Source organism: Jeongeupia chitinilytica, from assembly GCF_014652315.1.
Taxonomy (GTDB): Bacteria; Pseudomonadota; Gammaproteobacteria; order Burkholderiales; family Chitinibacteraceae; genus Jeongeupia; species Jeongeupia chitinilytica.
Map to the genome: position 1 here is coordinate 57672 of NZ_BMYO01000006.1, position 57253 is coordinate 114924.

The window sequence follows — 57253 nt, forward strand, 5'->3', positions numbered from 1 at the left end:
GCACGATTCGGCACAAACCCTGAAAAATCAATGCACTGACTCCAGAGCGGCTTCTGGCACGGCGCTTGCCCTGTAACGAGGCAAGCCGTAGCCCGCGCAGCACCACTACGCGGCGCCACGAATCGGAACCGGCGATCCGTCGCCCCAGGAGTCGTGATCATGAAACAACCTTTCTACAAGGTGCTTTACGTACAGGTGCTGGTCGCCATCGTCGCCGGCGTGCTGCTCGGCTACTTCGACCCCGCCCTCGGTGCCGCGCTCAAGCCGCTCGGCGACGGCTTCATCAAGCTGGTGAAGATGATCATCGCCCCGGTGATCTTCGTCACCGTGGTCCATGGCATCGCCGGCATGCAGGACATGAAGAAGGTCGGCCGCGTCGGCGGCAAGGCGCTGCTGTACTTCGAAGTGGTGTCGACCTTCGCGCTGGTCATCGGCCTGATCGTTTCGCACCTGTTGCAGCCGGGCGCCGGCTTCAACGCCGACGTCGCCCACCTCGACGCCAGCGCCGTCGCCGGCTACGCCGCCAAGGCGCACGGCAACAGCACCGTCGACTTCATCATGCACATCATCCCGGGCACCGTCGCCGGCGCCTTTGCCGACGGCGAGATCCTGCAGGTGCTGCTGCTGGCGATCCTGTTCGGCTTCGGCCTGTCGCGGCTCGGCGAGCGCGGCCAGCAACTGCTGGAACTGAACGACAAGATCTCGCAGGTGCTGTTCTCGGTCGTCAACATGATCATGAAGCTCGCCCCGGTCGGTGCCTTCGGTGCGATGGCGTTCACGATCGGCAAGTACGGCGTCGCGTCGCTGATCCCGATGGCCAAGCTGATGGGCGCGTTCTACCTGACCTGCGGCCTCTTCATCGTACTGGTGCTCGGCAGCATCGCCCGCGCCTGCGGCTTCTCGGTATTCAGGCTGATTGCCTACATCAAGGAAGAACTGCTGATCGTGCTCGGCACCAGCTCGTCGGAAAGCGCGCTGCCGCGACTGATGGACAAGCTGCAGAAGCTCGGCTGCTCGAAGTCGGTCGTCGGCCTTGTCGTGCCGACCGGCTACTCGTTCAACCTCGACGGCACCAACATCTACATGACCATGGCCGCGCTGTTCATCGCCCAGGCGACCAATACCGACCTGACGCTGGGCCAGCAACTGATGATCCTTGCCGTGGCGATGCTGACCTCGAAGGGCGCCAGCGGCGTCACCGGCGCCGGCTTCATCACGCTGGCGTCGACGCTGGCGGTGGTGCCGAGCATCCCGATCGCCGGCATGGCGCTGATCCTCGGCATCGACCGCTTCATGAGCGAAGCGCGCGCACTGACCAACTTCATCGGCAACGCCGTCGCCACCGTCGTCGTGTCGCGCTGGGAAAACGAGCTCGACACCGCCCGGCTGAACCGGGTACTCGGCGGCGGCAAGACCGAAACCGAAATCAGCGTTGCACCGGTCGCCCCACAGCTCGGCCTCGACCGCGCCTGATCAGTTTTCCTCTCTTTGCCCGGCCCCGGCCGGGTTTTTTTTCGCCCGCGATACCTGTGCCTCGAAGGTGCCGGCGGCAATCGCGTCGATGTCGCTGGCGGCGATGCCGAGATCCCCCAGCTGATAGCCCGACATGCCGCGCAACTCGGCCAGCTCACTGGCCAGCCGGCGCCGCTGCCGCCAGCGTTGCCACCATCCCGTGCGCTTCATGGCTGCTGCTCCGTGTCCGCCGATCAGCCCATCATCGGCCTCGCGCACCGGGCGCGACGGCCAGATCAAACCCAGTTCCTGCCAGCCCATCTTGTCCACCCTCGGGTCTTCGTTCACGATGGAAACAGGATATGGCGCAGCGGCGGCGGCCTGAATGCAGGTCCATTCGAAATGACCCCGCCGTACTTTGCATCCATCGGTTTTCGGCAAGGCACACCATGAATTCATCGTTTCAGCTCGACAGCATGGACTGGAAGATCGTCGACGCACTGCAGCACGACGCCCGCCAGAGCCTGTCGGCGCTCGGCAAGCGCATCGGCCTGTCGCAACCGGCGATCAGCGAACGCATCCGCAAGCTCGAGGACGCCGGCGTCATCGAGGGCTACGGCGCCCGGCTCAACCTGCAGAAGCTCGGCTACGGCCTGCAGGCGATGATCCGCCTGCGCAGCGACCACGCGCGGCTGCCGCAGGCGCTGAAGCAGTGCGAGGCCATGCCCGAGGTGCTCGAGGTGCTCCGGATCACCGGCGAGGACTGCCTGCTGATCCGCTGCGTGATTCCGCGCCCGGAAGCGCTGCAGACCGTCGTCGATGCGCTGGCGGCGCACGGCAACCTGACCACCTCGCTGGTGCTGTCGACGCCGATCGCCCGCCCGGTGGCACGGCTCGACACCGCCGAGCCGCCGGCGCGGCAATGATAGAATCGTCGCATCGAACCTCTGTGAGCACCGCCGTGTCCGCCCCCACCCGTCTCGTCATCGCCACCCGAGAAAGCCCGCTTGCCCTGTGGCAGGCCCGGCACATCCAGGCCCGGCTCGCCGCGCTGTTGCCCGGGACCGAGATCGACCTGCTGGGGATGACGACCAAGGGCGACCAGATCCTCGACAAGACGCTGAACAAGGTCGGCGGCAAGGGCCTGTTCGTCAAGGAGCTCGAGGAGGCGCTGCTCGACGGCCGCGCCGATCTGGCCGTGCATTCGATGAAGGACGTCCCGATGGTGCTGCCCGAAGGCTTCGCCATCGCCGCGATCACCGAGCGTGAAGACCCGCGCGACGCCTTCGTCTCGACCCGCTACGACAGCCTCGACGCGATGCCCGAAGGCGCCGTCGTCGGTACGGCCAGCCTGCGCCGCGAAGCGCAGCTGCGCGCCCGCTACCCGCAACTGGTGTTCAAACCGGTGCGCGGCAACGTCGGCACCCGGCTGGCCAAGCTCGATGCCGGCGAGTTCGACGCGCTGATCCTTGCCGCCGCCGGACTCAAGCGCCTCGGCTTCGCCGACCGCATCCGCACCGAACTGAGCACCGACATCAGCCTGCCCGCGCCGGGCCAGGGCGCGCTCGGCATCGAGATCCGCGCCGATCGCGACGACCTGAAAGCGCTGCTCGCACCGCTGAACCACGCGGCGACCGCCGCCTGCGTCACCGCCGAACGCACGCTGTCGCGCCGGCTGAACGGTTCGTGCCAGCTGCCGCTGGCGGCATTCGCCGAGGACGAGGACGGTTTCCTGCGGCTGCGCGGCCTCGTGGCGATGCCCGACGGCAGCCACAGCGTCCATGCCGAATCCAACGGCACCCGTACCGCCGCCGACGGCCTCGGCCGCCAGGTCGCCGACCTGCTGATGTGCGAAGGTGCCGGCGACATCCTCAAGGCACTCGATCAGGGCGCGGACCACGGGACGCCCGGTCATTAAGCAGCCGCGCACCGCGCAGCCGGCGCCGCTGGCCGGCCGCCGCATCTGGGTGACCCGGCCGCAGGCGCAGGCCGGCGCGCTGGCGGCACTGATCGAAGCGCAGGGCGGCACCGCCGTGCGCCAGCCGCTGCTCGACATCGTTCCGCCGACCGATCCGTACCCGTTTGCCGCGGCACTGGGTGCACTCTCGAGCTTCGACCTCGTCGTCTTCGTCAGCCCGACCGCGCTCGACCTGACGTTCGCACAGCTTGGCCGCGACTGGCCGTCGACCGTGCCGGTCGCCGTCGTCGGCCCCGGCAGCGCCGCGCGCGCGCGCGAACTCGGTGCCGCCACGGTGATTTCGCCGCCGCTGCAGCACGACAGCGAAGGCCTGTTGCGCGAAGCCGCCATGCACGATCTCGCCGGCCGGCGCGTACTGCTGGTGCGTGGCGAAGGCGGCCGCGACATCCTGCCGGAGGCGCTGACCGCGCGCGGTGCAACGCTGACCATCGTCCCGGCCTACCGGCGCCGGCCGCCGGACTTCGATGACACCGGCCTGACCCGCCTGCTCGACGCCGGCATCGACGCTGCGGTGATCAGCAGCTCCGAAGCCGCGGGCGTACTGTTCACGCTGGCTGGAGGCGCTGCGCGCGAGCGGCTACAATCGCTGCTGTATTTCGCGCCGCACCCGCGCATCGTCGCCGCCCTGCATGCGCAAGGCGCGACCCGCGTCGAACCCTGCGCCACCGGCGACGCCGGAACCGTTGACTCGCTCTGCCACCATTTCGCGGACCCGCAGCCATGACCCAAGAACAAGATTCGCTACCTTCCGCGCTCACCACGCCCCGCCGCCGCCTGCCGCACGTGTCACCGGCCATGGTCGTGGCCCTCGTCGCCCTCGCCGCCGCCGGCGGCGTCTGGCTGTACCAGCAACAGGCCATGGAAACGCTGCGGCTGCAGGTCAGCCGCGAACTGGCACAAGGCCAGCAGCAGCTGCGCGGTGCACAGGAACGCGAAGCGCAGGCCCAGCTGCGCGGCCAGGCGCTCGAACGCGAGCTGGCGCTGGTGTCGGCCCGGCAGAACGAAACCCAGAGCCAGCAGGCGGCACTGTCGTCGATGTACGAAGCGCTGACGCGCAACGAAACGCAGCGCGTGCTCGCCGAAACCGAACAGACGCTGGCCTTTGCCAGCCAGCAGCTGCAGCTCGCCGGCAATGTCGACGCCGCGCTGGTCGGGCTGAATGCGATCGACCAGAAGCTCGCCGCGCTGAACCGCCCCGAGCTGATCACGCTGCGCAAGAGCATCGGTCACGACATCGACCAGCTGAAGACCCAGCCCTACCTCGATGTCGTCGGCATCGCCACCCGCCTCGACACCCTCGTTGCCGGCGTCGACAAGCTGCCGCTGGCGATCGACGGCTATCGCGATCCGAAGGCCAAGGCCGGCGCCCCGGCGCCGACCAACGCGCTGCAGCGTTTCGGCGGCGAGCTGTGGCACGAATTCCGTCAGCTGATCCAGATCCGCCGGATCGACAAGCCGGATGCGATGCTGCTGACGCCGAACGAGGCCTTCTTCCTGCGCGAGAACATCAAGCTGCGCCTGCTCGATGCGCGCACCGCCCTGCTGATGCGCAACGAAGCCGCGTTCCGCAGCGACCTGAAGGCCGCCGGCGACTACCTCAAGCAGTATTTCGACAGCAGTGCACCGGCGGTACGCAATGCGCTGGCATCACTCGACACGCTGTCGCGCGAATCGCTGGCGCTGAAGCTGCCCGACCTGTCCGCCAGCCTGAGCGCCGTGCGTCAGGGCCGGCTCGCCACCGAGAGGGCCAAGCCGTGAGAGCACTGCTGTGGTTGATCGCGCTGTTCGCGCTCGCCGTCGGGCTGACGCTGTTCGCCCAGCTCAATACCGGCTATGCGCTGCTGTTCGTCCCGCCGTGGCGGATCGAGATTTCGCTCAACGTCTTCATCGTCGGCATTCTCGTCCTCGTTGCGGCGCTTTACCTGCTGGCACGGGTCATCGCCGAACTCGGCGGCCTACCCGACCGGGTCAAGGCCTACCGGCTGCGCAAGGCACGCGACGCGTCGGTCCAGCTTGAACGCGATGCCCGCATCGCCTTCTTCGAAGGCCGCTACCAGCGCGCCGAACGGCTGGCCGGCGAGGCCCTGGCCGCCAGCCGCGAAACCGATGCATTTGCCGTCAACGGCATCCTCGCCGCACGAGCCGCACACCTGATGCGCGATTTCGCCAAGCGCGACCAGTACTTCGCGCGACTGCGCGAACGCCTCGGCCCGCGCCATCTGGCGCTGGCGATGACGATGGCCGAGCTCTACCTTGACGAGCGCCGCAACCAGGACGCCGAAACCGCACTGGCCGAAGCACGCAGCCTGTCGCCCAAGCTGACCGCCATGCTCAAGCTCGAGCTGCGTTTGCGCCAGCGCGAGGACAATGCCGAAGCCATCGTCCGGCTGGTCGAACAGCTGACCAAGAGCGACGCGCTCGACGCCGGCCAGGCCCAGGCGATCCGCCTGCAGGCCTACCAGAACGTGCTGCAGCGGCAACCGAAGACGCCGCGCGAGCTGCGCGACTGGTGGAACAAGCTGCCGGTCGCCGATCGTGCCGCCCCGGCGCTGGTTGCGACGCTCGCCGATGCCTATGCGGCACAGGGCGAACCCGCCGCTGCCCGCGACGCGATCGAAGCGGCCCTCGCACAGAACTGGTCGAGCGAACTGGCGGAGCGTTACGGCACGCTGGGTCTGGACGGCGATGCGCTGGTGTCGCAGTTGCAACAGGCCGAAAGCTGGCTCAAGACCCATCCGAACGATCCGCAGCTGCTGCTGACGCTCGGCCGGCTGTGCACCGCACGGGCGCTGTGGGGCAAGGCGCAGACCTACTTCGAGGCGAGCATCGCCGTCGCGCCGACCGCGCTGGCGCATACCGAGCTGGCCGCGCTGCTCGAACGGCTCGAGCGCCCCGAAGAGGCCAACCGCCACTATCGCGCCAGTCTGGCGCTGGCAGTGCCGGTGCGCTGAGCGCACGCGGACACGACAAAGCCCTCCTTGCGGAGGGCTTTTTTCTTGCCGGGCGACACTCAGCCGGGCAGACCGCGTTTGACCGGCTTCCCGTTGCCCGGCGCCGCTTGCGGTTGCGCCGGTGCGCAACAGATCCACGAAAACGCCGCATCGTTGCGATGCCGGGTCAGGAAGTCATTCGGACGTGCACTGCGGGCAGGTTCTGCCTGCCCCGGGATTTGTGGTGGTTTCATCGCCGGGCACTCACCTTGGGGGATCCAGTCTGGATTAGAAGTCGAATCCCCGCGTTCGGTTCGCACGTTCGTCGCCCCGGCCCGGGCCCGCGGCGGGACTCAGCCAAGCAGCTCCGGACAGATGGCCGCACGCAGCACGTAATCGCCCCCGACGGCACTGCCGCGGCGGCGCAGTTCGATCCACACCAGCCCGCCCTTCTTCAGCACCATGTCCTGCTCGCGCCCGGTCAGCAGCAGCGCCGCCACCGCGCCCAGCGTCGGCTGGTGGCCGACCAGCACCACCACAGTGTCGTCGCCCTGCGGCCAGCCGGCGGCTTCGAGGTAGTGCGCGGTCTGGCCGTTGGCCGGGTCGAGCAGTTCGCTGGTCTCGACGGCCATGCCCAGCGTCTTCGCGGTTTCCTGCGCGCGCCTGGCCGGGCTGGCGATCACCCGGACGCGCTGGCCGGCCAGATAGCGGTTCAGCCAGGCGGCGACCTTCTGTGCCTGCTTGCGACCCTTGGGCGTCAGCGCACGCGCCAGATCGTCGCCCCCTTCTTCGGCGTCGGCATGACGCCACAGGATCAGCTGTTCCATCGTCGGCCTCCCCGGATCAGGTCCGCTGCTTGGCGCCGAGTTCGGCCAGCAGGCTCAGCTGGGCGTTGCGGCGCTTGCCGCCACGCGCACTCTTGCGGCGGTAGCGGCCGTCGGCGAGCATTTCCCACGCCTGCGTGTTGTCGACCAGATACGGCCGCAGGCTTTCGCGGATGACCCGGCGCTTGATCTTCGTCGAGAGCACCGGGAAGGCGATCTCGATCCGGCGGAACAGGTTGCGGCCCATCCAGTCGGCACTCGACAGGTACACATCCTCGGCACCGTCGTTATAGAAGTAGAACACCCGGTGGTGTTCGAGGAAGCGACCGATGATCGAGCGCACCTTGATGTTCTCGGACAGTCCCGGCATGCCCGGACGCAGCGCGCAGACGCCGCGCACGATCAGGTGGATGGTCACGCCGGCCTGGCTGGCCTCGTACAGCTTCTCGATCACCGTCGGTTCGAGCAGCGCGTTCATCTTGGCGATCACCACCGCCTTGCGGCCGGCACGGGCGTTGAGGATCTCGCGGTCGAGCGCCTTGATGATGTTCGGCTGCAGCGTGAACGGGGCCTGCCACAGCCGCAGATGGTCGCCGGCAAGGCCGAGGCCGGTCAGCTGCATGAACACGTCGTTGACGTCGCTGGTGATCTCGTCGTTGGCGGTCATCAGCCCGAAGTCGGTATAGAGCTTGGACGTGCGCGGATGGTAGTTGCCGGTGCCGACGTGGGCGTAGCGGCGCAGTTTGCCGTCCTCGCGCCGCACCGCCAGCAGCATCTTGGCATGGGTCTTGTAGCCGTAGACGCCGTAGACCACGTGCGCGCCAGCGCGTTCGAGCTTGGCCGCCCAGTTGATGTTGGCCTCCTCGTCGAAGCGCGCCATCAGCTCGACCACGACGGTGACTTCCTTGCCGCGCGCCGCCGCTTCGACCAGCGCGTCCATCAGCGCCGACTCGCTGCCGGTGCGGTAGATGGTCATCTTGATCGCCACGACGTTCGGGTCGGTCGCCGCCTGCTGCAGGAAGTCGATCACCGGGGTGAAGCTCTGGTACGGATGGTGCAGCAGGATGTCGCCGTGGCGGATCGCCGAGAACACATCGGGCTGCTTGCGCAGTTCGACCGGGATGCCCGGCATGAACGGCTCGAACTTCAGGTCCGGCCGGTCGACCTGGTCGGGCACCTGCATCAGCCGCACCAGGTTCACCGGGCCGCCGACGCGGTAGACGTCGATCTCGGCCAGGCCGAACTGCTGGCGCAGGAAATCCTGCAGGTGTTTCGGGCAATTGTCGGCGACCTCGAGCCGCACCGCATCGCCGAACGGCCGCTGGCTCAGTTCGCCCTCGAGCGCGGCGCGCAGGTCCTTGATGTCGTCGTCGTCGACGCTGAGGTCCGAGTCGCGCGTGACGCGGAACTGGTAGCAGCCGAGCGCGTTCATGCCGACGAACAGCTCGTCGACATGGGCGTGCAGGATCGACGACAGGAAGACGAAGCCGTGCTCGACGCCGCTAACCTCCTTGGGCATCTTGACGAAGCGCGGCAGGATGCGCGGCGCCTGGACGATGGCCATCGAGGCGCTGCGGCCGAAGGCGTCGCGGCCTTCGAGCTCGACGATGAAGTTGAGCGACTTGTTCAGCACGCGCGGGAACGGATGCGACGGGTCGAGCCCGATCGGCGTCAGCACCGGCATCAGTTCGCGGAAAAAGAAGTCCTTCACCCAGGCGCGTTGCGCTTCGTTCCACAGGCTGCGGCGCAGGAAGTGGATGCCCTCTTCCGCCAGCGCCGGCAGCATCACCTCGCGGAACAGCCGGTACTGCCGTTCGACGACATCGTGCGCCTCGCGTGCCAGCAGCTCGAACGCCTGCTGCGGCGTCAGTCCTTCGGGCAGTAGCCGGGTCGGGTACTGGCGGATGTTTTCCTTCAGCCAGGCGACCCGCACCTCGAAGAATTCGTCGAGGTTGCTCGAGACGATGCAGAGGAACTTCAGACGCTCGAGCAGCGGATTGCCCGTGTCCTCGGCCTGTGCGAACACGCGGCGGTTGAACTCCAGGAGACCGAGCTCACGGTTGAGCATCAACTGGTTGTCGGCGGGCTTGTAGATCATGGGCTCACTTCACACATCGCGCCGCTTGCGCGGACGGAAAATGGAAACAGGCCGCACGAGGCGGCCTGCAGCATTCGATTACGCGCTCGGCGGTACGAAACCGGCGATCTCGTCGGCACCCGCGCCGAAGAAGTAGTTCTGCAACTGCTGCTGCAGGTACTGGCGTGCCTTCGGGTCGGCGAGGTTGAGGCGGTTCTCGTTGATCAGCATCGTCTGGTGCTTCACCCAGGCAGCCCAGGCTTCTTTCGAGACGCTGTCATACAGCTTTTTGCCGATTTCACCGGGCAGTGGCGGGAAATCGAGACCCTCGGCCTCACGGCCAAGTTTCACACAGTGGACCATGCGGCTCATGGTGGTGCTCTCCAATGGGGCGAAACATTCAATCATACCTGTGTTGCAGCGCGATGACAGCCGGTGCCGGCGTGGCATGCAGGCATGAAAAAAGCGCGGCATGCCGCGCTTTTGCATCCGGCCGGACCGGTCAGTCGGCGCGGACCGGGACGATCCACAGCTCGACGCGACGGTTCAGCGCGCGGCCGGCCGGCGTGGCGTTGTCGGCGCGCGGTTCGGTGATGCCCTTGCCGACGGCCTGCAGGCGGACCGGGTTGACGTTGCGGCCGATGAAGTAGTCGGTCACGGCCTGCGCACGCTGCTGCGACAGCACCATGTTCTTGTCGGCCTTGCCGCTGCTGTCGGTATGGCCGACGACGGTGATCGAGGTCTTGCCGTACTGGTTGACCACCTTGGCGATCTTGTCGAGCGTCGGCGTGTAGCCCGGCTTGATCACCGCCGAACTGCTGTCGAAACCGGTGTTCGACGTCATGCTGACCAGCAGCGTGTTGTCGGACTGCTTCTGCACGGTGATCTCGCCCTTCTGGATTTCCGGCGCCAGCTGCTTCTGCAGGTCCTTGGCCTGGGTATCCATGTAGTAACCGATGCCGCCGCCGGCCAGACCGCCACCCACCGCACCGATCAGCGCACCCTTGCCACGGTTGTTGTGGTTGACCGCCGCACCGATGGCCGCGCCGCCGAGCGTGCCGATGATCGCGCCCATCTCGGTGTTGTTCAGGTCGCGCTTTTCACCGAGGTCATTGGTGGCGCAGGCAGACAGCAACAGGGCACCCAGCAGCGGGGCAACGATCAGGGACTTGCGCATCAGGCTTTCTCCAGAATTCGATTCAGTGCGTGATTATGGCAAATCACTTGCCATTGCGATGCGGCAAAGGTCACATTGCCGGGGCTTGACCTCGGTGCTGGGCAGGCGTTCGCCGTACTACCCACACCCGCATCGCTCTGGCAGCATGACCGTTTCCACGTTCCGGAGTTCACCCATGGCTGCCTTGCCCCGCTTCGTCGTTTTCGGTGAAGCCCTCACCGATTTCATCCGCCAGGATGACGACCGCTGGCTGGCGCAGCCCGGGGGTGCGTGCTGGAACGTCGCCCGCGTCGCCAGCCGGCTCGGCATTGCCACCGGCTACGGCGGCGCACTGGGCCTCGACGTGTTCGGCGACGAACTCGCCCGGCTGTCGCAAACGGCCGGGCTCGATGCGCGCTTCATCCAGCGCACCGACGCCGCGCCGCTGCTCGCGATGGTGCCGTCGACGCGGCCACCGCAGTACTTCTTCGTCGGCGAATCCGATCTCGCCTTCGACCCGGCGCAACTGCCCGAAGGCTGGCTGGCCGCTGCCGACATCGTCCAGTTCGGCTGCATCAGTCTGGCGCGCCAGCCGCTGGCCGGCCGGCTGGTCGACGTGGCGAAAGCCGCCGCGGCCGCCGGCAAGCGCATCGCCTTCGATCCGAACTGGCGCGAGCCGATGAAGGCGCCGCACTATGCCGAGACCTTCCGGACGCTGGCTGCGCTGGCGAACTACATCAAGGTTTCCGACGAAGACCTCGGCCAGCTCTTTGCCGGCCGGACGCCGGAACAGGGACTGGCCGGCCTGCGCGCGCTGGCACCGCAGGCCGAAATCCTGCTGACCCGAGGCGCGGACGGCATGCGCTGGCTGCACGGCGATGCGGTGATCGACCAGCCGGTGTTTGCCGTCGAGGTGGTCGACACCGTCGGCTGCGGCGACGCCAGCATGGGCGGCTGGATGGCCAGCGTGCTGCACGCCCCCGATGCGCCGACCGGCCGCCATCTGCGCCATGCCGCCGCTGCGGCGGCACTGGCCGCCAGCCATGCGGGTGCGTATGCGGCGACCTGGGACGAAGTCGAGGCGCTGACCGGCCGCTGAGCACGGCGTCACGACGCTCAGCGTGCCGACAGCAGTCGCCTCAGCCCGCGCAGCGGCGCGCCGATGACCGGCAGCTTGTGCAGCAGTTCCTCGGCCGAATCCCAGTAGTCGCGGTGCAGACAGACCCGCCCGTGCGCGTCGAAGCACAGCCGGCTGGCGCCATGCAGCGTCAGCGGCCGGCCGCGCACCGTGCAGTGGAAGTCCCAGGTGACGAAGGCCTGACGACCGTCGGCCACGCGTTCGAGCACGGTGAACCGCGGCGTGCCGGTGCTGGCGAACATGTGTGCGAACACCCGGCGCACGCCCGCCAGCCCGTGCACGTCATTGAACGGGTCCTTGAAGTGGACGTTGTCGGCGTAGTGGCGGCCGAGGTCGTCCAGCGTGGCCGGACTCAGTGTCTCGTACCAGGCGAGCAGCGCATTCAGCGCCGTGTTCACGGCCGGGCCAGCCGGCGCAACAGCGGCAGGCGAATCCGGTAGGGCAGCAGGCGAAGCAGTTTGATCCATAGCGTGAACCGGTAGGGAAAGTGGATTTCGAACCGGCCACGTTCGACCCCGCGCAGGATGTGGTGCGCAGCCTGCTCCGGGGTCTGCAGGGCCGGCATCGGGAAGTCGTTCTTCGCCGTCAGCCGCGTCGCCACGAAGCCGGGGTTGATCAGGTAGACCGGCAGCGCGTGCTGCCGGAGCTCGGCGTACAGCAGTTCGGCCAGATTGATCAGCGCCGCCTTGCTCGGCCCGTACACCGCGGCACCGGGCAGACCGACGTAACCGGCCACGCTGGCGACCAGTGCAATGCCGCCGGTTTTCTCGCGCAACATGGTCGGCAGCACCGCTTCCAGTCCGTAATAGACGCTGCCGAGATTGGTTTCCAGCGTCCGCGCCACCCGGTCGGCCCGCACGTCGCAGGCCCGCTCGGGCCGGTAATCGGCGGCGCAGAACACCAGCAGGTCGACACCGCCCCATTGCGCCTGCAGCGTGGCAAACGCCTCGGCCCAGGCCACCGGTTCGGTCGCGTCGAACGGCAGCACCAGTGCCGCCGGATTGGCCAGCGCCTGCAGGCGCGCGGCATTGCGGGCGGTCAGCGCCACGCGTGCGCCCGCGCGCATCAAGCCTTCGGCCAGCGCGGCGCCTATGCCGCTGGACGCCCCGATCAGCCAGACGCGGCGACCGGACCAGTCACGACAGGGCGGATTCATCGCGGCGAGCATGGTCGCCTCCGGCGCGCTTGCGGAAGAACAGCGTCACTTCGCCCAGGTCGATGCCGAACTTGCTCATCCGCGCGCGGTTGAGCAGGGTTTCGTCGTCCATCTGGAACATCCAGTCGTCGAACGCCACCTCGTAGCTGCGGCCACCGACCGGCAAACGCAGCGTATAGCGCCAGTTGAAGGCGTTGCCGGCCGATTCGCCGACGGCCTCGCCGACCACATCGTCGGCAGTGCCGTGCCAGCGACCGTCGGCCGCCTGCACCAGCGTCCAGACGCGCTGCTGCGTCGTCCCGTCGCTGTAGGCGAACCGCTCGTCGAGCACCAGCGTGTCGCGTTCACGCCGGCCTTCGATCACCACGGTAAAGCGCTTGACCACCTCGCCGTCGCGTTGCTGGAACATGCCCCAGGCATCGACGGTGCCGGTGAAATACGCCGCCAGATCGAAACGCGGCCGCCCGGCGGCGTAGTGCTGGACCGGCGGTGCGCTGCAGGCCGCACACAGCGGCAGGGCCAGCAGGCAGAGGAGACGTCGCGACATCATGCTTCCTCCCTGATCATGCGCCCGAGCGAATGCCAGGCAAGCAGTTTGAACACGCAGGGCAACAGCGCATACGTCAGTGCCAGCGCGTCGCCGGCCGGCTGGCCAGGCCGGTAGTCGAGCCAGGCCAGCAGCGGCAGCGCCAGCGCCGACAGGGCCAGCGCCAGCTTGCCCAGCAGCGTGTAGATGCCGTAATAGCCGGCCGGCTGTTCGCCCGGCGGAATCCGTTCGGCCAGCAGGACCGGCGGCAGCGCCAGATCGGCCCCCAGTGCCAGCCCGGCCAGCACGCAGACCAGCAGATAGGCGAGCACGTCACCCGGGCCGAGCGTACCGGCCCGGACAAAGGCAACCACCGCCAGCAGCATCCCCGAACGCCAGGCCCGTACCGTGCCGATGCATCCGGCCAGGCGGGTCCACAGCGGCAGGCCGAGCGCGCCGGCAAGGAAATAGGCGCCCAGCAGCCATCCTGCCGCACCGGCTGCGGCCAGCCGGTCGCGGATGAAGAACAGCGCCAGCGTCGCCGGGATCGCCACCGAAATCGCATTCGCCAGCAAGGGCCACAGCAGACGGCGGAACCGCGGTTGTGCCAGCGCCTGGCGCCAGCCGGCCTGGATCGCGTCGCGGGCGGCCAGCCATGGCGGCGCGGCCAGCAGCAGCACCGCCAGACCGGCCGCGAGCAACAGCGCGAACAGCACCGAGAACGCCGCCATTCCCGGCGCGGCGGCGCCCTGCAGCAGCCAGACCGGCAGCACGCTGGCGAGCAGCACGCCCAGCAGGCCAGCCGCTTCGCGCCATGCAGCCGCACGGGTCAGCACGCGGCGATCGGGATCGAGGCGCGCGCCCCAGCCGAGATAGGCGATGTTCAGCGCGCTGTGCGCGGTGCAGACCAGCACCAGCATCAGCGCCAGCCAGCCGGCCAGCGCCGCGCTCTGCCGTACCGGCGGCAGCCACAGCGCGGCAAAGGCGGCGGCCAGGACCACCGCACTGCCGGTCAGCCACGGCGCCAGCCGGTCGCGACGGACCAGCCGGTCGATGACACGGCCCAGCCACGGGTCCTGCACGGTATCGACCAGCCGCGCACCGAACAGCACGGCGCCGGTCAGCCCGAGCGGCAGGCCGAGCCGGTCGGCGTAATACGCCGGTGCCTGCACATACACCGGTAGCGCCGCCATCGCCAGCGGCAGGCCGAGCAGGCCGTAGGCGGCGGTTTTCATCGCGGCAGCCCCAGCAGGCTGGCCCGCAGCGCCGGATCGCGCGTCGCCGGGTCGAGCCAGATCGCGAAGAAGGCGTGCGCGAACACCGGGTCGGCGATGTCGGCCGTCAGCCGCTCTCCGGCATAGAAGCGCGCGCCACGGCCGGGCAGGAAGACCCCGGTGATGCGGTCGCCGTCCCTGACGTCGACAAAGGCACGCAGCATGGCGCCGCGCCATTGCTGCAGGTGCGCGTCGTCATAGCGCTCGCCGAAGATCCGCCGGATCTCGTCGATGCTGGTGTCGGCCAAGCGTTCGCGGCTGATGCTGCGCCGGTAATGCAATTCCAGTGCAAACGGCACCGCGTCGCCCGACGGCGGTACGGCGCTCCACAAGCGGGCCTGATACACCGGGAAACCGATGTAGCGCAGCATGCCTTCGCCCTGCAGCCGGGCGTCCGCCACGTCGTCGCGCCAGCCGGCGCCGGCCGGTCCGCTGGCCAGCAGCAAGGCCAATTGCAGGCCAGCAAGCAGCGCGCGCATCTCAGTCCTGCCTGTGCAGCAGGCACTGCACGACATCGGTACGACCTTCGTCGAAGCCGGCCTCGCAGTAAGCCAGATACAGCCGCCAGACGCGGATGAAGCGCTCGTCGAAGCCCTGGGCCAGAATCGCCTCGCACTGCGACTCGAAGCTGCGGGCCCAGCGCCGCAACGTTTCGGCATAGTCGGCGCCGAAGCGGAACACCTCGCGCGTGGCCAGTCCGGATGCCGCGGCGGCGGCTTCGAAGCGCGGCACGCTCGGCAGCATGCCGCCGGGAAAAATGTACTCGCGGATGAAGTCGCTGCTGGCGCGATAGCGCGCGAAGAAAGCCTCGTCGATGGTGATCGACTGCACCATCGCCCGTCCGCCGGGCCTGAGCCGGGCCCGCAGGATCCCGAAGTACTGCGGCCAGAACCGCTCGCCGACCGCTTCGAACATCTCGATCGACACCACGGCATCGTAGCTGCCGGCGAGATCGCGGTAGTCGCGCAGTTCGAGCCGCGCCAGCGGCTGCAGGCCGGCGTCGGCGATGCGCGCCTGCGCGACGCGCAGTTGCGATGGCGACAGGGTGATGCCGTGCACCGCGATGCCCTGCCGGGCCGCATGCTCGGCAAACCCGCCCCAGCCGCAGCCGATTTCCAGCACCTGCATGCCGGCACGCAACTGCAGCCGGTCGATGATGCGCTGGTACTTGGCGCACTGGGCGTCGAACAGCGGACGCTGCAGGTCGCCGTCGAACAGCGCGCTCGAATAGCTCCAGCCCGGGTCGAGCCAGCGCGCGTAGAAGTCGTTGCCCAGATCGTAGTGGGCGTGGATGTTGCGCCGGCTGCCGCCGCGGGTGTTGGCGCGCAGCCGGTGCCGCAGGGCGTACCAGAGCCGGGCCAGCCGGCCGCCGAACAGCGCGCGCGTCAGTACCGCGTCGTTGCGGATCGCCAGCCGCACCAGCGCGGCAAGATCCGGGCTGTCGAGCCAGCCGTTGCGGTAGGCGTCGGCAAAGCCGATGTCGCCGCCGGCGAGAATCGCACCGCAGGCGCGCCAGTCGTTGAGCACCAGCTCGGCATGCGGCGCGGCGCGGTTGCCGAAATCATGCCGCCGGCCGGCCGGGGTGATCACGCCAAGGCTGCCCTCGGTCAGCCGCGCCAGCAGCGACATGAACACGCGGGCCGGCGCCGGCATCGGGGCATCACTCAGGGTCAGGGTATCGCTGTGGCTCATGGCTGGGCCTCCTCGGAGCGGGACAACGCGGCCTGCGGCGGCGCCGGCTTGCGGTGGAACGGCACACGCCGCCACCACAGCCGCAGCGCCTGCCAGTGAATGCGCGCCAGCACCGCCAGCGCGTTGAACGGCGAACACAGCACCAGCCGGCGCGCGCGCGCGGCGGTCAGCGGCGCAAGGCGACCGCCGATCGAGGTCCGCAGCACCACACCGGCGCGGTCGTGGTGATCGATGCCGACAAAGCTTGTCGTCGCGGTTTCACGGAAGCGGAAGGCATAGCAACCCTCGACACCGAGGAAGGGCGAAACGTGAAACACCTTGCGGCTGCTCAGCATGGTGTCGGCACCGATGGCGCCGGCACCGGGCGCAGCCAGCAGATAGCGGTGCGATTCGCCGAAGGTGTTGTTGACCTCGGCCAGCACCGCGCGCAGCGCACCGGCGCGGTCGTGGCAGAACCAGAAGCTGACCGGGTTGAAGGCATGGCCGAACAGGCGCGGGATCGTCTGCAGCCAGATCGCGCCGTCGGCCGGCAGTCCGGCATCGGCCAGCAGCGCCCGCAGCCACGGTGCCAGCGGGCTGCCGTCCCGCGGGCCGTAGTCGCAAAGCCGCAGCGACAGCGGACGGCGGCAGTCGATGCCGAACCAGCGGTTGCCGGCGTCGTCGAGCCGGTCCAGATCGACCCGGACGCAGAACAGCGGGTAGACGAAGCGGCTGGCGACCGGACGCAGCCGTTCGTGCATGACCCGCGCGTCGAGCAGGTAGGCGGCGTGCATCACCGTACCGCCCATGCCGGCAACACGCCGAAGGCGTCGGCAACGCGCAGGGCCGATTTCAGGCCGTCCTCGTGAAAGCCGTAGCCGGTCCACGCACCGGCATACCAGCTGCGCCGCCGGCCCTGCAGCTGCGCCAGCTTCGCCTGCGCATCGATCGCCGGCTGGTCGAGCAGCGGATGGTCGTATTCGAAGCGCGCCAGCACCCGCGCCGGATCGGGCTCGGTGTGCGGGTTCAGCGTCACGATCACCGGCCGGGTGAACGGCAGCGGCTGCAGCCGGTTCAGCAGATAACTCACGCACACCGGCCGGTTGCCGTCGTCGCCGGTCCGCGCCAGGCAGTTCCATGCCGACCATACCGACTGCCGTCGCGGCAGCTGGCCGGTGTCGGTATGCAGCACGGCGGTATTCGGCTGGTAACGTACAGCGCCGAGTACCCGGCGCTCGTCGTCACCGGCGTCGTCGAGCAGTTTCAGCGTATCGGGCGCGTGGGTGGCAAACACCACGGCATCGAAGGCCTCGACGCCGTCGTCGGTACGGACCAGCACCCGCCCGTCGTGGCGCTGCACGCCGTACACGGGAGTCCGCAGCCGCACGTCGTTCAGCGTCGCGGCGATGCGTCGCACGTAGTCGCGGCCGCCGCCGATCACGCTGCGCCATTGCGGCCGGTCGTTGACCTGCAGCAGCGCATGATTGAGACAGAAACGCAGGAAGGTCGTCGCCGGAAAGCGCAGGATGTCGCCGGGGGCGCTCGACCAGATCGCCGCCGCCATCGGCAACAGGTAGGCATCGCGAAACGCCCGGCCGTAGCGGCCCTGCTCCAGCAGCTGCGCCAGCGTGATCCGGCTCTCGATCGCCGCATCCAGACCGGCTTGCGCCGCGGCGTTGAAGCGCAGGATGTCGCGCAGCATGCCGACGAACTGCGGCGACAGCAGATTGCGGCGCTGGGCGAACACGGTATTCAGGTTGCTGCCGGCCCATTCGAGCCGGCCGTCGTCGACCGACACCGCAAACGTCATCCCGGTCGCGTGCGACGCCACGCCCAGCTCGTCGAACAGGGCGATCAGGTTCGGGTAGGTGCGGTCGTTGAACACCAGAAAACCGGTATCCACCGGGTGGCTGAGACCGTCGAGGCTGACGTCGACCGTGTTGGTGTGCCCGCCCAGATAGTCACCGGACTCGTACAGCGTGACCGTGTGCCGGCGCGACAAGAGATAGGCACTGGCCAGCCCGGCGATGCCGGCGCCGATGATGGCGATACGCTGCTGCGTCGAAGTATCGGTAGTCACGGGCGCTCCCGGGAGACTGGACCACGAAAATCGAATTCGGCTTGTGATTTGCCGCTGCCTGTTGCCAGAATAGAACCGGGTAGACAAAAAAGATACCGATCAGTAAAGGTTCGTACCGATGAGTATCATCGCCAAGCTCAGCTTCAAGGATCAGGCATTCAAACTGCGCGAGCAGGCCGTGCTCGACGCAACGACCCGGCTGCTCGCCAGCAAGGGATTCGACCTGATGACCATGGACGACGTCGCCGGTGAAGCCGGCCTGTCCAAGCCCAGCCTGTACAAGCACTTCAGGTCCAAGGAGGACCTGGCAACCGAAGTGATGATCCGGCTGCTCGACGGCGCACTGGATTTCCTTGCCGCCCAGGACGCCTCACTCGGGCCGCGCGCCCGGCTGGCCGGCCTGCTCGAATGGGCCCTGCGCGTGCGGCTGCAGGGCGGGCTGCCCTTCCTGCCGTCGACCAGCCCGTACGTGCGCAACATGCTGACCCGCAACCTGCGCTACGTGACCCGCGCGCTCAAGCTGCACAAGCAGCTGGAGCGCATCGTCGTCAAGGGCAAAGACCGCGGCGAACTGCGCCGCGACCTGCCCAACGACGCCCTGCTGTACACCTACTACTCCCGCACCTGCGACCCGGCCGTCGACTATCTGCAGCTTTACGGCAAGTACAGCGACGACGACATCGTCCGGCAGATGCTCGCCGTCAGCTTCGCCGGACTGAGCGGAGCGGACCCGATCTGACGAAGCGGCCGGCAAGAAAAAACCCGGCTGGCGGAGCGCCATGCCGGGTTCGTCTTTGTTGCGGTGCATGCACCGCACTCGCGGCCTAGACGTTGAACAGGAAGTTCAGCACGTCACCGTCCTTGACGACGTAGTCCTTGCCTTCGGCACGCATCTTGCCGACTTCCTTGGCGCCCTGTTCACCCTTGTACTGGATGAAGTCGGCGAACGAAATCGTCTGCGCGCGGATGAAGCCGCGCTCGAAGTCGGTGTGGATCACGCCGGCAGCCTGCGGCGCGGTATCGCCGATATGGATGGTCCAGGCACGGACTTCCTTCACGCCGGCGGTGAAGTAGGTCTGCAGGCCCAGCAGCTGGTAGGCCGCGCGGATCAGCCGGTCCAGACCCGGTTCGTCCTGACCGATCTCGGCGAGGAACTCGGCCTTGTCGGCGTCGTCGAGCTCGGCGATTTCGGATTCGATCGCGGCGCAGACGGCGACCACCGGCGCGCCTTCGGCCTCGGCGTGGGCACGGACCTTGTCGAGCAGTGGGTTGTTGTCGAAACCGTCTTCGGCCACGTTGGCGACATACATCGCCGGCTTGATCGTCAGCAGGCACAGCGTCTTGATCGCGAGCTTCTCGTCGTCCGACAGGCCGGCCGAACGCGCCGGCTTGCCTTCGTTCAGGTGCGGCTGCAGCTTTTCCAGCACCTTGATCAGTGCCTGCGCGTCCTTGTCGCCGCTCTTGGCCTTCTTGCCTTCGCGCTGCATGGCTTTCTCGACCGCGGTCAGGTCGGCCAGTGCCAGTTCGGTGCCGATGACGATGATGTCGTCGATCGGATCGATGCGGCCGGCGACGTGAACGATGTTGTCGTTCTCGAAGCAGCGCACGACGTTGACGATGGCGTCGGTCTCGCGGATGTTCGCGAGGAACTGGTTGCCCAGACCTTCGCCCTTGGACGCACCGGCGACCAGACCGGCGATGTCGACGAATTCGACGATGGCCGGCACGATCTTCTGCGGGTTGATGATGGCAGCCAGCTCACCAAGGCGCGGGTCCGGCACTTCGACGATGCCGACGTTCGGTTCGATGGTGCAGAACGGGTAATTGGCGGCTTCGATGCCGGCCTTGGTCAGTGCATTGAATAGCGTCGACTTGCCGACGTTGGGCAGGCCGACGATGCCGCATTTGAGGCTCATCGGGAAAAATCCTTGATCGATCAATCCCCTGCGCGCGAAACGCACAGCGGGAAAAACGCCGATTGTAGCATTTCCGGGCGCCAAACCAGGCGGATTCCGGCCGGTATCCGGCCGCAACGGCCTGGCAGGGGTGATGGCTGGATGCGGGAACCGAGACCGAAGCGGCTCGCGTCGCGATCGTGACGGTGCGAGCCGGCACCCGCTCCCGGACCGGATACCGGAGCCACAACCCGGAGCGCCGGCAGCCGGTCTGCTCTGGCCCGCAACGCTGCCAACCTCGGTCGTTGTCAGCGCCAACGGCAGCTGCATGCACAGCGACAACGGAACGGCGCAGGGCTTCGTCCGATGTCGCCCGGCTCGATTTCGACGGGGTCGACGCTTAAGCTGAGAGCAGATCCCGACTGGAGTACTGTCAATGCAGGGGCGGATTCATGCCTTGTACCTGCTCGTCAGACGCGTGGTCGAAAAGACCATCGACGGCTTCTTCGATGACGAACTCATGACGCGTGCCGCGGCACTGGCGTTTTACTCGGCGCTGTCGTTCGCGCCGCTGCTGGTGCTGCTGCTGTGGGTGGTCGCGTCACTCAGCGCCGACTACCAGGGCCGGCTGATCGACGGGCTCAACGAACTGGTCGGCCCCAAGGCCGCCGATGCCGTGTCGCTGGTGATCCACAACGCCAGCAGCCGGCCCAGCGTCGGCAACCTCGCCGGGATCATCGGCCTCGGCGTCACGCTGATCGCCGCCTCGGCGGTGTTCGCCCAGTTGCAGGGCGCACTGAACCGCGTCTGGGGGCTGCGCGCCAAGCCCGGCGCGGCGGTACTGGGCTGGCTTCGCTCGCGGCTGAACGCACTCGGGCTGTTGCTGGCGGTCGCCTTCCTGCTGGTGATTTCCTTTGCGGCGAGCACGCTGATTCGCGTGTTCGTCCCGGGCAACACACTGGCCTGGCAGGGCGTCGAAGCCGGGATCTCGACCGCGGTGTTCATTTTCGTGTTCGCGGCGATCTTCAAGATCCTGCCCGACGCGCAGATTGCCTGGCGCGATGCCCTGGTCGGCGCGACGCTGACCGATGCGCTGTTCCTGCTCGGCAAGATCGCCATCGGCGTGTACATCGCCAACAGCGACGTCGGCGGCGCCTACGGTCCGGCCGGCAGCGTCGTCGTGCTCCTGGTGTGGGTGTACTACTCGGCGCTGATCCTGCTGCTCGGTGCCGAGCTGACCGAGGCGGTGGCCGAGGCGCGTGGCGTACCGATCCGGCCCAACCTTTACGCCGAACCGATTCCCCCCCGGCACCACAAGGTGGCGGAGGACACCCTTCCGCATCATTTACCGGAAAACCACTGATCAAGTCTTGCGCCAGGTCAGTCCTTCATAAGATATAAACCAAAAAACATAAGCAATGTGTAAGGCCGCAGCCAACCGGAGGTTGCGGCTTTTTGTTTGCCCATACCCGACGCAAACGCGCCACAACCATGCTGCAACGCAGCAATTCATGAGAAATGGCATTGTGCGGTCTTGTCATTGACGATGCCAATGTCGTAAGAGCGCGGACACATTTCTGACTTTACCCTTGCAAAAATACAACTATGTACGCGCAAGTTGTCTTTTCGTGTAACTTTTGATGCTAGCATCTGCTTGCCAAAACTTCTTGGCAACTTTCTCAACCTTTCAACAGGAAAAACAAAATGCGTTTTCTGTCTGATGCAGAACTGAATCAAGTTAGCGGTGGTGCAGGTGAAGGCGGCAGCGGCGGCGAAAGCGGCTACTGGGCCTACAACGGTTATGGCGAACTGGTTTGGGTTTCGAACTCGACCAGCCAGCCGTAATACCTTGCGACCAGTAATTCCTTACTGATCGCTGAGGCCAGGCAGGTTTGCCTGCTTGGCCAATCCGGGCCCCCAACATCACGAATGCCATGATCACCGCCGCGCAACGCCTTGCCCTCACGCAGCTCATCCAGACACACGAGAACCCGGTCGCGGGCAACACCGTTTACCTGGACAACGAGCTTCCCGTTGAATCGTTCGTTCCCTTTACCGCCCGTCGCTTCAAAAATGCGCGACTGGTCTGGGTCAATCGCGCCCTGCTCCGGGACTACGGTGTCGACGTCGGAAGCGCATCACTCGAGGAACTGGAACCGATTCTGCTTGACGCGTTTGCCTACGGCGTTCCGTCGGACGACGATGATCTGGAACACTATGGCCCTGAAGAAAAACAGTTTCTCGGCGAACGCTACGGGGCAACTACCGAAGCCGCCAATGGCGGCGGCGTCCGCTGCGGCTTGAACGGCCGGTTCCAGATCAAGGGTATCGGCAAGAACCCGCTGGCAGCCACCAATGTGGACCACTGGCATACCTATGGCGGCGCGACGCTCGATGAAGGCGTGCTTGAAGCCCTTTGGGGCGAGCTCGCCAATCAGGAACTGCCACACGGTGCAGTCCGGCTGCTGGCTTTGATCGCGACCGGCAAACAGGTCGAGTCAAACTATGGTCATGCCGACGGTATTGCCGTCCCGGCAGCCAGTGCATTGATGATCCGCGAAGCGAACCTGCGTCCGGCCCATTACGAACGCGCGACCTTCTACAGACCGGAAGAAGCGTCCAGACCGCTGCTCGCTCCCGACTATGTCCGCGTCGAAAAAGCCGCCCAACGAATTCACCTTGCACTGCCGAATCAGGGCACCGATTCGGTCCACTCGCAACTTGCGCAACTGTTCGAGCGCATCGCGCGACAAATGGCGTCTGCACGCTCGCTCCGGTTGGTCCACGGCGCGATTACCAGCTCGAACATCGCCATCGACGGCCGATATATCGATTTCGGCACCATGACCGCCCTGCCCGACTACACCAACCATGCGGTCGCACGGGGCTTTCCGCCGTTCTGGGATGACCAGCTGCAAATTACGGACTTGATAGCCCAGCTGCACTTCTTTCTCCAGAAGTATCGACCGGATCTCGCGCCAGCAAGCCGTGCCGATTCGCAGAAGATTTTCCGCGAAACGCTGCAGGAGGAACAGGCCCTGGCGTTCCTGCGGGTGGCTGGCGTTCCGCGTACGGTGCTGGCGCTGCTGGCACGCCATGCCGGCGAAGCACTATTCGATGCCATCCGGAATATTCTGCGGAAACCACTCAACATCATCCCGCCAACCGTCGGGCCCGATTCCGTCAACGTATTCACCGCGTTGATGGGCACCGCATTCGAACGCGCAGATTCCCTCACGGTCGACGACATACTGGACTTGGTCCCGGCGCCGGAACTGGCGGCCGCCTTCGTGCAGGCCTTCGTCGAATTCGTACCGGCACTGCAAACCTCGGTCGTCAGCGCGGGGCTGGAGTGGTCCCGCTTCCTGAAGCTGGCCCGCCTGCAGGCCACCAAATTCGATCAGGACCTGACTGCGCTGTACCACTGGACAGTGGTGCTGGACACGCAACGCATGCGGGAAACGTTCTTTACTGCACCCGACGAAACCATCGCGGAGATCAACGACTATCTCCGGACGCTGATCGACGGCCACGCGCGGGCCGAGCACGCATTGCCGCCGCACCTTTTGCTGCTTGGCCAAAGCAGTCTGCGCGCCGGCGAGATTACCGCCCGCCTGGTTTTCGACATCCATCTTGACCGGCTCTTTGTCAGGATTCAAAACTTCGGACCGCCTGCCGCTTTCAGCATTGACGGCGGCGACGCCGTGATCTTGGATGCGCAAAACGATTCGGCCTCCTTCATTGCGTCGTTGGCCGATCTTGGCCAGCTCTCGTTGAGTTCGGCTGGCAGCACAAGCTGGATGCAGACGCTGTCGTTTCCGCTGTCACCGCGCATGAGCGATTCGCTGCGCGCGGTCATGCCCGGCGCAGAAGGCAGTCCGGCAAAAGCTTCGCCGATTTCGCTCGAGGTCACCCAATGACGCTGCATGAAGCACCGTTCTCCGGCCGCATTGATGTTTCCACACAGATTGGCGCCATCGCCGAAGTGCTGGCACGCAATCCGCGCTATCGGAAGTTCCAGTTTGCTGCCATCGAAGCCTGGCTGATGTCTCCCATCCTGCTCGGGCAAACCAAAAGCTTCTTCAGCCCGACCGGCAAACCTGTCGCTTTCGTGAGCTGGGCGCTGGTCAATGCTGCCACCGAACAACGGCTCATTGACGATGGCCGCTACATCCTGCATCCGTCCGAATGGCACGAGGGCGACCGGCTGGTCATCATGGATTTCTGTGCCAATGAAGGCAGTTTCCGTAGTGCACTGCGCCTGCTTCGACAGCAGCATGCAAGCGGCACGTTGTGGCCGGAAGCACGATCCATCCGCTCGATCAGACGGAATGACGACGGCACGTTGCACCACGTCCTGACCTGGTATGCCGCCAGCCCGGCGGCTCGAACCGCGCCCACCGCAACATCTGCACTTACGCTTGATGAGGCCGTCGCATCATGAAGATCTGCATCAAACCCTATATCGATTATGCCGTGCTGCCCAACCGGGACGTCAGCGTCTGCTGCTCGGCTTGGCATGAATTCGGTCCAATTGGCAACATCGCCACGACATCATTGCAATCGGTCTGGCAATCCGAACGCGCAGCCACTTTCCGCGAAAGTGTCAGCGACGGTTCGTTTCGCTATTGCCACCAGAACGCCTGTCCGCACCTGATGAACCAGGATGGCCCGGTCATGGCCATTGAAGAGGCACCGGCAGAAATCCGGACCCTGATCCAGGCGCAAATGTATGGTCAAGCGCCGTTACCCAAGAACCTGCATCTGGCGTTTGATGAAACGTGCAATTTGCGTTGCCCGTCGTGCCGGCACGAAATCATTGCGTCCGACAAACACGAAGTGAAGGACATTTTTGCCGAAGTACGCGCCGGCCTGAGCCGCGACGTCGAATACATCAATCTGGGTGGCGCGGGGGATGTCTTTGCATCGCCGGTACTTCGCGACTGGCTTTACAATTTTGATGCAAGCGAATTCCCGCATCTGCGCCACGTTCATTTCCATACAAACCTTCAGCTGTTTTCGGAGAAAGTCTGGGAACGCTTGCCGCAATCGCTGCGCAGCCTGAAGGTGACCTTTGATGTATCCATGGATGCGGCAAGCGATGCGACCTATCAGCTCAACCGTCCGCCCGGCAACTGGCAACGCCTGATGAAGAATCTCGATTTTCTGTCGAAACTGCGCCAGGCAGATCACGTCAAGGATGTGTGCTGCAACTTCGTTGTACAAAAGAACAACTACCACGAAGTTCCGCTTTTCATTCAGCTCGTCGAAGGTTTCGGCTTTGATTCGGCGAAATTTACCAAATTGGACAACTGGGGCACTTTCGAAGACGAGGATTATCGGCGACGTGCCATTCACCTGCCGACCCATCCGGAACATCAACACTATCAGGCCATTTTGAAAGATCCGGCGCTCAAGCGTCCGGCCGCCTATCTCGCCAACCTTGCCTGACCTTTCCGGCTACGAGATCAACGCATGTTTCCCATCATCTTCGGCATCCTGTTTCTTCCGCTGTTCATTTCCTCGGTGACGTTGTTTTTCCTCACCGCGACCTTGAACATCAAGCTCCGCTTCGGAAATACCCAGCGCCCCAAGCCCGCCCAGTATCCCAAAAGCGTCATTCTGGTCCCGTATTACAATGAAAATCCCGACATCTTGATGCATGTGCTGCAAGCAATCGATGATCAGGACTATCCGATTCCACTGCATGTCATGCTGGTCAATGATGGTTCAACCAACTCGGCTCCGGAGCAGATCGCGGATTGGGTCGGAAATACGACCCGACGCCAGCACTACGAACTCATTGCACTGGATGAAAACTCCGGCTGCAAGGGCAAGGCAATGGACCAGGTTCTTGGCCTGGTGCCGGAAGATGCGGAAGTGCTCGCAATTGTCGATAGCGACACCTGGCTCGAACCGGATGCAATGCGTTTGAGTGTCGAAAGGTTATGGAGCAACCCCCGCTATGCCGCAGTGTCGGGTTGCGTCATCGCATCCGGCAAGAACAATTCGTTCATGTCATATCTTCAGTATTACGAACATATCGGCAGTTTTGCAGCCATCCGCTTTGCCCAGTCCTGGCTCGGTTTGGTCGATGTCCTTTCCGGTGCATTCTCCATCCACCGGATGAGCGCCATTCGCGAGCTCGGTGGCTGGAGCCACTGGCTGGTCGAGGACATTTCCTGGACCTGGAAAGCGATTGCCAGCAACTATCACATTGGCTATGCCCCCGAGGCCATTGCCCACACCGAAGTACCGCAGTCGGTTCGCGGGCTGTTCAAGCAGCGTCGCCGTTGGGCTCGTGGCCGTCTTGAAGCCTTCAAAGCGGCATGGTCGGTATCCAAAACGCGCACGCTGATGCTTACGCCCTGGCTCATGCTCTGGATTCAGGGCGCCGTGATGCCGTCACTCCTCGCCGCCGCATTAGCCACCTATTTCGAGCAATGGTGGGCCTTCGCGATGATTGGTGCCATCGGCGTGATGCAGCTCTGGATCAACCTGTTGCTTCATTACAAATATTTGCAATCAAAGGCAGTCGGAATCAAGGATGTGCTGTTGCAGGCACTGTATTTTCCCCTTTTCGAAATTGCCATCATGCCGGCCAGCGTCATCGGTTTCATCGATGAGCTGCGTAACACGAAAAAGCACTGGCTTACCCGTTAGGAGTCGAGTATGAAAATGGAACAGGTGTTGCCTGCCAATTATTCGGAAGACTGGACCAGCATGCATGCGGCCAACTTCCATGTCGCGTTTGAAAACCTGCACGTGCCTTTGCAGCATGGCCTCGAAATCGGCGCGTTTGAGGGGCGGACCTCGCGGTACTTCGTCGAGCAGTTCTTCCGGCAAGACGGGCAGGTCTTGCACGCGGTCGACCCCCATCCCAAAACCGTGTTCTGGGACAATACCCTGCAGGCCCGTGATGAGGGACGCATCGTTTTCCACCAAATGAAATCCTACGACTTCCTGATCTCTCAGCCGGATCAGTCGCTGGACTTCATCTACCTCGACGGTAGCCACATCGGCAAGCATGTCCTGCAGGATCTGGTCATCGCATGGCGGAAGCTCCGGATTGGCGGCATTCTGCTGATTGACGATTACCACTGGAAAAACCACTGGTATATCGAAAGGCTTTTCCCTGCATCGCTGTTGCGCATGACCGAAAAGAAGTATGCGGCGACCTTCTACCCCAAGAAAGCCGTGGACAGTTTCCGCAAGGTTTACGGACCGGAAGTCGAGACCGTTTTCGAAAATTACCAAGTGTGCCTGCGGCGGTTTTGTGATTTGGATGCCTTGGTCGTTGCCGAAGAGCAAACAAAACTGTTCTGCCCCTGATTCATTGTCAACTCCAGAAGTCGCGGTGTCCTTATGCCTTCCCGTTCCGATTTGTTTTGCAGCAAACCGTTTCAGTTTCTGGATTTGCAACGCAGCAAAGCCGGCGTCTGCTGCTGGGTTCGCCTGCCGACTTGGCGCGGACACAGTTCGGACCTGAGCATTGAGGCCGTCTGGAATTCGGAAAATGCACAGAAGGTGCGAGCGTCCATTCACGATGGTTCGTTCCGCTACTGCTCGAACGATTGCCCGTTTCTTCACGGCGCAGCCAAACCCGCGGCATTATCCGAAGCGTCCGCGCACGAAATGCATGGCTTTCTGGAGACGATTTCCAACCCGGTGACCCGCAAGAGCGACGTCACCGATCCGCAGCTCAGAACGATCATCGACGAACAAAGCGTGATTCTGGACACGCCTCCTGCGCATCTGGAGTGCGGTTTCGACAATTCGTGCAATCTCTCCTGCCCGACTTGCCGCACCGAGAAACTTGTCGAAACCGAATTCAAGGACGAAATCCAGCGCATTCAGCGGACCGTCGAAGAAGTGTTCCTTCCGCATCTCCAAACCTTGTACATCACCGGCTCCGGTGATCCATTCGGAAGCCCTTATTTCAATCGCTGGCTTCGCCAGATGGATGCTTCAAAACTGGGGGCTGACACACGCATCCATCTGCACAGCAACGCCCAGCTCTGGACGCCGGAAATGTGGGCCAAGATACCCGAGGCTGTTCGCACCCGGATCAAGAGTTGCGAAATCTCGATCGACGCAGCCAGCGAAGCGACCTATGCCATCAATCGCCGTGGCGGCGATTTTGCACGGCTTTTGAAGAATCTGGATTTCATCGCCACACTCCGGCGCAGCCAGGCCTTGCGTTACTTCAAAATTCACATGGTGGTCCAGGCCAACAATTTCCGGGAAATGCCCGATTTTGTGGCATTGGGGGCACGCGTAGGGGCAGACGAAGTCTACTTCAGCCACCTTTCGGACTGGGGCACCTTTTCCGAGGTGGAGCTGGCAAAGCGTCAAGTCCACATTGCGACCCATCCGCTGCACGAGCAACTGCAAGAGATCCTGTCATCCCGATTGTTGCATCATCCCAGTGTCAATCTGGGTAACCTGAACGATCTGCAAGCACCTCGTTCGGCACCTCGCAGCATCATCAAGCTGCACGAGCTCTCTCCCACCTAATGTCACAAGCACCAGCATGAGCAATTCGCTGTTCCGCAAAGAAGTAACACATGCACAGAACGTCGGCCTGGAAGGAAGGATCATCCTTCCCAGCCAACCGAACCTCACGCGACTGGCCTGGGCTGGTGTTTTCCTGATCATCGCCCTGATTTGCTACGCCTACTTCGGGCAATACACGCGCAAGGCCAAACTCAGTGGCGTCGTCATGCCGGCCTCCGGCCTCATCAAGGTGGTTGCCCCTGTAGAGGGGCGAATCCAGTCGATACTGGTCACCGAAGGTCAGGAAGTCGCCAGGAACGCACCATTGTTCATCCTGAGCGGGGAGCGCTACAGCCGTGACGGTGTTGGCACGCTGGCCAAACTGCGAGAATCGATTCAAGGTGAACGCTTGCTGGTCGAGCGCGAACGCGAGCGGCGCCTTCAGTTGAACCAGCTGGAAACGACTGCGCTGGTCAACAAACAGCAGGGCCTGAACAGCGAAGTTCACACGGCACAAACAGCACTGGCGATCGCCGAAAAACGGGTACACCTTCAGGAAAACCTGCTGCGCCGGAATCAACAGCTGCAGCAACAAGGCTTTCTGTCCGAGTCGGCCTCGCAACGACAGGAAATCGAGTTGACCACCGCCCAGGGCGAGGCCGAACAGGCCCGGCAGAACCTGCTGCGCTTGCGGCAGGAGATCCAGTCCTCCCAGTCCGATCTGGAGCAGGCGCGCATCGGCGGCGAGAACTCCCTCGTCGAACTTGACCGGCGCCTCCAACAACTGGAACAGCAGCTTATCGAACTGGGACGCCAGGATTCGGCGATGGTCAGGGCGCCGACCGCCGGGGTAGCAACAGCCATCGCGGCCAAATCGGGGCAATCAGCGCTGCAGAACGAAACCCTCCTGCTCGTGGTCCCCAAAAATTCCGAATTGATCGTCGAGCTGTATGCAACCAGCCAGTCGGTCGGATTCATCAAGCCGGGCCAGCACGTGGGCTTGCGCTTTCAGGCTTTTCCCTACGAAAAGTACGGCATCCAGTCCGGCGTGGTCCGTGAAGTAACGCGTGCTGCGCAACCACCTTCGGAGCTGGCGCAGCGTACCGGACTCAATCTTGGCAACGAGGGCTATTACCGCGTACAGGTCAAGCTGAACAAGGCCAGCGTGAATGTCGGAAATCGCGAAGAGCCGCTCAAAGTGGGCATGAGTACGCAAGGTGACGTGTTTCTCGATACGCGCAGCATCTATGAATGGTTGTTTGAACCACTGTCGACGCTGAAAGGATAGCAGGACGATGAACTTGATCGATCAGCTCGAGTGGGGATGGCAAAAAAAGCTGCCCATGATCCACCAGACCGAAGCCGCCGAATGCGGTGTTGCCTGCATCGCGATGATCGCCGCGTGGCACGGTTACAAGACGGATTTGAGGATCCTGCGCGGCAAGTTCAACGTCACCCAGCACGGCATGACACTGGACCGCATGATCGAGTGCGTCCGCATGATCGATCTGGCGGCGCGTCCAATCCGATTGGAGCTTGAAGAACTCAGGGAACTGGCCACTCCCTGCATTCTTCATTGGGATCTCAACCACTTTGTGGTCCTGACCCGGGTCAAGAACGGCACGATCCAGATCCATGATCCCGCACGCGGCATCCTCAATCTGTCGCTGGAAGAAACGAGCAAGCATTTCACCGGCATTGCGCTCGAGCTCACTCCAACCGATCATTTCGAACCCGTCGATCTCCGGGACAAAATCCGCCTCGGTCATCTGGTCGGGCGAACCCGCGGCCTGATCAGCACTTTGGGACGCATTCTGGTTTTCGCTGGCGTGCTCGAAGCGCTGGCCCTGACCACACCACTTTTCAACCAGCTCGTCATCGATGAGGTGCTGGTTACCCGCGATACCAATCTGCTGATTATTGTGGCGATCGGCATGGCACTGCTCGCGCTGACACAAGGCCTGATCGCCATGGCGCGGGAATGGGCCCTGACTTCGCTGTCAATGTCGTTTGGCCTTCAATGGGCAGCCAACGTGTTTCATCACCTGGTTCGACTCCCCATTGAATGGTTTGAGCGGCGCCATCTAGGCGATGTGTCGGCCAAGTTCCGTTCGATCGAAAACATTCAGCGGACACTAACCACCAGTACGCTGGAAGCAATTCTGGATACCATTCTGCTGATTGGTACCCTGAGCATGATGTTCATCTACGACGTCAGATTGTCGTTGGTGGCCATTGGCGCAGCCGTACTCTACGGCATCCTTCGGCTGAGTTGGTTCCTGCCTTTGCGTGATGCAGGCATTGAAGCCTGGACAGCGATGACAAAGGAAGAAAGCCACTTTCTGGAGTCGATGCGCGGAATTCTCAGCCTTCGCATCAACGGCGCCACGCCACGTCGAGAAGTGGCGTGGCGCAATCTGATGGTCGACACGCGCAACGCTCAATTGCGCCAACAGCGCCTGGCAATCGGCTATCACCTTTGTTTCAGTCTGCTGAGCCGTGCAGCAGCAATCCTGATTTTATGGTTTGGCGCCAATGCGGTGCTTAATGGCACGTTCACCGTCGGCATGCTGATTGCATTCCTGGCATTGCAGGACCGGTTTACAACCAGCGCAAACCAGCTGATTGACAAGTTTTTCGAATTCAAAATGCTGACGGTTTATACCGAACGCTTGGCCGATATCGTCCTTACACCGATCGATCCGGGCGAGAAAAGCCAAACTGCAACGAACGAGCGGCCCCAGAAACCGGACGAAAGCGAAATCATCGCAGTCAAGAACCTGCATTTCTCTTATGGCGAAAACGAAATCGATGTGCTCACCGGCGTATCGTTTACGCTGCAGCGCGGTGAAATCGTCGCCGTTGCAGGCCCCTCCGGCTGCGGCAAAAGCACCATGCTCAAGATTCTGCTGGGTATTTATCAGCCAACTCGCGGCGAAATAAGCATCTTCGGCAAATCATCCGTGCAGGGCGATTTACCCAAATCCCGTCCGAGAATCGGCACCGTGTTGCAGGAAGACCATCTTTTCAGCGGATCGATTTTTGACAACATTGCCCTGTTCGCACCGCGGGCAGATGTCGAAAGGGTCGAACGCTGTGCGCAGCTGGCGGAGATTCATAACGACATCATCCAGTTACCGATGGGCTACCACACGCTCACCGGGGAAATGGGATCGACGCTGTCGGGAGGCCAGAAGCAACGTGTTCTATTGGCCCGGGCGCTTTACAAACAGCCCGATCTGCTCTTTCTGGACGAGGCGACCAGTCATCTGGATACCGACAACGAGTTTCGCGTCAACCAGATGCTACGCGCAATGGGAATCACGACATTGCTGATCGCCCACCGGCCGGAAACCATTGCGAGTGCCGACCGGGTACTGGTACTGAGCCATGGTCAGATCATCGAGGAAAGGTTCAACACCGGTCATTCAGAACCGGCTTTTCCGCATTCGGCTTAAATTACCGTCAATTCCAAGGTTCTCATCTTGCACAACCTCTCCGGCGACTTGCCGCTTTTGCCCAATCCTGTTCATTCGATGGCGCTGGATGCCGATGATCGTGACCTGCGCGAGTTGGGACGAGCGATTGGTGACGCCCGTTTTGTCGTCCTGTGCGGCCAGAGTCATGGTGAAGGCAATGTCTTTGCGCTACAGGCTCGCATCAGCCGCTATTTGCATGAGCACAAAGGCTTCAATGTTCTTGCGCTAGGCAGCGGCATGTACGACCTTTGGCACTGCTGGCAGGACGCGCTTGCGGGCAAACCAGCGGGGCACGCAGTTCTCGGCAACCTGTTTTTCATGTACGCCCGTGCCACCCAGCTCCGGCCGTTTTTTGACTACATTGAAAAACAGCTAAGAAACGGCACGCCTCTGGAACTGGCGGGTATCGACGGGCCGCAAGGCGGCGCCTACTCGCTGAAGCAGCTGCTAGCGGAACTCGCCGCATTCATCGAGCAGGCCGGTCAAACCGACGTACTGCAATCGTCACGCTGGCCCGGGTTCATCCGTGCAGCACAAAGAATCATCGCGCGCGAACAACCTATCATCGACAACGTCGACGACATTCGTGATTTCCAGCACGTGCTGGCGACGCTCACAACCTGGCTGGATTCGCATCCGGATGACGTTGAGGCCCAGCTTTTGTCCCGCAGTCTCGTGGGTCTGCAAGCCCAGCTGGTCGAGCTGCAGGTACAGGATCCGCGGGATTGGCAGATTTTCGAGAATTTGCAGTGGCTTGCCGATACCTTGCGTCCGGATCAAAAGTTCGTGGTCTGGATTCACAGCATGCGTGGCGTACCAACCGGCGAAGACCGCCTCGGCGATCGCCTGAAACGGGTTTATGGCAACAAGTCGGTGTTCATTGCGCAGTTCACCGGGTGTCAGGGCCGGTTTCACGACTACAACCACCTCGGTGTGATGCACACCATTCCATCCGCGCCCCCTGAGAGCTGGGAGCACATGTGGGAAAAAGCGGATCTGGGTGATGGCTATCTGATTGCGCCGCCAGAGCAGGACGACGAGCGGACGCCTGCGCTGGCGTACCGCTACCTGCGATATGGCACCGACGAGGCAGCCCCGCTCAAACGCTTCCCGACGCCCGAATCAGAAACGACAGCCGGCCTGGACGCCTTGTTCGTTCTGCGAACAATCGAGCCGGTCGAAGTAATGCCGTACTGATCAGACCAGCAGTCGATCCTGCGGGCAGAATACCGTACCAGATGATCACCAGAAGCAGGCAAGGCGCGCCACCGCATCCCGGCGCGCCTTGTTGTTGCTGACAAACGCTACTTCTTTTCCTTCTCCGGGCGTTGCCAGCCCGAAATCGTCACCTGCTTGGCGCGGGCAACGGTCAGCTCGCCCGCCGGCGCATTCTTGCCGATCACCGAACCGGCACCGGTCGTCGCCCGCGCGCCGATGGTCACGGGTGCCACCAGTACATTGTTCGAGCCGATGCGCGCCTCGTCCTCGATCACCGTCCGGAACTTGTTGACACCGTCGTAGTTGGCCGTGATCGTGCCGGCGCCGACGTTGACGTCGCGGCCGATCGTCGTGTCGCCGATGTAGCTCAGGTGATTGACCTTGGAACCGACACCGACCACCGACTTCTTCACTTCGACGAAGTTGCCGACGTGGACGTTCTCGGCCAGCTCGGTCCCCGGACGCAGCCGCGCGTACGGGCCGATCAGGCTGCCGGCACCGATCACCGCGTCCTCGAGGAGGCAGAACGGGTGGATCACCGCACCATCGGCAATGGTGACGTTCTTCAGCACGCAATTCGCACCGATGCTGACGTCGTGTCCGAGCACGACCTTGCCTTCGAACACGCAGTTGGCATCGACGATCACGTCCATGCCGTGTTCCAGCGTACCGCGCAGATCGAAGCGCGCCGGATCGCGCAGCGTGATGCCGGCGGTCAGCAAGGCGTGCGCCTGCTGCTGCTGGAAGATGCGCTCGAGCGCGGCCAGCTGGACCTTGTTGTTGATGCCCTCGGCCTCCCAGTGGTCCTGCGGATGCACCGTCGCCACCGGCACGCCATCTCGCACGGCCAGTGCGATCAGGTCGGTCGCGTAATACTCGCCCTGGGCGTTGTCGTTCTTCAGTTCGGCCAGCCAGCCGGCCAGGCGCGCGGTCGGCAGCGCGAGGATGCCGGTATTCATTTCACGGATTGCGGCCTGCGTCGGCGTCGCATCCTTCTGCTCGACGATGGCCTGCACCTCGCCTGCCGCGTTGCGGACGATGCGGCCGTAGCCGGTCGCATCGTCGAGTACGTCGGTGAGAATGCCGAGCTTGCCGCCGTCGACCGCAGCCAGCAGAGCCCGCAAGGTCGCGACCCGGGTCAGCGGAACATCGCCGTACAGCATCAGCGTCACGCCACCTTCGAGCTGCGGCAGCGCCTGTGCCAGCGCATGACCGGTGCCGAGCTGCTGCGCCTGGTGCGCCCAGGCCAGATCGGCCTGTCCGGCAAACGCCGCTTGGACCAGCTCGCCGCCATGGCCGTGCACCACCACCAGCCTGGCCGGCTGCAGTTGTCGCGCGGTATCGAGCACATGCCCGACCAGCGGCTTGCCGGCAATCCGGTGCAATACCTTGGGCAGTTTCGAATACATGCGTTTGCCCTGTCCGGCGGCAAGCACAACGACATTGAGCGGATGAGTCATGGCAATCCTGAATCAGCGAGAAAGAATGGCTGCATTGTAGCGCCGTCGCACGACCGCGCGGAATCGGGTCTGCCCCCGGACGCGGAAAAGAAAAACCCCGATCCGTGGATCGGGGTTCTGGAGGCGTTTGGGACGCTCAGTGGCCGCGCTTCTTGAGCTTCTCGAGCACCGCGAGTTTCGCGACTGCTTCGAGCAGTTCGGCTTGCGCCATCGCGAAGTCGACCGCACCGGTTTTGCCCTTGAGGGCTTCTTCGGCGCGACGCTTGGCATCGAGTGCCTTGGCTTCGTCGATGTCGGCACCGCGAATCGCGGTATCGGCCAGCACCGTCACCACGTGCGGTTGCACTTCAAGCAGGCCGCCCGAAACGTACAGGATGACATCCGGATCGTTCGAGTTGGCCGGCTTGATGCGCAGCGCGCCCGGGCGGACCCGGGTGAGCAGCGGTGCGTGCCGCGGCAGGATACCGATCTCGCCCTTGTCGGCAGGCGCAGAGATGAACTCGGCGGTACCGGAGTAGATCAGTTCCTCGGCGCTCACCACGTCCACGTGCATGGTCATGGCCATCGGCTATCCCCTTATTGCAAGGTCTTGGCTTTTTCGATCGCTTCTTCGATGCCGCCGACCATGTAGAAGGCCTGCTCCGGAAGGTGATCGTAATCGCCGTTGAGAATGCCCTTGAAGCCCTTGAGGGTTTCCTTCAGCGGCACGTACTTGCCCGGCGAGCCGGTGAACACTTCGGCCACGTGGAACGGCTGCGACAGGAAGCGCTGGATCTTGCGCGCACGGGCCACGGCCAGCTTGTCTTCAGGCGACAGCTCGTCCATACCCAGAATCGCGATGATGTCCTGCAGTTCCTTGTACTTCTGCAGCGTCTGCTGCACGCCACGCGCGACCTGGTAGTGCTCGTCGCCGACGACTTGCGGGTCGAGCTGACGCGAGGTCGAGTCGAGCGGGTCGACCGCCGGGTAGATACCCAGCGCGGCGATGTCACGCGACAGAACGACGGTTGCATCCAGGTGGGCGAAGGTCGTGGCCGGCGACGGGTCGGTCAAGTCATCCGCAGGGACGTAAACGGCCTGGATCGACGTGATCGAACCGCTCTTGGTCGAGGTGATGCGCTCTTGCAGGGCGCCCATTTCCTCGGCCAGCGTCGGCTGGTAACCCACCGCGGACGGCATACGGCCCAGCAGCGCCGAGACTTCGGTACCGGCCAGGGTGTAACGGTAGATGTTGTCGACGAAGAACAGGATGTCGCGACCTTCGTCACGGAAGTGTTCCGCAATCGACAGACCGGTCAGTGCGACGCGCAGACGGTTGCCCGGCGGCTCGTTCATCTGGCCGTACACCATCGCCACCTTGTCGAGGACGTTGGAGTCCTTCATTTCGTGGTAGAAGTCGTTGCCCTCACGGGTACGCTCGCCCACGCCGGCAAACACGGACAGACCGGAGTGTGCCTTGGCGATGTTGTTGATCAGTTCCATCATGTTGACGGTCTTGCCGACGCCGGCGCCGCCGAACAGGCCGACCTTGCCGCCCTTGGCGAACGGGCACACCAGGTCGATCACCTTGATGCCGGTTTCCAGCAGGTCGATCGACTGGTTCAGTTCGTCGAACTTCGGTGCCGGCTGGTGAATGGCGCGGCGGGCGTCGGTCTGCACCGGACCTGCTTCGTCAATCGGATTGCCCAGCACGTCCATGATGCGACCCAGCGTGGCGTTGCCCACCGGCACCGAGATCGGTGCGTGGGTGTTGTCCACCAGCAGGCCACGCTTCAGGCCATCGGTCGTACCCATGGCGATCGCGCGTACTACACCGTCACCAAGCTGCTGCTGGACTTCCAGCGTCAGGTCCTGGTCGGCGAGCTTGAGCGCGTCATACACCTTGGGCAGGTTGTCGCGCGGAAATTCCACGTCGACCACCGGGCCAATGATTTGTACGATTTTCCCTTGGCTCATCTTAGGGTTCCTAATCAGTAAATTCGGGTTGGCGATCTGTTAAACCGCTGCAGCGCCGGCGCAGATTTCCGAAAGTTCTTTCGTAATCGCGGCTTGACGCGTCTTGTTGTACAGCAGTTGCAGATTGCCGATCACCTTGTCGGCGTTGTCGGTCGCGGCCTTCATCGCCACCATCCGGGCTGCATTCTCGGACGCCATGTTTTCCGCTACGGCCTGGTAAACCAGCGCTTCGAGGTAGCGGATCATCAGATCGTCGATGACGGTCTTGGCATCCGGCTCGTACAGGTATTCCCAGTTGTAGCCATGGTCCGGCTGGCCGATGGCTTCACCCGCCAGCGGCAGCAGCTGTTCGACAGTCGGCTCTTGCCTCATGGTGTTGACGAACTTGGTGTAGACGAGGCGAACCTCGTCCACTTCGCCGGCGACGTAAGCGTCGACCATGACCTTGATCGGTCCGATCAGCTGCTCGACGTGCGGCGTGTCGCCCAGACCCACAACGTGCGAAATCACTTTCGCGCCGTTGCGGTTCATGAAGCCGAAGCCCTTGTTGCCAATGGCGGTGACGGCGATTTCCACACCGCTCTGGTGCAATTCCTTCATCGCATTCAGCGTCAGGCGCAGTGCGTTGGTGTTCAGACCACCGCACAGGCCCTTGTCCGACGTGACGACGATGAAACCAACCCGCTTGACGGTGTCGCGCTTTTGCAGGAAAGGATGCGCGTAGTCCACCAGCGCAGCACTCAGGTGGGCCGTGACCTTGCGGATTTTTTCACCGTAAGGCCGGGCACCACGCATGCGCTCCTGCGCACGGCGCATCTTGGACGTCGCCACCATTTCCATGGCGCGGGTGATCTTCTGCGTGTTTTTGACGCTCTTGATCTTGGTCCGGATCTCTTTACCGCCTGCCATGATTCGATTCCTCTCTAATCAGTTTCGAATCAGAAGGCGTTGCCGGACTTGAAGCTTGCCGCAGCCTTGAGGATGGTCGCTTCGTCGTCTTCCGAGAGGTTGCCCTTCTCTTCGACGCGGGCGAGTGCCTCGGCAGCGTTGGCCTTCAGGTACGACAGGAAAGCCGCTTCGAAAGCGAGCGCACGTTCGACCTTGACGTCGTCGTACACACCCTTGTTGATCAGGAGCAGGGTCACGCCCAGCTCGGCCACTTTCAGCGGGCTGTACTGCGCCTGCTTCATCAGTTCGGTCACGAGCTTGCCGCGTTCCAGCTGCTTGCGGGTGGCTTCGTCCAGATCGGAAGCGAACTGCGCGAACGCAGCCAGTTCACGGTACTGGGCCAGTGCCAGACGCACGCCGCCGCCGAGCTTCTTGATGACCTTGGTCTGCGCAGCACCGCCGACGCGCGATACCGAGATACCGGCGTTCATCGCAGGACGGATACCGGCGTTGAACAGGTCGGTTTCCAGGAAGATCTGGCCGTCGGTGATCGAGATCACGTTGGTCGGAACGAAGGCCGACACGTCGCCTGCCTGGGTTTCGATGATCGGCAGCGCGGTCAGCGAGCCGGTCTTGCCCTTCACGGCACCGTTGGTGAGCTTCTCGACTTCGTGTTCGTTGATCCGCGCAGCACGTTCCAGCAGACGCGAATGGAGATAGAACACGTCGCCCGGGTACGCTTCACGGCCCGGCGGACGGCGCAGCAGCAGCGAGATCTGGCGGTACGCCACGGCCTGCTTCGACAGGTCGTCGTACACGATCAGCGCGTCTTCGCCGAGGTCGCGGAAGTACTCGCCCATCGTGCAACCCGAGTAGGCGGCGATGTACTGCAGTGCAGCCGATTCGGATGCCGCAGCGGCGACGACGATGGTGTGCGCCAGTGCACCGTGCTCTTCGAGCTTGCGCACCACGTTGGCGATCGACGATGCCTTCTGGCCAATGGCGACGTACACGCAGGTAACGCCAGTGCCCTTCTGGTTGATGATCGCATCCAGCGCCACCGCGGTCTTGCCGGTCTGGCGGTCGCCGATGATCAGCTCACGCTGGCCACGACCGATCGGCACCATGGTGTCGATGGCCTTCAGGCCGGTTTGCAGCGGCTGGTCGACCGATTGGCGTGCGATGACGCCCGGCGCGATCTTTTCGATCGGGCTGGTCAGCGTGGTACCCAGCGGGCCCTTGCCGTCGATCGGCTGGCCGAGCGAGTTCACGACGCGGCCGATCAGTTCGCGACCGACCGGTACTTCGAGAATGCGGCCGGTACACTTGACTTCGTCGCCTTCCTTGATGTGGGTGTATTCACCCAGCACCACGGCGCCGACCGAGTCACGCTCGAGGTTGAGCGCGAGGCCAAAGGTGTTACCCGGGAATTCCAGCATTTCGCCCTGCATCACCTCGGAGAGGCCGTGCACGCGAACGATACCGTCGGTGACCGACACGACCGTACCAGTGGTACGGGCTTCGGCGCCTTCGGACAAATTCTGGATCCGGGCTTTAATCAGTTCACTGATTTCAGACGGATTGAGTTGCATTAAAAATCTCCTAACTCTTCAGGCTCGTCGCAAGGGCAGAGAGCTTGCCGGCCACGGACGCATCAATCACCACATCGCCGACCGTCACTTTGACGCCGCCGATCAAGTCGGGATTGACGCTGACCTGTGCGGCCACCTTGCGTTGCAGGTGGTTTGCCAGCGCGTTCTTGAGCTCGGCCACTTGCGCATCATCGAGCGGAAAGGCCGAAACGATGTCGGCCTCGACCTCACCTTCTTCGGCGGCCTTGTAGGTTTCGAACAGCGACGAAATCTGCGGCAGCGCGGTGAAGCGGCGGTTTTCCAGTACGACGGCAATGAAGTTGTTCACCTCATCGCCGACGTTCCCGCCCAAAAGCCCGGCGAGCAACTGCTGAACCTGAGCAGCGGAATACTTGGGGTTGGCCACGACGTCGTCGGCGAGCGGATCCTGAGCAATCAGGGACAGCTTGCCGAGCACGTCCGACCACTGGCCCAGCGTACCGGCGTCTTTCGCGATGCGAAACACGGCTTCGGCATAGGGTCGAGCGACGGTGATGAGTTCTGCCATGGCTGTCTTACAGTTCCGCTTTGAGAGTGTTCAACAGCACGGCGTGCTTGGTCGCATCGATCTCGGACTTGAGAATCTTCTGCGCACCGGCGACGGCGAGGTCGGCGACCTGCTGACGCAACACTTCCTTGGCTTGTTGAACCTGCTGTTCGATGTCCGCCTGCGCGCCCTTGACCAGGCGCTCGCCTTCCAGCTTGGCCGCATCCTTCGCTTCGTCGACGAGTTGCGCAGCGCGCTTCTCGGCTTGAGCGATGATTTCGGCAGCTTGCTGTTTGGCTTCGCGCAGCTTGTCGGCCGACGACTTCTCGGCGTTCGCCAGGTCTTGCTTGGCGCGATCGGCGGCGGCCAGGCCGTCGGCGATGCGCGTCGCGCGTTCGTCCATCATCCGGGTCAGCGGAGGCCATACGAACTTCATCGTGAACAGGATCAGGATCGCAAAAGTGATCATCTGACCCAGCAGGGACATATTGATATCCACGCTGAACGTCCTCCAGGTTAAAGGTTAAAGCGAGGGCTTAAGAATTACTGAGCCGCTGCCAGAACCGCACCGAGGAACGGGTTGTTGAAGGTGTAGAGCATGGCGACACCGACGCCGATCATCGAGATCGCGTCCAGCAGACCGGCGATGATGAACAGCTTGGTTTGCAGGACCGGGATCATTTCCGGCTGACGAGCCGACGACTCCAGGAACTTGCCGCCGAGGATAGCGAAGCCCAGAGCGGTACCGATAGCAGCCAGACCGATGATGATCGCAGCAGCGATCACGGTGAAGCTTTGTACGGAAGCGATTTCAGCAACAGCCATTTTACTAACTCCAGAAAGGAAGGTTGAGGTTGGGGATGGAGAAAAACACGAGCCGGTCGGGCAGTACCCGCCCGGCGTCGATTCTTAGTGATCCTCGACGGCGAGGCTCAGGTAAACGATGGTCAGCATCATGAACACGAAGGCCTGCAGCGTGACCACGAGGATGTGGAAGATCGCCCACGGTGCGCCCAGCGCCCACTGGATCCAGAACGGCAGCAGCGCGATCAGAATGAAGATCAGTTCGCCGGCATACATGTTGCCGAACAGACGCAGCGCCAGCGAAATCGGCTTGGCCGCCAGTTCGATCAACTGGAAGGCAAAGTTGATCGGCATCAGAATGATTTTCAGGACACCATCGGCGTGGAACGGTGCAGTAAACAGCTCCGTGATCCAGCCACCGAGACCCTTGGCCTTGATCGAGAAACCGATGATCAGGAACATCACCGCGATCGACATCGCGAAGGTCTGGTTGACGTCGGCGGTCGGAACCGCACGCAGGTAGTTGATGCCGAAGAGGTGGTTGGCGAGCCACGGCAGCAGGTCAACCGGCAGGAAGTCCATTGCGTTCATCAGGAACACCCAGCAGAAGATCGTCAGCGACAGCGGGCCGATGACCTTGCTCTTGGCGTGGAAGGCGTCCTTGATCTGCGAGTCGACCATTTCGACGATCAGCTCGACGAAGTTCTGCAGCTTGCCCGGCACACCGCTGGTGGCGCGGCGGGCAACGAAGGCGAACACGCCAACGAAGACGAAGCCGAGGAACAGGCCGATCCAGAAGGTATCCAGATGGAAACCGCTGGCGGTTTGGTTGAACGTGAGGTGATGCTGGATGTACTCGGTGGCATTCGCCGGAGCGTGGTGTTCTGCAGCCATGGTTATTTTTTGCCGTTAAATTGAATCAAAAGCCCGAACCAGTAGGCACTCGTAGCGGCGATGTATCCGGTGAACAACCACATCCAAGCTACCTGCCGGTAAAAAACGAATACCGCAGCGAACGCGACGATGGTCCACGCCATCTTCGCCGCCTCTGCGGCGAAATGCAGCCGCATCAGCGCGGCCGGCGGACCGTACGCGAACTGGTAGGCGATGCGTGCATACAACATCGAGCCAGCCAGCGCGATTGCGCCCCCCAGACCACTTGCAATTCCCGCGCTGCGCCCCCATAAGAGGTAGGACAGCAGCATCACTACCAGCGTAATCCCCAGTTTGAGGCGGATCACGCCCTTGATTTGTGCCTGCGCGACCATATTCACCGCCAGCAAAGCCCCGCGATTATACGGAGCCGCGTTGATACACGTCAATTTTACCCATTGACGACAAAGGCGTTTTTGCACGCACATGTAGTCGACTACTTACTTCACCATGTAGTCGACTAGATATTCCCCCCTCCCCCCCGGCCCGTTCTTGATCTGGGACAGGGTTGTGACGCACAACTTTGGTGCGCCTTCTCGCTCAGAACCGCTGCAACAACCGGTCGAGCTCGTCGAGGCTGGTGTAGGCGATGCTGATCCGTCCCGCCCCTTTTTTGCCCTGGCGGATCGACACCCTGGCACCGAGCTTGCCGGCAATTTCCTCTTCGAGCCGCGCGACATCCGGATCGGGCCGTTGCGACGGTTTGGCCGGCGCGCCTTCGATCAGACGCTTCACCAAGGCTTCGGTTTCACGCACCGACAGCCCCTTGAGCGCCACCGTCTGCGCGACATCGAGCTGGGTCAGCACTTCCAGCGGCAACAGCGCGCGGGCATGCCCCATGTCGATCGCGCCATCGAGCAGCAGCTTCTGCACCGGCTCGGCCAGTTGCAGCAGCCGCAGCAGGTTGCTGACGGTCGCGCGCGATTTGCCGACTGCCTCGGCCGCCGCTTCATGCGTCATGCCGAACTCGTCGATCAGGCGAGCCAGTCCCTGCGCCTCTTCAAGCGGATTCAGGTCTTCACGCTGGATGTTCTCGATCAGCGCCATCGCCGCCGCGGCATCGTCGCCGACGTCGCGCACCAGCGCACTGATTTCAACCAGGCCGGCCAGCCGGCATGCCCGCCAGCGGCGTTCACCGGCGATGATTTCGTAGCGCGGTTCGGCCAGCGCATCACCGTCGACCGGCCGTACCAGCACCGGTTGCATCAGCCCTTGGGCACGGATCGAGTCCGCCAGTTCCCTGAGCGCTTCGTCGTCGATGATTTTTCGCGGCTGGTAGCGGCCTGGCTGCAGGCTGTCGACCGGCAGCGTCGCCAGCGTTTCACTGGCGGCCGCGTCGCCCATCAGCGCGTCGAGGCCCCGACCGAGGCCCTTGAGTTTTTTACTGACCATTGCGTTCCGTCGGCAGGAAAGGCGCCCTAGAGGGCGGGCGCCGGATCGAGGGCATTATGCCGCGCGAGCAATTCCTCGGCCAATTGCAAATAAGCCTGCGCGCCCTTGCTCGATTTGTCGTAGGCAAGGATGGGCCGGCCGTAGCTCGGCGCCTCGGCCAGCCGGATGTTGCGCGGAATGACCGTGTGGTAGAGCTTGCTGGTGAAGTGCTTCACCAGCTGGTCGGACACCTGCTGCGCCAGCGTCGAGCGCGGGTCGTACATCGTCCGCAACAGGCCTTCGATCTCGATCTTGCGGTTCAGCTGCTGCTTGATGCGCTTGAGCGTACTGACGAGGTCGGACAGCCCTTCGAGTGCGTAGTACTCGCACTGCATCGGAATCATCACCGAATCGGCGGCGACCATGCCGTTCAGCGTCAGCAGGTTCAGCGCCGGCGGACAGTCGAGGATGACGAAATCGTAGTCGTCGACGAGCTCGGCCAGCGCGGTCTTGAGCCGGGTCTCGCGGTGCTCGGCATCGACGAGTTCGACCTCGGCGCCCGCAAGCTCGCGGTTGGCCGGCAGCACGTCGAACCGGCCCGACTCGGAATGCGTGATCGTGTCGCGCACCGTCGACTCGCCGATCAGCAGGGTATAGATCGTGTGCTTGAGTCTGGCCTTGTCGATGCCGGCGCCCATGGTCGCATTCGCCTGCGGGTCGAGATCGACCAGCAGCACGCGCCGCTCGAGATGGGCGAGACTGGCGGCCAGATTGACCGAGGTCGTCGTCTTGCCGACACCGCCCTTCTGGTTCGCGATCGCCAGGACCTTCATGCCGTATACCTCATGCGGTGTTCAGTCTTCGCCCTGAACCAGGTGAACCAGATGCCGTTCGGCGTCGATGCCCGGTACCTTCAGCGTATCGACGGCGACGCTCTTCACGCCGGCCGGCAGCAGCGCGATCTCTTCATGCGGATACACGCCCTTGAGCGCGGCCCACTCGCCGCCCGGCGCCAGCAGGTGGCGCGTCAGCTTGACGAACTCGGCCAGATCCGAGAACGCGCGGCTGGTGATCACGTCGAACGGCGCCTCGGGCCGGAAGGCCTCGACGCGCTCGGTCACGACGGTGACGTTGGCGAGCTTCAGGTCGACAATGGCCTGACGCAGGAAGGTCGTCTTCTTGTGGTTCGAATCGAGCAGGAACAGCTGCCAGTCCGGCCGGGCGATCGCCAGCGGAATCCCCGGCGTGCCGAAACCCGAACCGACGTCGAGGATGCGCGCGCCGTTCGCAGCCTTGAAATGCGGCAGCGGCGCGAGCGAGTCGAGCAGGTGGTGCGGCACCATCCGTTCCGGTTCGCGAATCGCGGTCAGGCTGTAGGTCTTGTTCCACTTTTCCAGCAGGCCGACATAGCCGAGCAGCAACTGCTGCTGCGCCGGATCCAGGTTCAGGCCAAGCTGTTTCAGGCCGGCCGACAGCGTATCGGCAAGGGTGTGCGCTTCAATCATCATGGCCTCAGGCGGCTTTGTTGTGGCCCGCGCCAGCGAGCTTCTTCAGGTGCACGAGCAGCAGCGCGATCGCTGCCGGGGTAATGCCGGAAATCCGCCCGGCCTGGCCGAGCGTTTCGGGACGATGCTGGGTGAGCTTCTGCTGCACTTCCTTCGACAGCCCGGAGACCGTGGCGTAGTCGAGGTCGGCCGGCAGCTTCACGTCGTCGAGGGTATCGCGTTTGGCGACTTCGTGCTGTTGCCGTTCGATATAGCCCTGGTACTTGACCTGGATTTCGACCTGCTCGGCGACGAGCGGATCGGTGATCACGCTGCCGTCTTTCGGTCGCGCGCATTCGAGGCTCATCAGGCTGGCAAAGCCGACTTCGGGCCGGCGCAGCAGGTCGGCCAGGTTGTATTCGCGCTCGATCGCCTTGCCGAGTACACGCTCGGCCTCGGCCGCTTCGAGAATGCGCGGATTGACCCAGGTCGACCGCAGCCGCTGCAGCTCGGCCTCGACGGCATCACGCTTGGCGCAGAACAGCGCCCACTGTTCGTCACCGACCAGCCCCAGCTTGCGGCCATGCTCGGTCAGGCGCAGGTCGGCGTTGTCCTCGCGCAGCTGCAACCGGAATTCGGCGCGGCTGGTGAACATCCGGTACGGCTCGGTCACGCCGAGCGTGGTCAGGTCGTCGACCAGCACGCCCAGATACGCCTCGTCACGGCCCGGCGTCCACGGTGCTTCGTCGCGGGCGTACAGCGCCGCGTTCAGCCCGGCGAACAGGCCCTGCGCCGCGGCCTCTTCATAGCCGGTGGTGCCGTTGATCTGGCCGGCGAAGAACAGCCCGGCGATGGCCTTGGTTTCGAACGACTGCTTCAGCGCACGCGGATCGAAGTAGTCGTACTCGATCGCGTAGCCGGGACGCAGGATGCGGGCATTTTCGAGCCCGACCATCGACTGCAACGCGGCGATCTGGATGTCGAACGGCAGGCTGGTCGAAAACCCGCCCGGATAGTACTCGTGCGTATCGAGGCCTTCCGGTTCGAGGAAGACCTGATGGCTGTCCTTGTCGGCAAAGCGGTTGATCTTGTCCTCGACCGACGGGCAGTAGCGCGGGCCGACGCCTTCGATCTTGCCGGTGAACATCGGGCTGCGGTCGAAACCGCTGCGCAGGATGTCGTGCGTCTTCAGATTGGTGTGGGCGATCCAGCACGGCAGCTGCTGCGGGTGCATGGCCAGATTGCCGCGGCTCGAAAACACCGGCTCGGGCGTATCGCCGGGCTGGATTTCGAGTCGGGAAAAATCGATGGTCCGGCCGTCGATGCGCGGCGGCGTGCCGGTCTTGAGCCGGCCGACCGGCAGCTGCAGTTCGCGCAGCTTGTGCGACAGCGTGATCGACGCCGGATCGCCGGCACGGCCGCCGACGTGGTTTTCCAGCCCGACATGGATCTTGCCGCCAAGGAAGGTGCCGGCGGTCAGCACCACCGCGCTGGCTTCGAAGCGGATGCCGATCTGCGTCACCGCGCCGGTCACCCGGTCGCCGTCGAGCAGCAGGTCGCTGACTTCCTGCTGGAACAGGTCGAGGTTGGGCTGGTTTTCCAGCACGTGGCGGATCGCCGCCTTGTAGCGGACGCGGTCGGCCTGCGCACGGGTCGCGCGTACCGCCGGACCCTTGCTGGCGTTCAGCGTCTTGAACTGGATGCCGCTCATGTCGGTCGCCAGCGCCATCGCGCCGCCGAGTGCGTCGACTTCCTTGACGAGGTGGCCCTTGCCGATGCCGCCGATCGACGGGTTGCAGCTCATCTGGCCGAGCGTTTCGATATTGTGCGTCAGCAGCAGCGTCTTGCGCCCCATGCGCGCGCTGGCGAGCGCGGCTTCGGTGCCGGCGTGGCCGCCGCCGACGACGATGACGTCGTAACGGGTGGGATAAAGCATGGGGAGACTCGCTGACGGGGGTACGGGGGCAATATTCTACGCGAGAACAGTCACTTAGGGCAGGCCCGCCCGGCAGACCCGTCATGCAGCATCAAAATCCGGCCGGACAACGCCGCAGCTCGATCAGAAAGAAAAAAGAAAGAATATAAGTAAGTATTTATGCAGAAACCCACAACAAATCAGGGTTTTGATTTATCATCGCCGCCAGAATACCCGGCCAGCATAACAACACGCCGTTTTTGTAATGAAAATACTTACAAACCGCATTCACTCCCTGCTCGACCCGCTCGGCAACCGCGGCCTGCTCTGGGTCTGGGCCGGGCTGTGCGCGCTCGGCGGCGTGCTGGTCGCCGCCAATGTCGACGCCCGCGCGCAGCTGTGGCTGGCGGTGGCGATCGTCGTGCTCCTGCTCGGCCTGCGGCGCCTGGGTCATCCGGAACGCTACCGGGCATTCTTCCTTTTTCTCGCCGCCTTCCTGACGCTGCGCTACGTGTACTGGCGCACGACCAACACGCTGGTGCTCGACGGCGTGCTCGACACGACGATGGCGCTGCTGCTGTACATCGCCGAGCTGTACGGCATCGTCGTCGCACTGCTGGGCATCTTCGTCAACATCCGACCGCTGAAGCGCAAGCCGGTTCCGCTGCCCGACGATCCGGCGCTGCTGCCGACCGTCGACGTCTACATCCCGACCTACAACGAATCGCCCGAACTGCTCGAAGTGACGATCCGTGCGGCGATGAACATCCGCTACCCGGCGGCCAGGCTCAGGGTCTACCTGCTCGACGACGGCGGCACCGTGCAGAAGCGCGGTCAGGCCGACGAAGCCAAGGCGCTCGACGCGATCGCCCGCCACAAGTGGCTGCGCAAGCTGTGCCAGCGCCACGGCGCGCACTACATTTCCCGCGCGCGCAACGAGCACGCCAAGGCCGGCAACATCAATGCCGCACTGAAGGAGTCGCACGGCGAGCTGATCGTCATCCTCGACGCCGACCATGTCCCCACGGTGGATTTCCTCGAGCAGACCGTCGGCTTCTTCCTGCGCGACGAGAAGCTCTTCCTCGTTCAGACCCCGCACTTCTTCATCAATCCGGACCCGATCGAGAAGAACCTGCGCATCTTCGGCCGCATTCCGTCCGAGAACGAGATGTTCTACTCGGTGATCCAGCACGGGCTGGATTTCTGGAACTCGGCGTTCTTCTGCGGCTCGGCGGCGGTCTTGCGGCGGCGCTGCCTCGAGGAAGTCGGCGGCATCGCCGGTACCTCGATCACCGAAGACGCCGAAACCGCGCTCGACCTGCACGCGCGCGGCTACAAGAGCGTCTACCTCGGCACGCCGCTGATTTCGGGGCTGCAACCGGAAACGTTCACCGGCTTCATCACCCAGCGGGTGCGCTGGGCACAGGGCATGGTGCAGATCTTCCTGCTGAAGAACCCGTTGCGCGTGCCGGGGCTGAAGCTGTGGCAGCGGCTGTGCTACTTCTCCAGCTCCTTCTTCTGGTTCTTCGGCTATGCACGGCTGATGTTCCTGCTCGCGCCGCTCGCCTTCCTGCTGTTCGGGCTGCACATCTACAACGCCACGCTCGGCGACTTCCTCGCCTATGCGCTTCCGCACGTGATCGGCGTGATGCTGGTGTCGGACTACCTGTTCGGCAAGGTCCGCTGGGCCTTCGTCTCCGAACTCTACGAGCTGCTGCAGTCGATGTTCTCGCTGCCGGCGATCTTCAAGGTGTTCCGCAATCCGCGCGCGCCGACCTTCCAGGTCACGCCCAAGGGCGAGCACCTCGACGAGGACTTCATCTCGCAGCTGTCGATGCCGTTCTACCTCGTCTACCTCGCCGTGCTTGTCGGCATGGGCGTCGGCATCTGGCGCTTCATCCACGATCCGCTCGAACGCGACATCGTGCTGGTGACACTGGCGTGGAACACGCTGAACCTGCTGCTGCTGAACGCGGCGATCGGCGCGCTGTTCGAGCGCCGCCAGCGCCGCGCCAATCCGCGCATGCCGGCCGACCTCGACGCCGAGCTGATCCTGTTCGGCTGCGGCGCCCACCTGCCGTGCCGGGTCGACGACCTGTCCGCCAGCGGTGCCCGGCTGCTGGTACCGAGCGCGCTGCTGCCCGCCGACTTCGGTGGCGACCGTGCGGTGATCGCGATCTACAACCCGGCGCTGAAACGCTATACGCACCTGTCGGCGCGCATCCACAATGCGCGGCCGCTCGACGCCCGGCTGCACACGCTGAGCATCGAGTTCGCCGATGTCGCGGTCGCGCAGGTCGCCGATGTCGTTGCGCTGGTCCACGGCGACAGCCAGCGCTGGCAGGACTACCGCCGGCAACGCGCCCGCAAGATCGGCATCCTTGCCAGTCTGGGGCTGCTGACGCAGCTCGGCGTGCGCTACGCGTTCTCGCATTACATTTCGATTTTGCAAACGGCCGGCACCGCGCTGTGGCGCCGGCTCAACCCGATCGGCGGCGCCATCCGCCGGCAGGGTCAACGGATCTGGCAGTGGGCATGGGCAGGATGATGAAAACAACCCGAACAATCTGGCTGTGGCTGGCGCTGCTGGTCGCCTGCAGCGGCGCTTTCGCCAACACCGCCCGGCAGGGCCGCGACGTGCCGCTGGCCGAGCTCAGCGGCAACCCGCAGCCCTTGCGGCTCAGTGGCGCCGCCGGCCAGCAGACGCTGGCACTGCCGCTGGGCGCGCGCGAAACGGTCAAGAGCGCAACCTTGCATCTTGTCGCGACCAACTCGACCGCCCTGCTCGGCGAACGCTCGCAGCTCGTCGTCCAGCTCAACGACCGGGTGATCGCGCAGTTGCCGCTGTCGCCGAAGCAGCCCGAAATCGTCGCCGACATCCGCCTGCCGCTGGCGCAGCTCAGGCCCGGCTACAACCGGCTGACCTTCGCCGCCGCGCAGCACTACACGCTGCAGTGCGAGGACCCGGGTGCGCCCGAGCTGTGGAGCGAGATCGACGTCCAGCAGTCGACGCTGCGCATCGACACCGAGCTGCAGTCGCAAGCGCCGACCCTCGACCGGCTCGACGCGGTATTCGATCCGGCGCAATGGCACGACCGCCAGCTGACCGTCGTCACCGCAGCGCAACCCGGTGCCAACGAACTCGGCTGGGGCGCGCAGCTGACCCAGGGCGCCGCGCTGCGCCTGCGTTACCAGCCGCTGGCCGTCCAGCACCGTACGGTTGCGTCCGGCCGCGGTGAAGGCGCGGTGGCGGGACTCGATCCGGCCGTCCTCGGCAACGGCGACGCGATGCTGGTCGGCACGCTGGCGCAGCTGAAACCCTACCTGGACCCGGCACTCGCCGCGAAGGTGAAGTCGGGCTTCCTCGGTGTCTACCCGCTGCCCGGCGACGCGCGACGCGTGCTGCTGATCGCGACCGGTCGCGACGCCGCCGAAGTCGGCCAGGCCGTCGCCGCCTTTGCCGGCCAGCACCTGCCGCGTCAGGCCGAACTGGCGATCACCGGACTGGCGCTGCCGAAACTGGCACCGTATGCCGGACTGCCGGCCGCACCGGGCAGCTACACGCTGCGCGAACTGGGCTTTCGGACCCGCAACGTCAAGGGCATGACCCCCGAGGCGATCGAGACCACGCTGCGGCTGCCGCCGGACGTTTACGGTCCGGAAAACAGCACGGTCGGCATCGCTCTCAACTACGCCGTCGGCGCCAAGCTGCGTGCGGATTCGGTACTCAACGTCCTCGTCAACGGCCAGTTCGTCCAGGTGATTCCGCTCGATCAGGACCGCGGCGGCCTCGTCGAACGCTACAAGCTCGAAATCCCGCTGCGCGCCTTCCGTCCCGGCGACAACACGATTGCCTTCCAGCCGCGGATGACACCGCTGGTCACCGGCAGCTGCCAGCTTTACCAGACCGAAAACCTGCAGCTGACCGTCTTCGACGACAGCACGCTGACCTTGCCGAAGGTGTCGCACTTCGCCCGCCTGCCCGACCTGAACCGGCTGGCCGCCACCGCCTTCCCGTACGCGGTGAAGGCCGACGGCGCCGACCTCGGCGTGCAGATCACCGAGCGCAGCAGCGACAGCATCGCGGCGGCATGGACGCTGCTCGGCAAGCTGGCGCAGAAGCACGGCCTGCCGCTGTCCGCCGCTGCCATCGGCTTCGACGCGCCACCGGCCGACCGCCACCTGCTGGTCGTCGGCAGCCGGCCGCCGGCCGCACTGCTCGAAGGCGCACCGTGGCAACCGGGCCGGCCGATGCAGTTCACCCAGCCGGTCGTCGACACTGCGCAGGGCGCGGGCTGGTGGAGCCGGCAGTGGGCACGGCTCAGCGGCGGCCGCACCGCCGAGGCGGCGACCATCGCGAATACCGAGGTCAGGGCCGATGCGACGCTCGCCGGCCAGTTGCTGGCGATGCAGTACCGTTCGCCGCTCGACGGTGACCGCACCGCGACGGTCTTCGTCGCCGGCAGCCCGGCCGACCTCGCCCGCGGCAGCGCCGAGCTGATCGAACCGGCCAACTGGGACCGGCTCGGCGACGATGTCAGCCTGCTGCGCATCGGCGGGGCCGGCATCGTCAGCCAGCGCGTCGGCGCGCAGTACGACGCCGGCAGCATCGGTGTCACCGGGCGGATCGGCTATGCGTTCTCGCAGCACCCGCTGGTCTGGCTGGCACTGACGCTGCTGCTGGTCGGCCTGCTCGCGCTGGTCACCGTCAAGCTGCTGCGCCGCTTCTACCTGCGCCACCACGCCGGCGTCGAGGAAGAACGGTGATCCGTCGCTGGCTGCTTGCGCTGGCCCTGCTGCTGCCCGTCACCGGCCATGCCGGTGACGCGCGCTGGGACGATTTCGTCACCCGCTTCGTCGCCGCCGACGGCCGGGTGACCGATACCGGAAACGGCGGCATCAGCCACAGCGAGGGCCAGGGCTACACGCTGCTGCTGGCGGTGGCCCAGAACGACCGCGCCACCTTCGGGCGTGTCTGGACATGGACGCGCAGCCGGCTGCAGACGCGCGGCGACGCGCTGTTTTCATGGCAGTGGAAACCCGACGCCGACGGCGGCAAGGTCGGCGACCGCAACAACGCCAGCGACGGCGACCTGCTGATTGCGTGGGCGCTGCTGCGCGGCGCGCAACGCTGGCAGCAGCCGGGCTACCGCGCCGAGGCGCTGAAGATCCTCGCCGACGTGCGCGGCAAACTGATCAAGCCGTCGCGCTTCGGCCCGCTGCTGATGCCGGCCGAAAAGGGCTTCGACCGCGGCCCCGTCGTCAATCCGTCGTACTGGCTGTTCCCGGCCTTTGCCGAATTCGCCCGCGCCGACCGGGCGCCGGTGTGGGCCGAACTGCGCCAGAGCGGCCTGGCGCTGCTCGCCGCCGGCCGCTTCGGCCAGTGGCAGCTGCCGCCGGACTGGCTGCAGGTCAGCGACACGCTCGCCCCGGCGATGTCGCACCAGTACGGCTACAACGCACTGCGCGTACCGCTGTATCTGGCGTGGGCCGGGCTCGACACGCCCGAGCGCATCGCGCCCTTCCTCGCCTTCTGGGACGCGAATACGGAACGGCTGCCGGCGTGGACCGATCTCGGCACCAACGCTGTCGATCCGGACAGCGCCCAGCCGGGGCTGTATGCGATCGTCGCGCTGGTCCGGCAGCGGCAGGCGGGCGGCACGGTGCGCTTCGGCGACGGCGACAACCGTGATTACTATCCGGCGGTGCTCGACCTGCTGAGCCGGCAGGCGGCGCGCGAGGCACGGCGATGACGGCCGGCATGCGGTTCACGCTGGCGCTGCTGGCGTTGTCGGCCGTCGCCGGCCACGCCGAAACGCCGCAGCAGGGCCGCGACTATTACGCGATCCAGCTGCTGTCGTCGCCCCGGCCCGAAGCACTGCAGGCGGCGCAGGCCACGCTCGGCCATCTGCCGCATGTCCGTGTCGAGCGCCGTGGCGAATTCTATGTGCTGCGCGCCGGCTTCTGGTCCGACCCGGCCGACGCCAGCCGCGCGCTGGCCGGGCTGCGGGCGCGCTACCCGCAGGCCTTCGTCCGCATTGCGGCATACCGGCCGGAAGCGGTGGCCGGCGCCGGCGCCGGACCGCAGTCGCAGTCGCAGTCGCAGTCGCAGTCGCAGTCGCAGTCGCAGTCGCAGTCGCAGTCGCAGTCGCAGTCGCAGTCGGGCAGCAGCATGGCGCAGGCCAATGTGTTGCGGCAGCGGCAGGTGCCGCAGGACGCCGGCGTCCGCCAGCGCGGCAATGCCGCCGAGATCGAGTACGCCGAGCAGGCCGCACTGCGCAAACCGCCTCAGCCCGGCCCCGTGGCCCCACCCGTGGCGACGCCGCCGCCGCCGGCAGCCGTCAAGGTACCGCGCACCGCGGTAGCCGTCATCGACGAGCGCCCGCTGTGGGCATTGCTGCATGCCGGCCGGCTGGCCGAGTACGACGCCCGCCTGCGCCGGACGCCGGACTGGCAACCGTCCCCCGCGCTGCGCGACGAACGCCAGCGGCGCGGCGACGCACTCGCGCTACAGGCCGCGCTGAACGATCCCGATACCGCCCGGCTGCAGGCGCTCGTCGCTTCCCGGCCGGCGCTGGCCGACTGCGGACGCATCGACGTGCTGTGGCGCATCGCCGACGCCTACGCGGCGCAGGGCGAACCGGAGCGGGCATGGGCACTGTACCAGCCGCTGTTCCCCGGCTGCCAGCCGGCACACGTCCGCATCACCAGCCTGCAGAAGGCCGAGGCACTGTTCACGCCGGCACAGGTCGAGATGCTGGTCGGGATCGAGGCCCGCGACGGCCGCCGCGACGCCGACAGCGAACAGGCGTTCCGGACCCTGCGTTACCAGCGCCAGCTGGCGGCCTGGGCCGACAGTGGGCAGTCGCTGCCGGCACCGCTGGCCGACGCGATCCGCCAGCGCGCTGATGCGAACGGTGCGGTGCTCGCCGGCTGGGCCGCGTTCAATGCCGGCGACGATGCGGTGGCGCAGGACTGGTTCGGGCTGGCGATCGATTCCGGCGATGCCCGCGGCGAGCCGCGCTACGGTCTGGCGCTGGTCGCGCAGCGGCAGGGTCGCAGCGACGCGGTCGAGGCACTGCTGGCCGAACCGGCACTCGCCGCCGATCCGCGCAGCGACGGCCTGCGTGGCCAGCTGGCCTTCGAGCGGGCCGGCGTGGCCAACGCCGAACGGCGCTTCGCCGACAGCCAGGCCGAACTGGCCCGCGCCCGCGATTTCGGCATCCCGGACGAGCAGTGCGCGACGCTGGCCGCGTGGAACCTGTACGGCCTCGGCGATTTCGCCGGTGCGGCGGCGGCGTTCGAAACGCTGTACCGCCGCGACCGCGATGCCGCCAGTGCCGAGGGGCTGGTGCTGAGCCTGCCGCCGGGCGAATTGCGCGCCAAGGCGCGCGAACTCGGCGGTCCGCTGCGCGAGATGGCCGACGCCATGGCGACACGTCGCGTGCTGGGGCGCTGACCGCCACCGGCAGACAAGCGGGAGGGCGCACGCTACCATCCAGACGTTGGCGCACCTGCGCCACCAGCGGGACGTGCATGAAAACCACCATCATAAAATGGCTGCCGGCCGTACTGCTGTGCGCGCTGCAGCCGGCGCTGGCAGCCGAAACGGCGCCCGGCCTTGCGCTGCCGGACCTGGGCTACCAGGGCAACGTCACGCCGCTGCCGCCGCAGGACGGCGCCGCGGCGCCGAAACAGTGGGACCGCGCGCTGCCCTTCTTCGCCCAGCGTGTCGTCGACCGCGGCATCGACCTGCCCAATCCGTACAACGTCGGCCTCTCCTACTACTACAGCGAACAGAACATGCTGCTGAGCAACCTGAAGGTGTCGGTCAACGACAACCCGCTGCGCTCGGCCGGCTTCGTCGGGTTTCCGAAAAGCACGCTGGAAAACCGGTCCGAGCAGGTCCAGCTCGGCGCATGGCTGCTCCCGTTCATGAACGTCTACGGCATCGTCGGCCACATCAAGGGCGGCGGCGACATCGGCCTGTCGATCAAGGCCGACGACGCGGTGCAGTTCATCACCGGGCTTGACCGCTGCAGCGGCCGCCGCAAGCCGGACTGGTGCGGCAAGACGCTCGAGACCTCCGCGCGCGCCAACTACAACGGCTACTCCTACGGCCTCGGCGTCACCCTGGTCGGCAACCTCGACCGGCTGTTCTTCTCGCTGCCGGTCACCTACACGGTGTCGAACATCTCGATGTCCGACACCGACGCCAAGAGCCTCAACGTCGCGCCCCGCGTCGGCGTCAACTGGCAGCTCGGCGACTACGGCACGATGCTGACCTATGTCGGCGCGACCTATCTGCACACCACGGTGACGATCACCGGCTCGGCCACGCTGCCGACGTCGGAAACCGACATCGGCCAGGACACCAAGGTCAACTTCAGCATCGACGAGAAGATCGCCAATCCGTGGAACGGTCTGGCCGGCGTCCACTGGGCGGTCAACCGCAACATCAGCCTGCTGGCCGAACTCGGTTTCGGCGCCCGCCAGGGCTACATCCTCACCGCCTTCTACCGCTTCTGAGCCGATGAGACTCCGCACCCTCGTCCTGACCGCCACGCTGCTCGCCGGCACCGCCCGTGCCGACGACGACGGCTGGCTCGACCGCACGCTGACCAAACTCGGCGCCTCGAAGGAAGTCGACCTGAGCAAGGGCATGGACTGGGGCGTACTGCCCGGGCCGTTCTACAACCCGGAAATGGGTGTCGGCATCGGCATGGCCGCAGTCGGCCTGTACAAGCCACCGGGTGCCCTGCCCGACACCCAGCTGTCGACACTGACGCTCAAGGGCTTCGTCAGCTCGGTCGGCGCGATGGGGCTGGGCTTCGACAACAACACCTTCTTCGGCGACGACGACTGGCGCTTCCAGGCCACCGGGATGATGGTCAAGCTGCCGACCGCCTACTGGGGCGTCGGTTACGACGCCGGGAGCAACGACGCCAACAAGCACGACTACACCAAGGAGGAGTTCTCGCTGGCGCCGAAGATCCTGCGCCGGATCGCGCCGGACACCTATGTCGGCGTCGGCTGGAGCCTGACGCAGACGCACGCGACCGAAGTCGAAGCCGGCAGCGCGATCGACGCCGATCCGGACGGCGCCTCGGTGCTGGCATCGGGGGTCACCGCGCACTTCTACTACGACAGCCGCGACTTCATCCCCAATCCGAAGTACGGCCAGGCACTGCAGGTCAACGCGGCGTTCTACGCGCCGGGCCTCGGCAGCGACAACCGCTTCCAGACGCTGGAAACGATCTACGACTACTACCACCCGGTCGGCGAGCACGACGTGCTGGCGCTCGACATCTACAGCCACCTCGCCTGGGGCGACGTGCCGTGGACGATGATGTCGCAGCTGGGCAACGGCAACCGGATGCGCGGCTACTTCCTCGGCCAGTACCGCGACAAGGACGTCGTTTCGGCCCAGCTCGAATACCGCCACCACATCACCGGCCGTCACGGCGTGGTGTTCTGGGGCGGCGCCGGCACGCTGGCCGACTCGGTCGGCGGACTCGGCAGGGATGCACCGTGGCTGCCCACCGTCGGCGTCGGCTACCGCTTCGAGTTCAAGCCGCGCGTCAACGTCCGTCTCGACTTCGGCGTCGGCCGCGAGACCGCCGGCGTCTACTTCCAGATCAACGAAGCATTCTGATCCGGGCGCGGATCAGCGGGCCAGTGCCTGCGCCGCCTCGATCGCCGCGCCGACGATGCCTGCGTCGTTCTGCAGTTGCGCCGGCAGTACCTCGCAGCGCAGCTGCAAGCGTGGCAGGAAGTCGGCATGGTCGCGGCTGATGCCGCCGCCGATGATGATCAGGTCCGGCGACAGCAGCAGTTCGACGTACTGCAGATAGCCGCCCAGCCGCGCGATGTATTCGTCCCAGCCGAGGTTCTGGTCGCTCTTGACCCTGGCCGAGCACGACTTCTCGGCCGATTCGGTACCGGGGTAACGCAGGTGGCCGAGTTCGGTATTGGCAACCAGCTGGCCATTGACGATCAGCGCCGAGCCGATGCCGGTGCCGAGCGTGATCACCAGCACCTTTCCGCCACGACCGTGCGCCGCACCGAAACGCGCCTCGGCCGAGCCGGCAGCGTCGGCGTCGTTGAACAAGGCCAGCGGCAGGCCGACCGCGTCGGACAACAGCCGTTGCGCCGGCGCGCCGACCCAGGCCGGATCGACATTCGCCGCCGACAGGGTCACGCCGTTGTGGACGATGGCCGGAAACGTGCAGCCGACCGGGCCGGTCCAGCCGAAGTGCGCGACCATCTGCCGCACGGTCTCGGCGACCGCCGCCGGCGTCGCCGGTTGCGGCGTCGCCAGCACGTGGCGTTCGGCCAGCAGCCGGCCGGTGGCCACATCGACCGGTGCGCCCTTGATGCCGGTGCCGCCGATGTCGATGCCGAGCACGGCGGAGGAAGATGGATTAGCCATGAATCAGGTCCTGGAAAAACGGGTTGTGCAGCATAAGAACGCTGCGTCGAATAGCAGATGGCAAATCGACAGCACCCGCCGCATCAGACAGCGCAACACCGCGCAACCTTGTGGCAACGGAGTTCGCACGTCGCAAACCAAACCCGGTGCAGTCGGCGAGCGAGCCAAAGCAGATTGCCGCCGCCCGAAGCGCAGACACCGGAATGGACGCCGGTCCATGAGGATGTCGAGCATCGGACGGTGGCCAGCTGCGCAGGCGCAGCCGCCGAATGCATCGGGTTGTTAGCCTTTGACGCCGCCGGCGGTCAGCCCGCTGATCATGTAGCGCTGCGCCAGCAGGAACACCACCGTGATCGGCAGGCCCGAAAGTATCGCCGCGGCGGCGAAATCGCCCCATAGATAGTTCTGCGTATACAGGAACAGCTTGGAGCCGACCGCCAGCGTCAGGTTCTGCTCCTGATGCAGCAGCACCGAGGCGACCGGGTATTCGATGATCGCGCCGATGAAGGCCAGCAGGAACACCACGACGAGGATGGGCACCG

55 protein-coding genes (1 of these 55 running past the window's edge) are annotated in these 57253 nt (G+C 64.6%); 25 read left to right on the forward strand and 30 right to left on the reverse strand.

Translation table 11 applies throughout. The features are described from left to right. The first annotated feature begins 159 nt into the window (after positions 1 to 159). Positions 160 to 1473, forward strand: coding sequence for a dicarboxylate/amino acid:cation symporter (locus tag IE097_RS11660; protein ID WP_194523922.1), 1314 nt, complete (start codon positions 160 to 162; stop codon positions 1471 to 1473). On the opposite strand, the gene IE097_RS11665 is transcribed toward IE097_RS11660, so the two are convergent. After that, a complete protein-coding gene (locus IE097_RS11665; protein WP_189460937.1) occupies positions 1474 to 1800 on the reverse strand; it encodes a YjiS-like domain-containing protein in 327 nt (108 codons plus the stop codon). A gap of 101 nt (positions 1801 to 1901) precedes the next feature. Here IE097_RS11665 and IE097_RS11670 point away from each other — a divergent pair, with 101 nt between their 5' ends. Genes IE097_RS11670 through IE097_RS11690 form a run of 5 tightly spaced genes read left to right on the forward strand, consistent with a single transcriptional unit; the run spans position 1902 to position 6381 of the window. Further along, a complete protein-coding gene (locus IE097_RS11670) occupies positions 1902 to 2378 on the forward strand; it encodes an Lrp/AsnC family transcriptional regulator (RefSeq protein WP_189460938.1) in 477 nt (158 codons plus the stop codon). Further along, the gene (gene hemC, locus IE097_RS11675; RefSeq protein ID WP_189460940.1) at positions 2375 to 3370 is read left to right on the forward strand and encodes a hydroxymethylbilane synthase; all 996 of its coding nucleotides are present in this window, start codon (positions 2375 to 2377) and stop codon (positions 3368 to 3370) included. The genes IE097_RS11670 and hemC overlap by 4 nt, the downstream gene beginning before the upstream one ends. Before the next feature lie 49 nt (positions 3371 to 3419). Then, complete coding sequence (locus IE097_RS11680) at positions 3420 to 4154, forward strand: uroporphyrinogen-III synthase (protein WP_189460942.1); 735 nt, start codon at positions 3420 to 3422, stop codon at positions 4152 to 4154. After that, complete coding sequence (locus tag IE097_RS11685; protein ID WP_189460944.1) at positions 4151 to 5188, forward strand: uroporphyrinogen-III C-methyltransferase; 1038 nt, start codon at positions 4151 to 4153, stop codon at positions 5186 to 5188. Before IE097_RS11680 ends, IE097_RS11685 begins: the two co-directional genes overlap by 4 nt. After that, the gene (locus IE097_RS11690) at positions 5185 to 6381 is read left to right on the forward strand and encodes a heme biosynthesis HemY N-terminal domain-containing protein (RefSeq protein ID WP_189460946.1); all 1197 of its coding nucleotides are present in this window, start codon (positions 5185 to 5187) and stop codon (positions 6379 to 6381) included. The genes IE097_RS11685 and IE097_RS11690 overlap by 4 nt, the downstream gene beginning before the upstream one ends. A 332-nt stretch (positions 6382 to 6713) precedes the next feature. On the opposite strand, the gene IE097_RS11695 is transcribed toward IE097_RS11690, so the two are convergent. The 4 genes from IE097_RS11695 to IE097_RS11710 form a co-directional block, all read right to left on the reverse strand. Further along, complete coding sequence (locus tag IE097_RS11695) at positions 6714 to 7187, reverse strand: SixA phosphatase family protein (protein WP_189460948.1); 474 nt, start codon at positions 7185 to 7187, stop codon at positions 6714 to 6716. Positions 7188 to 7203: 16 nt separating this feature from the next. Continuing rightward, a complete protein-coding gene (gene ppk1, locus IE097_RS11700) occupies positions 7204 to 9282 on the reverse strand; it encodes a polyphosphate kinase 1 (protein WP_189460950.1) in 2079 nt (692 codons plus the stop codon). 78 nt (positions 9283 to 9360) lie between these two features. After that, positions 9361 to 9633, reverse strand: a complete 273-nt coding sequence (locus IE097_RS11705) for an oxidative damage protection protein (protein WP_189460952.1) — start codon at positions 9631 to 9633, stop codon at positions 9361 to 9363. Positions 9634 to 9763: 130 nt separating this feature from the next. Then, entirely contained in the window at positions 9764 to 10438 is a 675-nt protein-coding gene (locus IE097_RS11710; RefSeq protein ID WP_189460954.1) for a YiaD family glycine zipper/OmpA-like lipoprotein, read from the reverse strand. Between the two features lie 175 nt (positions 10439 to 10613). Between IE097_RS11710 and IE097_RS11715 the strand changes: the two genes are divergently transcribed. Further along, on the forward strand, positions 10614 to 11516 hold the full coding sequence (locus tag IE097_RS11715) for a carbohydrate kinase family protein (RefSeq protein ID WP_189460956.1): 903 nt from the start codon (positions 10614 to 10616) through the stop codon (positions 11514 to 11516). Positions 11517 to 11533: 17 nt separating this feature from the next. Here the strand turns inward: IE097_RS11715 and IE097_RS11720 are convergent, their stop codons facing one another. Genes IE097_RS11720 through IE097_RS11755 form a run of 8 tightly spaced genes read right to left on the reverse strand, consistent with a single transcriptional unit; the run spans position 11534 to position 18262 of the window. Beyond that, on the reverse strand, positions 11534 to 11953 hold the full coding sequence (locus tag IE097_RS11720; RefSeq protein ID WP_229797559.1) for a nuclear transport factor 2 family protein: 420 nt from the start codon (positions 11951 to 11953) through the stop codon (positions 11534 to 11536). Further along, positions 11950 to 12723, reverse strand: a complete 774-nt coding sequence (locus IE097_RS11725; RefSeq protein WP_189460960.1) for an SDR family NAD(P)-dependent oxidoreductase — start codon at positions 12721 to 12723, stop codon at positions 11950 to 11952. Before IE097_RS11725 ends, IE097_RS11720 begins: the two co-directional genes overlap by 4 nt. Then, positions 12692 to 13258: a DUF3833 domain-containing protein gene (locus IE097_RS11730; RefSeq protein WP_189461258.1), complete on the reverse strand. Its 567-nt coding sequence runs from the start codon at positions 13256 to 13258 to the stop codon at positions 12692 to 12694. The genes IE097_RS11725 and IE097_RS11730 overlap by 32 nt, the downstream gene beginning before the upstream one ends. Then, entirely contained in the window at positions 13258 to 14472 is a 1215-nt protein-coding gene (locus tag IE097_RS11735; RefSeq protein WP_189460962.1) for an MFS transporter, read from the reverse strand. Before IE097_RS11735 ends, IE097_RS11730 begins: the two co-directional genes overlap by 1 nt. Then, complete coding sequence (locus IE097_RS11740) at positions 14469 to 14990, reverse strand: chalcone isomerase family protein (RefSeq protein WP_189460963.1); 522 nt, start codon at positions 14988 to 14990, stop codon at positions 14469 to 14471. The genes IE097_RS11735 and IE097_RS11740 overlap by 4 nt, the downstream gene beginning before the upstream one ends. Before the next feature lies 1 nt (position 14991). Next, complete coding sequence (locus IE097_RS11745) at positions 14992 to 16203, reverse strand: SAM-dependent methyltransferase (protein WP_189460965.1); 1212 nt, start codon at positions 16201 to 16203, stop codon at positions 14992 to 14994. Then, positions 16200 to 16976: a DUF1365 domain-containing protein gene (locus IE097_RS11750; RefSeq protein ID WP_189460967.1), complete on the reverse strand. Its 777-nt coding sequence runs from the start codon at positions 16974 to 16976 to the stop codon at positions 16200 to 16202. The genes IE097_RS11745 and IE097_RS11750 overlap by 4 nt, the downstream gene beginning before the upstream one ends. After that, the gene (locus IE097_RS11755) at positions 16976 to 18262 is read right to left on the reverse strand and encodes an NAD(P)/FAD-dependent oxidoreductase (RefSeq protein WP_229797560.1); all 1287 of its coding nucleotides are present in this window, start codon (positions 18260 to 18262) and stop codon (positions 16976 to 16978) included. The genes IE097_RS11750 and IE097_RS11755 overlap by 1 nt, the downstream gene beginning before the upstream one ends. A gap of 118 nt (positions 18263 to 18380) precedes the next feature. Between IE097_RS11755 and IE097_RS11760 the strand changes: the two genes are divergently transcribed. Then, positions 18381 to 19001, forward strand: coding sequence for a TetR/AcrR family transcriptional regulator (locus tag IE097_RS11760; RefSeq protein ID WP_189460969.1), 621 nt, complete (start codon positions 18381 to 18383; stop codon positions 18999 to 19001). An 85-nt stretch (positions 19002 to 19086) separates the two neighbouring features. On the opposite strand, the gene ychF is transcribed toward IE097_RS11760, so the two are convergent. After that, positions 19087 to 20178, reverse strand: coding sequence for a redox-regulated ATPase YchF (gene ychF, locus IE097_RS11765; protein ID WP_189460971.1), 1092 nt, complete (start codon positions 20176 to 20178; stop codon positions 19087 to 19089). Between the two features lie 415 nt (positions 20179 to 20593). Between ychF and IE097_RS11770 the strand changes: the two genes are divergently transcribed. The 11 genes from IE097_RS11770 to IE097_RS11820 all read left to right on the forward strand — a co-directional run bounded on the left by IE097_RS11770 (position 20594) and on the right by IE097_RS11820 (position 33329). Then, complete coding sequence (locus tag IE097_RS11770) at positions 20594 to 21520, forward strand: YihY/virulence factor BrkB family protein (protein ID WP_189460973.1); 927 nt, start codon at positions 20594 to 20596, stop codon at positions 21518 to 21520. Positions 21521 to 21861: 341 nt separating this feature from the next. Further along, a complete protein-coding gene (locus tag IE097_RS11775) occupies positions 21862 to 22002 on the forward strand; it encodes a hypothetical protein (RefSeq protein ID WP_189460975.1) in 141 nt (46 codons plus the stop codon). 89 nt (positions 22003 to 22091) lie between these two features. Next, the gene (locus IE097_RS11780) at positions 22092 to 24077 is read left to right on the forward strand and encodes a protein adenylyltransferase SelO family protein (RefSeq protein WP_189460977.1); all 1986 of its coding nucleotides are present in this window, start codon (positions 22092 to 22094) and stop codon (positions 24075 to 24077) included. Further along, positions 24074 to 24601: a toxin-activating lysine-acyltransferase gene (locus IE097_RS11785; protein WP_189460979.1), complete on the forward strand. Its 528-nt coding sequence runs from the start codon at positions 24074 to 24076 to the stop codon at positions 24599 to 24601. The genes IE097_RS11780 and IE097_RS11785 overlap by 4 nt, the downstream gene beginning before the upstream one ends. Beyond that, positions 24598 to 25608, forward strand: a complete 1011-nt coding sequence (locus IE097_RS11790; protein WP_189460981.1) for a radical SAM/SPASM domain-containing protein — start codon at positions 24598 to 24600, stop codon at positions 25606 to 25608. Before IE097_RS11785 ends, IE097_RS11790 begins: the two co-directional genes overlap by 4 nt. Before the next feature lie 24 nt (positions 25609 to 25632). Further along, positions 25633 to 26820: a glycosyltransferase family 2 protein gene (locus tag IE097_RS11795; protein ID WP_189460982.1), complete on the forward strand. Its 1188-nt coding sequence runs from the start codon at positions 25633 to 25635 to the stop codon at positions 26818 to 26820. Between the two features lie 9 nt (positions 26821 to 26829). Next, a complete protein-coding gene (locus tag IE097_RS11800; protein WP_189460984.1) occupies positions 26830 to 27489 on the forward strand; it encodes a class I SAM-dependent methyltransferase in 660 nt (219 codons plus the stop codon). Between the two features lie 33 nt (positions 27490 to 27522). Continuing rightward, positions 27523 to 28674, forward strand: coding sequence for a radical SAM protein (locus IE097_RS11805; RefSeq protein ID WP_189460986.1), 1152 nt, complete (start codon positions 27523 to 27525; stop codon positions 28672 to 28674). Between the two features lie 16 nt (positions 28675 to 28690). Beyond that, positions 28691 to 29941, forward strand: a complete 1251-nt coding sequence (locus IE097_RS11810) for a beta-barrel domain-containing protein (protein ID WP_189460988.1) — start codon at positions 28691 to 28693, stop codon at positions 29939 to 29941. A gap of 7 nt (positions 29942 to 29948) precedes the next feature. Beyond that, positions 29949 to 32111: a peptidase domain-containing ABC transporter gene (locus tag IE097_RS11815; RefSeq protein ID WP_189460990.1), complete on the forward strand. Its 2163-nt coding sequence runs from the start codon at positions 29949 to 29951 to the stop codon at positions 32109 to 32111. Between the two features lie 27 nt (positions 32112 to 32138). Continuing rightward, positions 32139 to 33329 (forward strand): erythromycin esterase family protein, encoded by a 1191-nt coding sequence (locus IE097_RS11820; protein WP_189460992.1) that lies wholly within the window; start codon positions 32139 to 32141, stop codon positions 33327 to 33329. 107 nt (positions 33330 to 33436) lie between these two features. Here the strand turns inward: IE097_RS11820 and glmU are convergent, their stop codons facing one another. The 14 genes from glmU to mnmG form a co-directional block, all read right to left on the reverse strand. Further along, entirely contained in the window at positions 33437 to 34810 is a 1374-nt protein-coding gene (gene glmU / locus IE097_RS11825; protein ID WP_189460994.1) for a bifunctional UDP-N-acetylglucosamine diphosphorylase/glucosamine-1-phosphate N-acetyltransferase GlmU, read from the reverse strand. 136 nt (positions 34811 to 34946) lie between these two features. After that, the gene (locus tag IE097_RS11830) at positions 34947 to 35369 is read right to left on the reverse strand and encodes a F0F1 ATP synthase subunit epsilon (RefSeq protein WP_432723233.1); all 423 of its coding nucleotides are present in this window, start codon (positions 35367 to 35369) and stop codon (positions 34947 to 34949) included. Positions 35370 to 35386: 17 nt separating this feature from the next. Further along, on the reverse strand, positions 35387 to 36766 hold the full coding sequence (gene atpD, locus IE097_RS11835) for a F0F1 ATP synthase subunit beta (RefSeq protein ID WP_189460998.1): 1380 nt from the start codon (positions 36764 to 36766) through the stop codon (positions 35387 to 35389). Between the two features lie 39 nt (positions 36767 to 36805). Continuing rightward, positions 36806 to 37675, reverse strand: coding sequence for a F0F1 ATP synthase subunit gamma (gene atpG / locus IE097_RS11840; RefSeq protein WP_189461000.1), 870 nt, complete (start codon positions 37673 to 37675; stop codon positions 36806 to 36808). A gap of 29 nt (positions 37676 to 37704) precedes the next feature. Then, positions 37705 to 39246: a F0F1 ATP synthase subunit alpha gene (atpA, locus tag IE097_RS11845; RefSeq protein WP_189461002.1), complete on the reverse strand. Its 1542-nt coding sequence runs from the start codon at positions 39244 to 39246 to the stop codon at positions 37705 to 37707. A gap of 10 nt (positions 39247 to 39256) precedes the next feature. Beyond that, positions 39257 to 39793, reverse strand: a complete 537-nt coding sequence (locus IE097_RS11850; RefSeq protein ID WP_070529636.1) for a F0F1 ATP synthase subunit delta — start codon at positions 39791 to 39793, stop codon at positions 39257 to 39259. A 7-nt stretch (positions 39794 to 39800) separates the two neighbouring features. Beyond that, a complete protein-coding gene (locus IE097_RS11855; protein WP_189461004.1) occupies positions 39801 to 40271 on the reverse strand; it encodes a F0F1 ATP synthase subunit B in 471 nt (156 codons plus the stop codon). A 44-nt stretch (positions 40272 to 40315) separates the two neighbouring features. Then, positions 40316 to 40597: a F0F1 ATP synthase subunit C gene (gene atpE, locus IE097_RS11860; protein WP_070529638.1), complete on the reverse strand. Its 282-nt coding sequence runs from the start codon at positions 40595 to 40597 to the stop codon at positions 40316 to 40318. Between the two features lie 84 nt (positions 40598 to 40681). Then, positions 40682 to 41470 carry a F0F1 ATP synthase subunit A gene (gene atpB, locus IE097_RS11865; protein ID WP_189461006.1) on the reverse strand — a complete coding sequence of 263 codons (789 nt, stop codon included), beginning with the start codon at positions 41468 to 41470 and terminating at the stop codon, positions 40682 to 40684. Between the two features lie 2 nt (positions 41471 to 41472). Continuing rightward, entirely contained in the window at positions 41473 to 41931 is a 459-nt protein-coding gene (locus IE097_RS11870; protein ID WP_229797561.1) for an ATP synthase subunit I, read from the reverse strand. A gap of 118 nt (positions 41932 to 42049) precedes the next feature. Then, a complete protein-coding gene (locus IE097_RS11875; protein WP_189461010.1) occupies positions 42050 to 42901 on the reverse strand; it encodes a ParB/RepB/Spo0J family partition protein in 852 nt (283 codons plus the stop codon). A 26-nt stretch (positions 42902 to 42927) separates the two neighbouring features. Next, the gene (locus tag IE097_RS11880) at positions 42928 to 43713 is read right to left on the reverse strand and encodes a ParA family protein (RefSeq protein WP_189461012.1); all 786 of its coding nucleotides are present in this window, start codon (positions 43711 to 43713) and stop codon (positions 42928 to 42930) included. A gap of 21 nt (positions 43714 to 43734) precedes the next feature. Next, complete coding sequence (rsmG, locus tag IE097_RS11885) at positions 43735 to 44385, reverse strand: 16S rRNA (guanine(527)-N(7))-methyltransferase RsmG (RefSeq protein WP_189461260.1); 651 nt, start codon at positions 44383 to 44385, stop codon at positions 43735 to 43737. Between the two features lie 7 nt (positions 44386 to 44392). Next, a complete protein-coding gene (mnmG, locus tag IE097_RS11890; protein ID WP_189461014.1) occupies positions 44393 to 46300 on the reverse strand; it encodes a tRNA uridine-5-carboxymethylaminomethyl(34) synthesis enzyme MnmG in 1908 nt (635 codons plus the stop codon). A gap of 244 nt (positions 46301 to 46544) precedes the next feature. On the opposite strand from mnmG, the gene bcsA reads away from it, so the two are divergent. The 6 genes from bcsA to IE097_RS11920 all read left to right on the forward strand — a co-directional run bounded on the left by bcsA (position 46545) and on the right by IE097_RS11920 (position 55934). Then, complete coding sequence (gene bcsA, locus IE097_RS11895) at positions 46545 to 48827, forward strand: UDP-forming cellulose synthase catalytic subunit (RefSeq protein ID WP_189461016.1); 2283 nt, start codon at positions 46545 to 46547, stop codon at positions 48825 to 48827. Further along, a complete protein-coding gene (locus IE097_RS11900; RefSeq protein ID WP_189461018.1) occupies positions 48827 to 51046 on the forward strand; it encodes a cellulose biosynthesis cyclic di-GMP-binding regulatory protein BcsB in 2220 nt (739 codons plus the stop codon). Before bcsA ends, IE097_RS11900 begins: the two co-directional genes overlap by 1 nt. Further along, positions 51043 to 52032, forward strand: coding sequence for a family 8 glycosyl hydrolase (locus IE097_RS11905; RefSeq protein WP_189461020.1), 990 nt, complete (start codon positions 51043 to 51045; stop codon positions 52030 to 52032). The genes IE097_RS11900 and IE097_RS11905 overlap by 4 nt, the downstream gene beginning before the upstream one ends. Positions 52033 to 52040: 8 nt before the next feature. Continuing rightward, positions 52041 to 53738: an SPOR domain-containing protein gene (locus tag IE097_RS11910; protein ID WP_189461021.1), complete on the forward strand. Its 1698-nt coding sequence runs from the start codon at positions 52041 to 52043 to the stop codon at positions 53736 to 53738. Between the two features lie 77 nt (positions 53739 to 53815). After that, positions 53816 to 54808, forward strand: coding sequence for a hypothetical protein (locus IE097_RS11915; protein WP_189461023.1), 993 nt, complete (start codon positions 53816 to 53818; stop codon positions 54806 to 54808). A 4-nt stretch (positions 54809 to 54812) separates the two neighbouring features. Beyond that, the gene (locus tag IE097_RS11920) at positions 54813 to 55934 is read left to right on the forward strand and encodes a BamA/TamA family outer membrane protein (RefSeq protein ID WP_189461025.1); all 1122 of its coding nucleotides are present in this window, start codon (positions 54813 to 54815) and stop codon (positions 55932 to 55934) included. Between the two features lie 12 nt (positions 55935 to 55946). On the opposite strand, the gene ppgK is transcribed toward IE097_RS11920, so the two are convergent. Both ppgK and malG read right to left on the reverse strand, forming a co-directional pair. After that, on the reverse strand, positions 55947 to 56711 hold the full coding sequence (gene ppgK / locus IE097_RS11925) for a polyphosphate--glucose phosphotransferase (RefSeq protein WP_189461027.1): 765 nt from the start codon (positions 56709 to 56711) through the stop codon (positions 55947 to 55949). Positions 56712 to 56993: 282 nt separating this feature from the next. After that, positions 56994 to 57253, reverse strand: the 3' end of a protein-coding gene (malG, locus tag IE097_RS11930) for a maltose ABC transporter permease MalG (protein ID WP_189461029.1). 631 nt of this gene lie beyond the right edge of the window; the window shows 260 of its 891 coding nt (coding positions 632-891); the start codon falls outside the window, past its right edge — the gene reads right to left on this strand; the stop codon is at positions 56994 to 56996.

Bases quoted from the DNA above. Each gene is read 5' to 3' on its own strand.
- IE097_RS11745 (WP_189460965.1), bottom strand. From the start codon at position 16,203: ATGAGCCACAGCGATACCCTGACCCTGAGTGATGCCCCGATGCCGGCG.
- IE097_RS11900 (WP_189461018.1), top strand. From the start codon at position 48,827: ATGAAAACAACCCGAACAATCTGGCTGTGGCTGGCGCTGCTGGTCGCC.
- IE097_RS11730 (WP_189461258.1), bottom strand. From the start codon at position 13,258: ATGTCGCGACGTCTCCTCTGCCTGCTGGCCCTGCCGCTGTGTGCGGCC.
- IE097_RS11790 (WP_189460981.1), top strand. From the start codon at position 24,598: ATGAAGATCTGCATCAAACCCTATATCGATTATGCCGTGCTGCCCAAC.
- IE097_RS11910 (WP_189461021.1), top strand. From the start codon at position 52,041: ATGCGGTTCACGCTGGCGCTGCTGGCGTTGTCGGCCGTCGCCGGCCAC.
- IE097_RS11800 (WP_189460984.1), top strand. From the start codon at position 26,830: ATGAAAATGGAACAGGTGTTGCCTGCCAATTATTCGGAAGACTGGACC.
- IE097_RS11735 (WP_189460962.1), bottom strand. From the start codon at position 14,472: ATGAAAACCGCCGCCTACGGCCTGCTCGGCCTGCCGCTGGCGATGGCG.
- IE097_RS11810 (WP_189460988.1), top strand. From the start codon at position 28,691: ATGAGCAATTCGCTGTTCCGCAAAGAAGTAACACATGCACAGAACGTC.
- IE097_RS11660 (WP_194523922.1), top strand. From the start codon at position 160: ATGAAACAACCTTTCTACAAGGTGCTTTACGTACAGGTGCTGGTCGCC.
- IE097_RS11815 (WP_189460990.1), top strand. From the start codon at position 29,949: ATGAACTTGATCGATCAGCTCGAGTGGGGATGGCAAAAAAAGCTGCCC.
- rsmG (WP_189461260.1), bottom strand. From the start codon at position 44,385: ATGATTGAAGCGCACACCCTTGCCGATACGCTGTCGGCCGGCCTGAAA.
- IE097_RS11805 (WP_189460986.1), top strand. From the start codon at position 27,523: ATGCCTTCCCGTTCCGATTTGTTTTGCAGCAAACCGTTTCAGTTTCTG.
- atpB (WP_189461006.1), bottom strand. From the start codon at position 41,470: ATGGCTGCAGAACACCACGCTCCGGCGAATGCCACCGAGTACATCCAG.
- IE097_RS11920 (WP_189461025.1), top strand. From the start codon at position 54,813: ATGAGACTCCGCACCCTCGTCCTGACCGCCACGCTGCTCGCCGGCACC.
- IE097_RS11850 (WP_070529636.1), bottom strand. From the start codon at position 39,793: ATGGCAGAACTCATCACCGTCGCTCGACCCTATGCCGAAGCCGTGTTT.
- ychF (WP_189460971.1), bottom strand. From the start codon at position 20,178: ATGAGCCTCAAATGCGGCATCGTCGGCCTGCCCAACGTCGGCAAGTCG.
- IE097_RS11795 (WP_189460982.1), top strand. From the start codon at position 25,633: ATGTTTCCCATCATCTTCGGCATCCTGTTTCTTCCGCTGTTCATTTCC.
- IE097_RS11830 (WP_432723233.1), bottom strand. From the start codon at position 35,369: ATGACCATGCACGTGGACGTGGTGAGCGCCGAGGAACTGATCTACTCC.
- atpA (WP_189461002.1), bottom strand. From the start codon at position 39,246: ATGCAACTCAATCCGTCTGAAATCAGTGAACTGATTAAAGCCCGGATC.
- IE097_RS11695 (WP_189460948.1), bottom strand. From the start codon at position 7,187: ATGGAACAGCTGATCCTGTGGCGTCATGCCGACGCCGAAGAAGGGGGC.
- atpE (WP_070529638.1), bottom strand. From the start codon at position 40,597: ATGGCTGTTGCTGAAATCGCTTCCGTACAAAGCTTCACCGTGATCGCT.
- IE097_RS11715 (WP_189460956.1), top strand. From the start codon at position 10,614: ATGGCTGCCTTGCCCCGCTTCGTCGTTTTCGGTGAAGCCCTCACCGAT.
- IE097_RS11880 (WP_189461012.1), bottom strand. From the start codon at position 43,713: ATGAAGGTCCTGGCGATCGCGAACCAGAAGGGCGGTGTCGGCAAGACG.
- IE097_RS11785 (WP_189460979.1), top strand. From the start codon at position 24,074: ATGACGCTGCATGAAGCACCGTTCTCCGGCCGCATTGATGTTTCCACA.
- IE097_RS11875 (WP_189461010.1), bottom strand. From the start codon at position 42,901: ATGGTCAGTAAAAAACTCAAGGGCCTCGGTCGGGGCCTCGACGCGCTG.
- IE097_RS11780 (WP_189460977.1), top strand. From the start codon at position 22,092: ATGATCACCGCCGCGCAACGCCTTGCCCTCACGCAGCTCATCCAGACA.
- IE097_RS11770 (WP_189460973.1), top strand. From the start codon at position 20,594: ATGCAGGGGCGGATTCATGCCTTGTACCTGCTCGTCAGACGCGTGGTC.
- ppgK (WP_189461027.1), bottom strand. From the start codon at position 56,711: ATGGCTAATCCATCTTCCTCCGCCGTGCTCGGCATCGACATCGGCGGC.
- mnmG (WP_189461014.1), bottom strand. From the start codon at position 46,300: ATGCTTTATCCCACCCGTTACGACGTCATCGTCGTCGGCGGCGGCCAC.
- glmU (WP_189460994.1), bottom strand. From the start codon at position 34,810: ATGACTCATCCGCTCAATGTCGTTGTGCTTGCCGCCGGACAGGGCAAA.
- ppk1 (WP_189460950.1), bottom strand. From the start codon at position 9,282: ATGATCTACAAGCCCGCCGACAACCAGTTGATGCTCAACCGTGAGCTC.
- hemC (WP_189460940.1), top strand. From the start codon at position 2,375: ATGATAGAATCGTCGCATCGAACCTCTGTGAGCACCGCCGTGTCCGCC.
- IE097_RS11685 (WP_189460944.1), top strand. From the start codon at position 4,151: ATGACCCAAGAACAAGATTCGCTACCTTCCGCGCTCACCACGCCCCGC.
- IE097_RS11760 (WP_189460969.1), top strand. From the start codon at position 18,381: ATGAGTATCATCGCCAAGCTCAGCTTCAAGGATCAGGCATTCAAACTG.
- IE097_RS11775 (WP_189460975.1), top strand. From the start codon at position 21,862: ATGCGTTTTCTGTCTGATGCAGAACTGAATCAAGTTAGCGGTGGTGCA.
- IE097_RS11915 (WP_189461023.1), top strand. From the start codon at position 53,816: ATGAAAACCACCATCATAAAATGGCTGCCGGCCGTACTGCTGTGCGCG.
- atpG (WP_189461000.1), bottom strand. From the start codon at position 37,675: ATGGCAGGCGGTAAAGAGATCCGGACCAAGATCAAGAGCGTCAAAAAC.
- IE097_RS11705 (WP_189460952.1), bottom strand. From the start codon at position 9,633: ATGAGCCGCATGGTCCACTGTGTGAAACTTGGCCGTGAGGCCGAGGGT.
- IE097_RS11740 (WP_189460963.1), bottom strand. From the start codon at position 14,990: ATGCGCGCGCTGCTTGCTGGCCTGCAATTGGCCTTGCTGCTGGCCAGC.
- IE097_RS11670 (WP_189460938.1), top strand. From the start codon at position 1,902: ATGAATTCATCGTTTCAGCTCGACAGCATGGACTGGAAGATCGTCGAC.
- bcsA (WP_189461016.1), top strand. From the start codon at position 46,545: ATGAAAATACTTACAAACCGCATTCACTCCCTGCTCGACCCGCTCGGC.
- IE097_RS11710 (WP_189460954.1), bottom strand. From the start codon at position 10,438: ATGCGCAAGTCCCTGATCGTTGCCCCGCTGCTGGGTGCCCTGTTGCTG.
- atpD (WP_189460998.1), bottom strand. From the start codon at position 36,766: ATGAGCCAAGGGAAAATCGTACAAATCATTGGCCCGGTGGTCGACGTG.
- IE097_RS11750 (WP_189460967.1), bottom strand. From the start codon at position 16,976: ATGCACGCCGCCTACCTGCTCGACGCGCGGGTCATGCACGAACGGCTG.
- IE097_RS11725 (WP_189460960.1), bottom strand. From the start codon at position 12,723: ATGCTCGCCGCGATGAATCCGCCCTGTCGTGACTGGTCCGGTCGCCGC.